47 protein-coding genes, 5 tRNA genes and 1 riboswitch are annotated in these 52,934 nt (G+C 72.6%); of the genes, 40 read left to right on the top strand and 12 right to left on the bottom strand.

Annotated elements, in window-relative coordinates:
• Positions 1-43: 43 nt before the first annotated feature.
• Positions 44-115, bottom strand: a tRNA-Val gene (locus tag ACH9D2_RS10610).
• A 299-nt stretch (positions 116-414) separates the two neighbouring features.
• Between ACH9D2_RS10610 and ACH9D2_RS10605 the strand changes: the two genes are divergently transcribed.
• The 17 genes from ACH9D2_RS10605 to ACH9D2_RS10525 all read left to right on the top strand — a co-directional run bounded on the left by ACH9D2_RS10605 (position 415) and on the right by ACH9D2_RS10525 (position 12,076).
• A tRNA-Gly gene (locus ACH9D2_RS10605) sits at positions 415-487 on the top strand.
• A gap of 60 nt (positions 488-547) precedes the next feature.
• Positions 548-618: transfer RNA gene (locus ACH9D2_RS10600), tRNA-Cys, on the top strand.
• A gap of 49 nt (positions 619-667) precedes the next feature.
• Positions 668-742 (top strand) — tRNA-Val (locus ACH9D2_RS10595).
• Positions 743-936: 194 nt separating this feature from the next.
• Complete coding sequence (locus ACH9D2_RS10590) at positions 937-1,791, top strand: cytochrome (protein WP_396362794.1); 855 nt, start codon at positions 937-939, stop codon at positions 1,789-1,791.
• Positions 1,792-1,865: 74 nt separating this feature from the next.
• On the top strand, positions 1,866-2,450 hold the full coding sequence (def, locus tag ACH9D2_RS10585) for a peptide deformylase (RefSeq protein ID WP_396362793.1): 585 nt from the start codon (positions 1,866-1,868) through the stop codon (positions 2,448-2,450).
• Between the two features lie 41 nt (positions 2,451-2,491).
• Positions 2,492-3,415, top strand: a complete 924-nt coding sequence (gene fmt / locus ACH9D2_RS10580) for a methionyl-tRNA formyltransferase (RefSeq protein ID WP_396362792.1) — start codon at positions 2,492-2,494, stop codon at positions 3,413-3,415.
• On the top strand, positions 3,412-5,010 hold the full coding sequence (locus ACH9D2_RS10575) for a transcription antitermination factor NusB (RefSeq protein ID WP_396362791.1): 1,599 nt from the start codon (positions 3,412-3,414) through the stop codon (positions 5,008-5,010). Before fmt ends, ACH9D2_RS10575 begins: the two co-directional genes overlap by 4 nt.
• A 34-nt stretch (positions 5,011-5,044) precedes the next feature.
• Positions 5,045-5,710: a ribulose-phosphate 3-epimerase gene (rpe, locus tag ACH9D2_RS10570; RefSeq protein ID WP_396362790.1), complete on the top strand. Its 666-nt coding sequence runs from the start codon at positions 5,045-5,047 to the stop codon at positions 5,708-5,710.
• 67 nt (positions 5,711-5,777) lie between these two features.
• Positions 5,778-5,941, top strand: a riboswitch (FMN riboswitch).
• Positions 5,942-6,056: 115 nt separating this feature from the next.
• On the top strand, positions 6,057-7,115 hold the full coding sequence (ribD, locus tag ACH9D2_RS10565; RefSeq protein ID WP_396362789.1) for a bifunctional diaminohydroxyphosphoribosylaminopyrimidine deaminase/5-amino-6-(5-phosphoribosylamino)uracil reductase RibD: 1,059 nt from the start codon (positions 6,057-6,059) through the stop codon (positions 7,113-7,115).
• Between the two features lie 92 nt (positions 7,116-7,207).
• Positions 7,208-7,885 carry a riboflavin synthase gene (locus tag ACH9D2_RS10560; protein WP_396362788.1) on the top strand — a complete coding sequence of 226 codons (678 nt, stop codon included), beginning with the start codon at positions 7,208-7,210 and terminating at the stop codon, positions 7,883-7,885.
• On the top strand, positions 7,885-8,559 hold the full coding sequence (gene ribB, locus ACH9D2_RS10555; protein ID WP_396362798.1) for a 3,4-dihydroxy-2-butanone-4-phosphate synthase: 675 nt from the start codon (positions 7,885-7,887) through the stop codon (positions 8,557-8,559). The genes ACH9D2_RS10560 and ribB overlap by 1 nt, the downstream gene beginning before the upstream one ends.
• The gene (locus ACH9D2_RS10550) at positions 8,556-9,281 is read left to right on the top strand and encodes a GTP cyclohydrolase II RibA (RefSeq protein ID WP_396362787.1); all 726 of its coding nucleotides are present in this window, start codon (positions 8,556-8,558) and stop codon (positions 9,279-9,281) included. Before ribB ends, ACH9D2_RS10550 begins: the two co-directional genes overlap by 4 nt.
• Positions 9,278-9,757 carry a 6,7-dimethyl-8-ribityllumazine synthase gene (gene ribH, locus ACH9D2_RS10545; RefSeq protein ID WP_396362786.1) on the top strand — a complete coding sequence of 160 codons (480 nt, stop codon included), beginning with the start codon at positions 9,278-9,280 and terminating at the stop codon, positions 9,755-9,757. The genes ACH9D2_RS10550 and ribH overlap by 4 nt, the downstream gene beginning before the upstream one ends.
• 70 nt (positions 9,758-9,827) lie before the next feature.
• Positions 9,828-10,091, top strand: coding sequence for a phosphoribosyl-ATP diphosphatase (locus ACH9D2_RS10540; protein WP_396362785.1), 264 nt, complete (start codon positions 9,828-9,830; stop codon positions 10,089-10,091).
• A gap of 59 nt (positions 10,092-10,150) precedes the next feature.
• Positions 10,151-10,996 (top strand): ATP phosphoribosyltransferase, encoded by an 846-nt coding sequence (gene hisG / locus ACH9D2_RS10535; RefSeq protein ID WP_396362784.1) that lies wholly within the window; start codon positions 10,151-10,153, stop codon positions 10,994-10,996.
• Between the two features lie 44 nt (positions 10,997-11,040).
• Positions 11,041-11,805, top strand: coding sequence for an imidazole glycerol phosphate synthase subunit HisF (gene hisF, locus ACH9D2_RS10530; protein ID WP_396362783.1), 765 nt, complete (start codon positions 11,041-11,043; stop codon positions 11,803-11,805).
• 91 nt (positions 11,806-11,896) lie between these two features.
• On the top strand, positions 11,897-12,076 hold the full coding sequence (locus ACH9D2_RS10525; protein WP_396362782.1) for a hypothetical protein: 180 nt from the start codon (positions 11,897-11,899) through the stop codon (positions 12,074-12,076).
• 76 nt (positions 12,077-12,152) lie between these two features.
• On the opposite strand, the gene ACH9D2_RS10520 is transcribed toward ACH9D2_RS10525, so the two are convergent.
• On the bottom strand, positions 12,153-12,668 hold the full coding sequence (locus ACH9D2_RS10520; RefSeq protein ID WP_396362781.1) for a hypothetical protein: 516 nt from the start codon (positions 12,666-12,668) through the stop codon (positions 12,153-12,155).
• A gap of 154 nt (positions 12,669-12,822) precedes the next feature.
• Between ACH9D2_RS10520 and ACH9D2_RS10515 the strand changes: the two genes are divergently transcribed.
• From ACH9D2_RS10515 to ACH9D2_RS10460, 12 genes are all read left to right on the top strand, one after another.
• Positions 12,823-13,482 carry a Pr6Pr family membrane protein gene (locus tag ACH9D2_RS10515; protein ID WP_396362780.1) on the top strand — a complete coding sequence of 220 codons (660 nt, stop codon included), beginning with the start codon at positions 12,823-12,825 and terminating at the stop codon, positions 13,480-13,482.
• A 74-nt stretch (positions 13,483-13,556) separates the two neighbouring features.
• Entirely contained in the window at positions 13,557-13,937 is a 381-nt protein-coding gene (gene hisI / locus ACH9D2_RS10510; protein WP_396362779.1) for a phosphoribosyl-AMP cyclohydrolase, read from the top strand.
• Positions 13,938-13,993: 56 nt separating this feature from the next.
• Positions 13,994-15,592, top strand: coding sequence for an anthranilate synthase component I (locus tag ACH9D2_RS10505; protein WP_396362778.1), 1,599 nt, complete (start codon positions 13,994-13,996; stop codon positions 15,590-15,592).
• On the top strand, positions 15,585-16,184 hold the full coding sequence (locus ACH9D2_RS10500; protein WP_396362777.1) for a Trp biosynthesis-associated membrane protein: 600 nt from the start codon (positions 15,585-15,587) through the stop codon (positions 16,182-16,184). The genes ACH9D2_RS10505 and ACH9D2_RS10500 overlap by 8 nt, the downstream gene beginning before the upstream one ends.
• 193 nt (positions 16,185-16,377) lie before the next feature.
• Entirely contained in the window at positions 16,378-16,641 is a 264-nt protein-coding gene (locus ACH9D2_RS10495) for an HGxxPAAW family protein (protein WP_396362776.1), read from the top strand.
• Between the two features lie 155 nt (positions 16,642-16,796).
• The gene (trpB, locus tag ACH9D2_RS10490) at positions 16,797-18,923 is read left to right on the top strand and encodes a tryptophan synthase subunit beta (RefSeq protein ID WP_396362775.1); all 2,127 of its coding nucleotides are present in this window, start codon (positions 16,797-16,799) and stop codon (positions 18,921-18,923) included.
• A gap of 47 nt (positions 18,924-18,970) precedes the next feature.
• Positions 18,971-19,774 carry a tryptophan synthase subunit alpha gene (gene trpA / locus ACH9D2_RS10485; RefSeq protein WP_396362797.1) on the top strand — a complete coding sequence of 268 codons (804 nt, stop codon included), beginning with the start codon at positions 18,971-18,973 and terminating at the stop codon, positions 19,772-19,774.
• A 77-nt stretch (positions 19,775-19,851) separates the two neighbouring features.
• On the top strand, positions 19,852-20,742 hold the full coding sequence (gene lgt / locus ACH9D2_RS10480) for a prolipoprotein diacylglyceryl transferase (protein WP_396362774.1): 891 nt from the start codon (positions 19,852-19,854) through the stop codon (positions 20,740-20,742).
• A 315-nt stretch (positions 20,743-21,057) separates the two neighbouring features.
• Positions 21,058-25,728, top strand: a complete 4,671-nt coding sequence (gene gltB / locus ACH9D2_RS10475) for a glutamate synthase large subunit (protein ID WP_396362773.1) — start codon at positions 21,058-21,060, stop codon at positions 25,726-25,728.
• Entirely contained in the window at positions 25,721-27,184 is a 1,464-nt protein-coding gene (locus tag ACH9D2_RS10470; protein ID WP_396362772.1) for a glutamate synthase subunit beta, read from the top strand. The genes gltB and ACH9D2_RS10470 overlap by 8 nt, the downstream gene beginning before the upstream one ends.
• Positions 27,185-27,438: 254 nt before the next feature.
• Positions 27,439-28,914, top strand: coding sequence for a pyruvate kinase (gene pyk, locus ACH9D2_RS10465; protein WP_396362771.1), 1,476 nt, complete (start codon positions 27,439-27,441; stop codon positions 28,912-28,914).
• A gap of 14 nt (positions 28,915-28,928) precedes the next feature.
• On the top strand, positions 28,929-29,387 hold the full coding sequence (locus tag ACH9D2_RS10460) for a PaaI family thioesterase (protein ID WP_396362796.1): 459 nt from the start codon (positions 28,929-28,931) through the stop codon (positions 29,385-29,387).
• A 48-nt stretch (positions 29,388-29,435) separates the two neighbouring features.
• On the opposite strand, the gene ACH9D2_RS10455 is transcribed toward ACH9D2_RS10460, so the two are convergent.
• A tRNA-Leu gene (locus ACH9D2_RS10455) sits at positions 29,436-29,519 on the bottom strand.
• 227 nt (positions 29,520-29,746) lie between these two features.
• Between ACH9D2_RS10455 and ACH9D2_RS10450 the strand changes: the two genes are divergently transcribed.
• The 4 genes from ACH9D2_RS10450 to rpsA all read left to right on the top strand — a co-directional run bounded on the left by ACH9D2_RS10450 (position 29,747) and on the right by rpsA (position 36,451).
• Complete coding sequence (locus tag ACH9D2_RS10450; protein ID WP_396362795.1) at positions 29,747-30,358, top strand: ANTAR domain-containing response regulator; 612 nt, start codon at positions 29,747-29,749, stop codon at positions 30,356-30,358.
• 72 nt (positions 30,359-30,430) lie between these two features.
• Positions 30,431-33,310 carry a DNA polymerase I gene (polA, locus tag ACH9D2_RS10445; protein ID WP_396362770.1) on the top strand — a complete coding sequence of 960 codons (2,880 nt, stop codon included), beginning with the start codon at positions 30,431-30,433 and terminating at the stop codon, positions 33,308-33,310.
• Between the two features lie 62 nt (positions 33,311-33,372).
• Positions 33,373-34,785 carry a GNAT family N-acetyltransferase gene (locus ACH9D2_RS10440; protein WP_396362769.1) on the top strand — a complete coding sequence of 471 codons (1,413 nt, stop codon included), beginning with the start codon at positions 33,373-33,375 and terminating at the stop codon, positions 34,783-34,785.
• Positions 34,786-34,957: 172 nt separating this feature from the next.
• Positions 34,958-36,451, top strand: a complete 1,494-nt coding sequence (gene rpsA, locus ACH9D2_RS10435; RefSeq protein WP_396362768.1) for a 30S ribosomal protein S1 — start codon at positions 34,958-34,960, stop codon at positions 36,449-36,451.
• 112 nt (positions 36,452-36,563) lie between these two features.
• On the opposite strand, the gene ACH9D2_RS10430 is transcribed toward rpsA, so the two are convergent.
• On the bottom strand, positions 36,564-37,283 hold the full coding sequence (locus ACH9D2_RS10430; protein ID WP_396362767.1) for a YigZ family protein: 720 nt from the start codon (positions 37,281-37,283) through the stop codon (positions 36,564-36,566).
• A gap of 88 nt (positions 37,284-37,371) precedes the next feature.
• Here ACH9D2_RS10430 and ACH9D2_RS10425 point away from each other — a divergent pair, with 88 nt between their 5' ends.
• From ACH9D2_RS10425 to ACH9D2_RS10410, 4 genes are all read left to right on the top strand, one after another.
• Positions 37,372-39,093, top strand: coding sequence for an alpha-amylase family protein (locus ACH9D2_RS10425; RefSeq protein WP_396362766.1), 1,722 nt, complete (start codon positions 37,372-37,374; stop codon positions 39,091-39,093).
• 44 nt (positions 39,094-39,137) lie between these two features.
• A complete protein-coding gene (gene coaE / locus ACH9D2_RS10420; RefSeq protein ID WP_396362765.1) occupies positions 39,138-39,773 on the top strand; it encodes a dephospho-CoA kinase in 636 nt (211 codons plus the stop codon).
• Between the two features lie 119 nt (positions 39,774-39,892).
• Entirely contained in the window at positions 39,893-41,650 is a 1,758-nt protein-coding gene (locus ACH9D2_RS10415; RefSeq protein WP_396362764.1) for a BCCT family transporter, read from the top strand.
• A 158-nt stretch (positions 41,651-41,808) separates the two neighbouring features.
• On the top strand, positions 41,809-42,078 hold the full coding sequence (locus ACH9D2_RS10410) for a hypothetical protein (RefSeq protein WP_396362763.1): 270 nt from the start codon (positions 41,809-41,811) through the stop codon (positions 42,076-42,078).
• 386 nt (positions 42,079-42,464) lie between these two features.
• Here the strand turns inward: ACH9D2_RS10410 and ACH9D2_RS10405 are convergent, their stop codons facing one another.
• A complete protein-coding gene (locus tag ACH9D2_RS10405; RefSeq protein ID WP_396362762.1) occupies positions 42,465-43,565 on the bottom strand; it encodes an alpha/beta fold hydrolase in 1,101 nt (366 codons plus the stop codon).
• A gap of 303 nt (positions 43,566-43,868) precedes the next feature.
• Positions 43,869-44,810: a hypothetical protein gene (locus ACH9D2_RS10400; protein WP_396362761.1), complete on the bottom strand. Its 942-nt coding sequence runs from the start codon at positions 44,808-44,810 to the stop codon at positions 43,869-43,871.
• Positions 44,811-44,880: 70 nt separating this feature from the next.
• Between ACH9D2_RS10400 and ACH9D2_RS10395 the strand changes: the two genes are divergently transcribed.
• Genes ACH9D2_RS10395 through ACH9D2_RS10385 form a run of 3 tightly spaced genes read left to right on the top strand, consistent with a single transcriptional unit; the run spans position 44,881 to position 47,623 of the window.
• A complete protein-coding gene (locus tag ACH9D2_RS10395) occupies positions 44,881-45,384 on the top strand; it encodes a hypothetical protein (RefSeq protein ID WP_396362760.1) in 504 nt (167 codons plus the stop codon).
• The gene (locus tag ACH9D2_RS10390; protein WP_396362759.1) at positions 45,381-46,655 is read left to right on the top strand and encodes a hypothetical protein; all 1,275 of its coding nucleotides are present in this window, start codon (positions 45,381-45,383) and stop codon (positions 46,653-46,655) included. The genes ACH9D2_RS10395 and ACH9D2_RS10390 overlap by 4 nt, the downstream gene beginning before the upstream one ends.
• Positions 46,652-47,623, top strand: coding sequence for a bactofilin family protein (locus ACH9D2_RS10385; RefSeq protein ID WP_396362758.1), 972 nt, complete (start codon positions 46,652-46,654; stop codon positions 47,621-47,623). Before ACH9D2_RS10390 ends, ACH9D2_RS10385 begins: the two co-directional genes overlap by 4 nt.
• A gap of 400 nt (positions 47,624-48,023) precedes the next feature.
• On the opposite strand, the gene ACH9D2_RS10380 is transcribed toward ACH9D2_RS10385, so the two are convergent.
• From ACH9D2_RS10380 to ACH9D2_RS10355, 6 genes are all read right to left on the bottom strand, one after another.
• Entirely contained in the window at positions 48,024-48,314 is a 291-nt protein-coding gene (locus tag ACH9D2_RS10380) for a hypothetical protein (protein WP_396362757.1), read from the bottom strand.
• A gap of 400 nt (positions 48,315-48,714) precedes the next feature.
• On the bottom strand, positions 48,715-49,788 hold the full coding sequence (locus ACH9D2_RS10375) for an alcohol dehydrogenase family protein (RefSeq protein ID WP_396362756.1): 1,074 nt from the start codon (positions 49,786-49,788) through the stop codon (positions 48,715-48,717).
• Between the two features lie 771 nt (positions 49,789-50,559).
• A complete protein-coding gene (locus ACH9D2_RS10370; protein ID WP_396362755.1) occupies positions 50,560-50,688 on the bottom strand; it encodes a hypothetical protein in 129 nt (42 codons plus the stop codon).
• A 148-nt stretch (positions 50,689-50,836) separates the two neighbouring features.
• Positions 50,837-51,772 (bottom strand): diacylglycerol kinase family protein, encoded by a 936-nt coding sequence (locus ACH9D2_RS10365; RefSeq protein ID WP_396362754.1) that lies wholly within the window; start codon positions 51,770-51,772, stop codon positions 50,837-50,839.
• A 41-nt stretch (positions 51,773-51,813) separates the two neighbouring features.
• Complete coding sequence (locus ACH9D2_RS10360; RefSeq protein WP_396362753.1) at positions 51,814-52,122, bottom strand: hypothetical protein; 309 nt, start codon at positions 52,120-52,122, stop codon at positions 51,814-51,816.
• 31 nt (positions 52,123-52,153) lie between these two features.
• A partial coding sequence (locus ACH9D2_RS10355; protein ID WP_396362752.1) for a TetR/AcrR family transcriptional regulator C-terminal domain-containing protein occupies positions 52,154-52,934 on the bottom strand: 781 nt, incomplete at its 5' end.

Below are 52,934 nucleotides of genomic sequence, written 5' to 3'. Positions count from 1 at the left end.
GGGCCCCGGCTGGATCCAGCCGGGGCCCTCTGTGTGCTGCTCGTGCGCGATACTGGGTTCGAACCAGTGACCTCTTCGGTGTGAACGAAGCGCGCTACCACTGCGCCAATCGCGCTCACTGCTCGAAAACCATAACCCACATCCCGGCCGCGGGCCAATTCGGCCCCGGGCGCGGCCCCCCGGCTGCCGCCCCGCGGCGCCGCCGCGAGGGATTTGGCTTTTCGGAAATCGGTCCCGTACAGTCTTCACCTGTCAGGAACACCGACGGGCTCCCGCGGAACGGACCGGCTGGAAAGCCGCCCCCGATCGTGCGCTCGTCGACCCCGGCACGCCCCCGACCGGCGCGAACACCGCCGGAACGGGTTGTGCTAGAGTTCCTGATCGGAAGATCGAGAGATCGACCGAGCAAGACATGCGGACGTAGCTCAGCTGGTAGAGCACCACCTTGCCATGGTGGATGTCGCGGGTTCGACTCCCGTCGTCCGCTCGCAGTGATCGGCATGAACGATGTCGTGACCGACGGCCCTGTCCGCAAGGACCAGGTCCCGGTGGGGTGGCCGAGTGGTTAGGCAGCGGCCTGCAAAGCCGTCTACGCGGGTTCGAATCCCGTCTCCACCTCGGTGCACACCCACCACGCTCGACGATCTCCCCGGAGACCGCCGGTAGAGCGCGATTGGCGCAGCGGTAGCGCGCTTCCCTGACACGGAAGAGGTCACTGGTTCGATCCCAGTATCGCGCACCACCAGGAAGGCCCCGGTTCCACGAGCCGGGGCCTTCGTCGTGCCCCGGCGCCGTCCCGGACCGGTCGCCGGGACGGCGCCGCACGGCGGGTGCCACCGGGCCCGTGTCCGAGGCGGTCGGTAGCCTGCGGGCCAGGACCCGGAGCACCGGGACCACCCCGGGTCCCGGGGACGCGAGGGAGAGGCGACGAGCAGCGTGACACAGCCCAGGCTGGCGGAACAGACCGAGTACGGACGGATGTACGCGAGGTCCGTCGCGGACCAGGCGACCGTCCCCTCCATCACCACGGTGCTCTCCCGGGCGGCCACGGACCTGGACGGCTGGTACGGCTACTCCGCTGCGCAGGCCGCCGTTCGGGACGACCGGCTGCGCGCGGCCCTGGGCTCGCCGGCCCAGCTGCGCGCCGTCGTGCGCGACGCGGCCAAGGCCGCCGAACGGCACCGGGACGAGGCCGCGGCGCGCGGGGACCGCGTGCACACCTACGCCGAGCAGATCGCCCTCCGGGCTCTCGGCCGGCCCCACCGGGCGGCGGACGCGCGGGCCGCCCTGGCGGAGCACGGCGAGGAGCGCTTCGCCTCGCGCTTCGACGAGTGGTGGGACCTCTACGCCCCCGAACCGCTCGCGGTGGAGGTCACGGTCTGGAACTCCACCGTGGGCTACGCGGGAACCCTCGACCTCGTCGCCCGGATCGCGGGCAAGGTGTGCCTGATCGACTACAAGACGAAGGGCACGGACCGGGACGGGCGGGTGAAGTCCCTCGATGCCAAGGTCGTGACCCAGCTCGTCGCCGGGCTGAAGGCGGAGGAGTCCCTCGTGGACGCGGACGCCGGCACCTGGGAGCCGTGGGCCTACGGCAAAGCGGACCTGCTGCTCGGGGTGGCGGTCGGCGAGACGGAGGTCGTGCCCGTGCAGGCCGTCCCGACGGTGCTCGAGCAGCACTGGTACAAGTTCTGCGCCCTGCACCGGCTGTGGACCCAGGAGACGGCCCTCGCCGCGGCGGGCCCCGCCCTGCGGCCCGTGCCGCCGCCGCCGCTGCGCGAGCAGCCGTAGGGCACGGCGCGGCCCGCGTGCTCGCGGGGGACGGGCGGCCCGTAGACTTGTCGGGTCGAGAGCGAGGTCCCTCCATGTCCGTCCTGCCCATCCGCACCATCGGTGATCCCGTCCTGCGCACCCGCGCGGAGGAGGTCACGGCGTTCGACGAGGCCCTGCGCCGCCTCGTCGCGGACATGCACGAGACGATGCTGGACGTCGGGGGCGTCGGCCTCGCCGCGCCCCAGGTCGGGGTGAGCGCGCGGCTGTTCACCTGGGCGGTCGAGGGCAGCGAGGGGCACGTGGTCAACCCGGTCCTGGAGGTGGGCGAGGAGCCCCAGGAGGGCGGCGAGGGCTGCCTGTCCGTGCCCGGTCTCGGCTTCGACACTCCGCGCCGGAACTGGGCCAGGGTCACCGGTGTCGACCAGCACGGCGAACCCGTGACCGTCGAGGGCACCGGACTGCTGGCCCGCTGCCTGCAGCACGAGACCGATCACCTGGACGGGCGGCTCTACGTCGACCGGCTGGTGGGCCCCGCCAAGAAGGAGGCGATGCGGGCCATCCGCGCCGCCGGCTACGACGGGGTGGTGCGCGGCGTGGCCGGGCAGCGCGCCGCGAACGTGGGCTCCTCCTTCGGCGCCGGAGCGTCCTTCGGCGCCGGCTCCTCCCGCCCGGCCTGAGCCCGGTCCCCGCCCCCCAGCCCCCACCCGTCAGGAGAGCCGTGAAGATCCTCTACGTCGGCACGCCGTCCGTCGCCGTGCCGTCCCTGGTCCACCTCGCCGAGCGGCCCGACGTCGAGATCGTGGCCGTCCTCACCCGCACCGACGCCCCCGTGGGGCGCAAGAAGGTGCTCACGCCCTCGCCCGTGGCCGAGGAGGCCGCGCGGCGGGGCATCCCCGTGCTCAAGGCCAACCGGGTGGACGCCGAGCTGACCGAGCGGATCCGGGGCCTGGGAGCGGACGTCGCCGCCGTCGTCGCCTACGGGGCCCTGGTCCCGCAGCCCGCACTGGACGCCGTGCCCCACGGCTGGATCAACCTGCACTTCTCCCTGCTGCCGCAGTGGCGCGGCGCCGCCCCCGTCCAGCGCGCCCTCATGGCCGGGGACACCGTGGTCGGCGCCAGCACCTTCCTGCTGGAGGCCGGTCTGGACACCGGCCCCGTCCTCGGCGCCCTGACCGACGAGGTCCGGCCCGACGACACCGCCGGGACGGTCCTGGAGCGACTGTCCCGCACCGCGGCGCCGCTGCTGGCGGACTCCCTGCGCGCCGTGGTCGACGGTGCCGCCCGCCCGGTCCCGCAGCAGGGCGACGTGACCCACGCCCCCAAGCTCACCGCCGAGGACGGACGGGTCCGCTGGACGGAGCCCGCCGTGGCCGTGGCCCACCGGGTGCGCGGGGCGACCCCCGAGCCCGGGGCGTGGACCCTGCTCGACGACCGGAGGCTCAAGCTCGAGCGCGTGGTGCCCCGGCCCGACGTCCGGGGGCTCGCCCCCGGACGCTGCGTCCTGCGCGGTGACGCGGTGCTCGTGGGCACCGGCTCGTACGCGGTCCAGCTCACCCGGGTGCAGCCGTCGGGGAAGAAGACCATGGAGGCCACCGCCTGGGCGCGGGGCCGCAGCACGGAGGACGAGGTGGTGTTCGAGTGAGCGAGCGCGATGACCGGCGGGGCGGCGACCGGGGAGCCGACCGCGACCGGCGACCGGGAGGCGCACGGCGCAACGCCCGGGGGCACGAGCGCAACCGGCCGGCGCAGTCCGACCGGGCCTACTCCTCCTCGGCGCCCGCCGGGCGGACGCGGCGGGCCGATCCGGCCCGGCTGGCGGCGTTCGAGACCCTGCGCGCGGTGTCGGAGGAGGGCGCCTACGGCAATCTCGTGCTCCCCAGGATCGTCCGGGCCCACCGCCTGGACCGGCGGGACGCGGGCTTCGCCACGGAGCTGGCCTACGGGGCACTGCGCTGGCAGGGCACCTGGGACGCCGTGCTGGCCCGGTGCGTCGACCGCCCCCTGGGCGAGCTCGACGGCGCGGTCCTGGACGCCCTGCGCCTGGGCACCCACCAGCTGCTGGCCATGCGCGTGCCCGACCACGCCGCCCTCGACCAGACGGTGGGCCTCGTCCGGGCCGTCGTCGGGGCGGGCCCCGGCGGGCTCGTCAACGCCGTGCTGCGCAAGGTCGCGGCGCGGGACCTGCCCGCCTGGGTCGCGGAGCTGACCGCGGACGCCGCCGACGGTACCGCCCGCCTCGGCCTGGCCCACGCCCACCCTGCGTGGGTGGTCCGCGCGCTGCGCCAGGCGCTCACCGCCCACGGGCGGGACGCCGCCGAGATCGAGGCCCTGCTCGAGGCGGACAACGCCGCCCCCGTGGTCAACCTCGTGGCCCTGCCCGGTCTCGGGGACCTCACGGAGGCCCGCGCCGCGGGCGCGGAGGAGGGGGATCTCGTCCCGGACTCGGCGCTGAGCAGCGGCGGCGACCTGCACCGCCTGGCCTCGGTCCGCGAGGGCGGGGTCCGCGTCCAGGACGCCGGGTCCCAGCTCGTGGCCCGTGCCCTGGTCGCCGCCGGACAGGACGCCGACGGCGGCGACGGCACCGCGGAGGGCGGGCGCTGGCTGGACCTGTGCGCCGGTCCGGGCGGGAAGGCGGCCCTGCTCGCGGCGCTCGCCGACCGGCGGGGGGCGCACCTGACGGCCAACGAGGTGGCCCCGCACCGGGCCGAGCTCGTGCGCCGGGCCCTGCGGCCGGTCCCGGAGCGGGCCTGGTCGGTGCGCACAGGGGACGGCCGCCGCGCCGACGAGCTGCTCGAGGGCCGCTCCGCGGAGGAGGCCGGCTTCGACCGGGTGCTCGTCGACGCCCCGTGCACCGGCCTCGGGGCGCTGCGCCGCCGCCCGGAGTCGCGGTGGCGGCGCAGCCCCCGGGACCTGGCCGAGCTCGGGCCGCTGCAGCGGGAGCTGCTGCACGCCGCCCTGGACGTCACCCGACCCGGCGGCCTGGTCGCCTACGTCACCTGCTCCCCGCACGCCGCCGAGACCGTCACCGTCGTCCAGGACGTGCTGGCCGGGCGCCAGGACGCCGAGCTGGTCGACGCCCTGAAACCGGTCCGGGCCGCGGCCCTGCCCGGCAGCCTCGAGGGGGACCGCGACCCGTCCCGCCCGTGGGAGGGGGACTCCGGACCGGCGACCGTCCAGCTGTGGCCGCACGTCCACGGCACGGACGCCATGTTCCTGGCCCTGCTGCGCAAGCGCTGACGCCCCGACCGACCGACCACCACCAGGAGTCCCCGTGTCCCGAACCTGCATCCACCCCTCGATCCTCTCCGCCGACTTCGTCAACCTCGAGGCCGAGCTGGGCCGGATCGCCACCGCCGACGCCGTGCACGTGGACGTCATGGACAACCACTTCGTCCCGAACCTGACGCTGGGTATGCCCCTGGTGGAGCGGATCCTCGCCGTCAGCCCCCTCCCGCTGGACGTGCACCTGATGATCGAGGACGCGGACCGCTGGGCGGCCGGCTACGCCGAGCTGGGCTGCGAGTCGGTGACCTTCCACGCCGAGGCCGCGCGCGCCCCGCTGAAGCTGGCCCGCGAGCTGCGCGCCCACGGCGCCCGGGCCGGGATGGCACTGCGCCCCGCGACCCCCGTGGAGCCGTACCTCGACCTGCTGCCGGAGCTGGACATGCTCCTGGTCATGACGGTGGAGCCGGGCTTCGGCGGACAGGCCTTCCTCGACGTCACGCTGCCGAAGATCCGGCGGGCCGCCGAGGCGATCCGGGCGGGCGGGGGACGGGTGGCCCTGCAGGTGGACGGCGGGATCACGGAGGAGACCATCGTGCGGGCCGCGGAGGCCGGGGCGGACACGTTCGTGGCGGGCTCCGCCGTCTACGGCGCGGGGGACCCCGGGGCCGCGATCACGGCCCTGCGCGGGGCGGCCCGCGCCGCCCAGGCCTGAGCCGGCCGGCCGCGGCGCCGTGGCGGGGACGCCGACGGCACGCCCTGTGACATAATCGAGGCACGAACAACGTGTTCCGGGGTCGGTGCAAGTCCGAACCGGCGGTCACAGTCCGCGAACCGGACGACCGCGTCCGTGCAGGCGCCCAGCGCCCGCACCGGCGGGTCACCCGGCCGAACCGGTGGAACTCCGGTACCGACAGTCACAGTCTGGATGGAAGGCAACACGTTCAACGGCCCTCGTGGCATGCCGTCGACGGCACGCCACGGCGCCGTCCGGACCCGCGGGTCCCGACGGCGGCACCGTTGTCCTGCGCCCCGGAACCGACCCGGGAAAGGACGACGCGATGGACCCGCAGCACCGGATCGGCGACGACGCCGAGCGGTCGGTCATGCGGACCGCCCTGCACGCGGCGGCTCGCGGCCCGCGCGGGGCCAATCCTCTCGTGGGCGCCGTCCTCGCCGACGCCGAGGGCCGGATCCTGCACGTCGGCCACCACCGCGGGGCGGGAACCGTCCACGCCGAGGTCGACGTCCTGGAGCGCGCCGTGTCCGCCGGCACCGAGCTGCGCGGCACCACCATGTTCGTGACCCTCGAGCCGTGCAACCACTGGGGCCGCACCGGCCCGTGCGCCGAGGCGATCGTGGAGGCGGGCGTGCCCCGGGTGGTCTACGGCGCCCCCGACCGCACGCTCGCCGCCGCCGGCGGAGCCGCCACCCTGCGGGCCGCGGGGATCGAGGTCCGGGCGGGGCTGCTGGCCGAGGAGGCGGAGCGGCTCAACGACCGCTGGGGCGAGACGATGCGCGCCCAGCGTCCGTTCGTGACCCTCAAGGTCGCCCAGAGCCTCGACGCCCGGATCGCCGCCGCGGACGGGACCAGCCGGTGGATCACGTCGTCGCCGGCCCGCGAGCACGGCCACGACCTGCGCGCCCGTGCCGACGCCGTCCTCGTGGGCAGCGGCACGGTCCTGGCCGACGACCCCCGGCTCACCGCCCGCACCGGCGACGGCGGACCCGTCCCGCGGCAGCCCCTGCGCGTGGCCATGGGTCTGCGCCCCGTGCCGGCGGACGCCGCGATCCGCGGGACCGACGGGCGCTTCCGGCACGTCGCGACCCACGACCCCCACTCCGCCCTGGCCGAGCTCTACGACGCCGGTGTGCGCCACGTGCTGATCGAGGGCGGGGCCACGGTGGCCGCGGGCTTCCTGCGCGCCGGTCTCGTCGACGAGCTCAGCCTGTACCAGGCGCCCCTCGTGCTCGGCGCGGGGCGGCCCGCCTTCGCGGAGCTGGGCATCGGCACCCTCGCGGACGGCTCCCGGTGGCGGCTCGACCCCGCCGGCGGAGGACCCGTGCAGCAGCTCGGCCCGGACCTGTGGATCCACCTGCGGCCCGTGCCCCCGGACTGAGCGGCGCCCGCGCCGGGCCACGACCAGAGACGTTCCGGGCCGAAGGGCCCGGGACCGAGAGACCGAAGACCGAGAGACAGAGGAAGCACCGCATGTTCACAGGAATCGTCGCCGGCCAGGGCACCGTGCGCTCGGTCGACCCCCGCCCGGACGGCACGAGCGCCCGCCTCCTCGTGGACGCCGGGCCGCTCGTCGCCGACCTGCCGCACGGCGGCTCCCTCGCCGTCAACGGGGTCTGCCTCACGGCCACCCGCACCGAGGAGATCGGCTCCGGGCAGTTCCTGGCCGACGTCATCGGCGAGACGCTCGTGCGCACCAACCTCGGGGCGCTGGCCGCGGGAGACACCGTGAACCTGGAGCGCTGCGTGCCCGCCGGGGGACGGCTCGACGGGCACGTGGTCCAGGGCCACGTGGACGGCACCGGCACGGTCTCGGCCCGGGAGGACCTGGGGGAGTGGGAGCGGGTCCGGGTCGCCGTGCCCGCCGAGCTGGCCCCGTTCGTCGCCGAGAAGGGCTCGATCGCCGTCGACGGCGTGTCCCTCACCGTGACGGCCGTCAGCGCGCCCGCGGCCACGGACCACTGGTTCGAGGTCGGGCTCATCCCGGCGACCCTCGCGGAGACCACCCTCGGGCGCCGCCCCGTCGGCGCCACCGTCAACCTCGAGGTCGACGTCCTCGCGAAGTACGCCCAGCGCCTGCTGGCCTTCGCCCGGACCGACAGCACCCCGGCGCCGGGGACGGCCCGGCCCACGGCAGGAGAAGGAGCATGATGCGGACCAGCAGCACCCACGAGGGAACGGGCCGTGGCGGGGACGGGACGACCGGGGAGATCCGGCTCGATGCCGTGGGCGCGGCCGTCGAGGCCATGGCCCAGGGGCGGGCCGTCGTCGTCGTGGACGACGCCGACCGGGAGAACGAGGGCGACATCGTGTTCGCGGCCGAGCACGCCACGCCCGCACTGATGGGCTTCACGATCCGGCACACCTCCGGGGTCGTGTGCGTGCCCATGACCGGCGCGCGGGCCGACGCGATGCGGCTGCCCCCGATGGTCGACGTCAACGAGGACTCGAAGGGCACCGCCTACACCGTCACGTGCGACGCCCGCCACGGGGTGAGCACCGGCATCAGCGCCGCCGACCGCGCGTTCACCGCCCGGGTGCTCGCCGACCCCGCGGCCGGCCCCGGGGACATCACCCGGCCCGGGCACATGCTGCCCCTGCGCGCCGCCGACGGCGGGGTCGCCGCCCGCCGCGGGCACACCGAGGCCGCCGTCGAACTGTGCTCCCTGGCGGGACTCGAGCCGGTCGGCGTGATCGCCGAGCTCGTCCACGACGAGGGCTCGATGATGCGCCTGCCCGCCCTGCGGGCCTTCGCCGACCGGCACGGCATCCCGCTCGTGAGCATCGAGGACCTGGCGGCGCACCTGCAGGAGGACCGCCGATGAGGCCGGACGCCCCCCTGGTCAGCTCCGAGCCCGTGGTCGTGCCCACGCCCGAGGGCCGTTTCGAGGTGATCGGCTGGCAGCTGCCGGGCGGGCCCGGGGACGCGGTCGCCGAGCACCTCAGCCTCACCGCGCCGTCCCCGGACCGCGTGCCCGTGGGCCGTCCGCCGCTCGTGCGGCTGCACTCCGAGTGCCTCACGGGGGACGTCTTCGGCTCCTACCGGTGCGACTGCGGGCCCCAGCTGCACCTGGCCCTGCGGCGGATCGCGGAGGACGGCGGCACCCTGCTCTACCTGCGCAACCACGAGGGCCGGGGGATCGGCCTGGTCAACAAGCTGCGCGCCTACAAGCTCCAGGACGGTGGGGCGGACACGGTCGAGGCGAACGAGCTGCTCGGCCTGCCCGCCGACGCCCGGGACTACACCGCGGCGGCGGCCATCCTGCACCGGCTCGGGCTGACCCGGATCCGCCTGCTGAGCAACAACCCCGCCAAGGCCGAACGCCTGGCCGACCTGGGGATCGACGTCGTCGCGATGGTGCCCAACGAGGTGCCGGCCCGCCCGGAGAACCACGACTACCTCGTGACCAAGCGGGACCGCATGCGGCACCGCCTGCGCCACGTCGACGACAGCACCGCCCACCAAGCCGGAGCGGCCGGCCCCGCCGGCCGGGCCGCCGGCACCGCCGACAGCACCACCGACAGCACAGGAGACCTCACCCCATGAGCGGACACGGAGCCCCCGACATCGACCTCAGCACCGCCGACGCGAGCGGTCTGCGCGTCGCCGTGGTCGCCTCGAGCTGGCACACGGTGATCATGGACGGGTTGCTCGACGGCGCCCGCCGCGCGCTGGCCGACGCGGGCGTGCGGGACGCGTCGGTCGTGCGCGTGCCCGGAAGCTTCGAGCTGCCCGTCGCCGCGGCGCGCCTCGCCCCGGGCCTGGACGCGGTGGTGGCCCTCGGCGTGGTCGTGCGCGGCGGCACCCCGCACTTCGACTACGTGTGCTCGGCGGCCACGCAGGGCCTCACGGACGTGTCGGTGCGCACCGGGGTGCCCGTGGGCTTCGGCGTGCTCACGTGCGACACCGAGCAGCAGGGCCTCGACCGCGCCGGGCTCGAGGGCTCCCAGGAGGACAAGGGCTACGAGGCCACGACCGCCGCGGTGCAGACCGCGCTGCTGCTGCGCTCCCTCGGCGTCTGAGCCGCGCTCCGCGCGCCGTGCGGGCCCCGGCCGGTCGGGAGGCCGTCGCGGACCCATTACCCTGGTAGTCGTGAAAACCTTCGAGACCCTCTTCGCCGAGATCAGCGACAAAGCCGAGACCCGACCGGAGGGCTCCGGCACGGTCCGGGAGCTCGACACCGGCGTGCACGGCATCGGCAAGAAGGTCGTCGAGGAGGCCGCCGAGGTCTGGATGGCCTGCGAGTACGAGACGTCGGAGCAGGCCGCGGAGGAGATCTCGCAGCTGCTCTACCACGTGCAGGTGATGATGGTTGCGAAGGGCCTGCGGCTCGAGGACGTCTACCGCCACCTCTGAGCGCCCCGCCGCACCGGCGTCCCCGCCCCACCGAAGCCCCTGAGCCGAGAAGGAACCCCATGCTGCGTGTCGCAGTGCCCAACAAGGGCGCCCTGTCCGAGTCCTCCGTCACCATGCTCAAGGAGGCCGGCTACCGGCAGCGCCGGGACTCCCGCGAGCTGGTGCTCGTGGACCCCGAGAACAACGTCGAGTTCTTCTACCTGCGGCCCCGGGACATCGCGGTGTACGTGGGCGGGGGCATCCTCGACGTCGGGATCACCGGCCGGGACCTGCTCCTGGACTCCGGCGCCCACGCCGACGAGGACCTGGGGCTGGACTTCGCCCGGTCCACGTTCCGCTTCGCCGGACCGGCGGGAGAGTTCTCCTCCATCGCCGAGCTGGCGGGCCGGCGGATCGCCACGAGCTACGACGGCCTGCTGCGCGACTACCTCGCCGAGCGGGGAGTGGAGGCCTCCGTGGTCCGCCTCGACGGCGCCGTGGAGTCCTCGATCCGGCTGGGCGTGGCCGACGCGATCGCCGACGTCGTGGAGACCGGCAACACCCTGCGCGCCGCGGGCCTGCAGGTCTTCGGCGAGCCCATCATGACCTCCGAGGCGCTGCTCATCCGCAGCCGTGCCGCGACCGAGCCCGAGGGCCTGGCCGTGCTGCGGCGCCGTCTGCAGGGCGTGCTCGTGGCCCGGCAGTACGTGCTGATGGACTACGACGTCGCCGAGGAGTACGTCGAGGCCGCCACCCAGATCACCCCCGGCATGGAAGGGCCCACCATCTCCCGGCTCGGCCGCGGCAACGCCTGGGCCGTGCGTGCCATGGTCCCCAAGTCCGAGACCAACAAGGTCATGGACGCCCTCTACGACGTCGGGGCCCGCGCCATCCTGGTCTCCCCGATCCAGGCCGCCCGGATCTGATCCCGCCCGCCCGTCCCATACCCGCAGCCGAGGAGGTGCCGCCCGTGGGCGTTGCCGTACGTGTCATCCCGTGCCTGGACGTCGACGCCGGTCGAGTCGTCAAGGGCGTGAACTTCGAGAACCTGCGCGACGCCGGTGACCCGGTGGAGCTCGCCAAGCGCTACAACGAGGCCGGCGCGGACGAGCTGACCTTCCTCGACGTCACGGCGTCCTCGGCGGCCCGGGCGACGACCTTCGACGTGGTCTCCCGGACCGCCGAGCAGGTCTTCATCCCGCTCACCGTGGGCGGCGGCGTCCGCGCGGTCGCCGACGTCGACCGGCTGCTGCGCTGCGGCGCGGACAAGGCGTCCATCAACACCGCCGCGGTAGCCCGTCCCGCCGTCATCGACGAGATCACCGGGCACTTCGGCAGCCAGGTGCTCGTCCTCTCCCTCGATGCCCGGCGCACGGGCAACACCCCCTCGGGCTTCGAGGTCACGACGCACGGGGGACGCACGCTGACCGGACTCGACGCCCTGGACTGGGCGCAGGAGGCCGAGGACCGTGGCGTGGGCGAGATCCTGCTCAACTCCATGGACGCGGACGGCACGCAGGAGGGATTCGACCTGGAGATGATCCGCGCCGTGCGCGCCCGGGTGCACGTGCCCCTGATCGCCTCCGGCGGCGCGGGCGCCCCCGAGCACTTCCCGCCGGCCGTGGAGGCGGGCGCCGACGCCGTGCTCGCCGCCTCGATCTTCCACTTCGGGCCCGTCCACGCCATCGGCGAGGTCAAGGACGCGCTGCGCGCCGCGGGCCACGAGGTCCGCTGAACTGCCCCGTAGCCCGGGGAGGCCACCGGGCGTAGAGTCGACAGTGAGCTGACGACAGTCGCTCGACAGGCCGACCACGAAGGAGTCCACCGTGGGACTGAACAGCATCATCAGGAACGTCACCGGGCGAGGCGGCGGGGGGACCACCGGGCGAGCCGGCGGAGGTCGCCGTGCCACCCGCGGGATGAACACCGCGGGACAGGCGGGCGCGGGCAGGTCCGGCGGCCGCGGTCTCGGCGGCAAGCTGCGGGGCCTCCTCAACCGCCGCTAGGACACCGCAGGCGAGCGGCCCCGTCCCGGGGCCGCTCCCGCACGTGTGCGGAGGCCCCGCGTCCGAGCCCTCCGGCTCAGCCGCCGTTGCGGCACGTCTCGTCCAGCCACTCCCGCACGGGGGCGAGCGCCTCGTCGAGCGCCTGCCCGTCGAAGCGTGCCGACGGGTCCTCCGCCAGGGTCTCGCCGTAGGAGTCGACCAGCAGCTGCACCCGCGCGAGGTCCGCGGCCAGCGCCGGGGGAGCGGCCTCGAGCACCGCCTCGACCTCGTCCTCGACGTCCTGGACCTCCGCCACGCTCGGACCGGCCGAGAGGCCGGCCGGCAGGAGGGCGAGCGCCAGGAGGTCGTCGGCGACCGCCGCGCACGCCTCGCGCCGGTCCGGATAGGCGCCCCACCGGCCGTGCCCGGCGGGACCGGGCGTCCCTGCGGGGGAGGTCGCCGGCGTGGCCGTGGGCGCCGTGCCCGGAGGGGAGCCGGTCGGGGGACCCGGTGTGCCGGGACTCCCGCACCCGCCGAGCAGCACGACGACGAGCGCGGCCGCCGCCGTGCCCGGGGTCGCGCGCCACCGCGCCGTCATCGTCCTGGGATGCATCGTCCTGGTGTCCCGCCCGCCGTCGCCGAACTGGTCCTGCTCCCACCATAGGCCCCGCGGCCCGCCCCCGGCAGGGCCACGGGCGCGCCGACGGACGCCCCTCGGCCGCCGGGCCTCCTATCCTGGAGCCCGGTGGGCCGGGAGGAGGTCGAACGTGCGACTCGTCGTCGTCGCCGCCCGGGCCTGTGCCCTGGCGGTCGCGGTCTGGGCCCTGGTCTCCCGGTCCGACTGCGCCTTCGTGACGCGCACCTGCCTGGGGTCGAACCTGTTCAGCTACTTCACGATCCACAGCGCCGTCCTGCTGGTGGTGGCCGTGCTGCTGGCCCTGCTGTACACCGCCGCCCGGGCCGAGGAACCGGGCTGGCTGACCGGGCTGCGGGCGATGGCCACCACCTACACCGTGGTCTCCGGGACGGTGTTCGGGGTGCTGCTCGCCAACGCGGAGCTGTTCGGCTACCTCTTCCTCGTCCCGCGGTCCTCGCAGGTGCTGCACTTCGTGCTGCCCGCCTACGCCGTGGCCGACTTCCTGCTGGCGCCGGGGCGCCGGCGGCTGCGCTGGGCCTCGACCTGGGCGTCCACCGTGTTCCCTGCGCTGTGGGCCGTGTACACCCTGGTCCGGGGGCAGATGGTGGGGTGGTACCCGTACTTCTTCCTCGACCCCGCCCTCGTGGGCGGCTACCGGGCGGTGGGCACCTACGCCCTCGGGCTGTCCGTGCTCATCCTCGCGGTGTCCTTCCTGACCGTCGTCGCCACGCGGCTGCCCACGCTCCCGTCGGGCCCGCCGGACCGGCCGGAGCCGCCGGCGTCCGACTGACGGCTCCGGCGGGCCCGGGCGTGCGACCCGGCCGGCGGCGCGGGGCGTGCGGACGGTCGATAGGATGGGTGGCGATGAGCGAGCAGACCCCCGACACCGGAACCGACGCCCTGGACCCCGCCGTGGCCCGGCGGCTCAAGCGCGACCCCGAGGGCCTCGTGGCCGCCGTGGTGCAGCAGCACGACACCAAGGAGGTGCTGATGCTGGGCTGGATGGACGACGAGGCCCTGCGCCGGACCCTCACGGAGGGTCGCGTGACGTTCTGGTCCCGCTCCCGCCAGGAGTACTGGCGCAAGGGCGACACCTCCGGGCACGTCCAGACCGTGCACAGCGTGAGCCTCGACTGCGACGGCGACGCCCTGCTCGTCCGGGTCGACCAGACCGGCGCGGCCTGCCACACCGGCACCCGCAGCTGCTTCGACGGCCGCGACCTCGGCGCCGTCGACGCCCTCTGACCCACCCCCCCCCGCTCCGTACTCCCGTCCGCCACCAGGAAGTCAGGTCGACACCCATGCAGGACCTGGGCACCATCAGTCCCACGCTCGAGGAGTTCCGCGCGCTCGCCGCGGAGCGCCGCGTCATCCCCGTCCGCGTCAAGGTCCTCGCGGACGCCATGACCCCGATCGGGCTCTACCGGGCGCTCGCGCTCGAGGACGGTGCGGCACGGCCGGGCACGTTCCTCCTCGAGTCCGCGGCCGAGGGCGGGGTGTGGTCCCGCTACTCGTTCATCGGCGCGAACTCCCGGGCCACGCTCACCGCCCGGGACGGCGAGGCGCACTGGATCGGGCAGGCCCCGGCCGGCGCCCCCACCGGCGGCAACCCCGTCGAGGCGTTGCGGGACACCATGGCGCTGCTGCACACGGAGCGCTTCGCCGACGTCCCCCCGCTGACGTCGGGGCTCGTGGGCTTCGTGGGCTGGGAGGCCGTGCGCCGCTGGGAGAAGCTCCCGCACCCGCCCGAGGACGACCTGCGCATCCCCGAGCTGGCCATGAACCTGGTCTCGGACATCGCGATCCACGACAACACGGACGGCACCGTGATGCTCGTGGCCAACGCGATCAACTTCGACGACACCGACGAGCGCGTCGACGAGGCCTGGGCCGACGCCGTGGACCGGGTGCACGCGATGCTGGAGAGGCTCGCCCGGCCCCTCGGCCACGTCACGGCCTCGACCCTCACGGGCACCGACGAGATCCGCGGGGACCTGGAGTCGAAGGTCGACCAGAGCTGGGACCGCACCCTGTTCATGAACTCCATCGTGGAGGGCAAGAAGGCCATCGTGGACGGGGACATCTTCCAGGTGGTCGTCTCCCGACGCTTCGAGACCGGGTGCACGGCCGACTCCCTCGACGTCTACCGGATGCTGCGCGCCATCAACCCCAGCCCGTACATGTACCTGTACAGCTTCGAGGACGCCGGGGGACGTCCCTTCTCGATCGTGGGCTCCTCCCCGGAGGCGCTCGTGACCGTCACGGGCGACCAGGCCGTGACCCACCCCATCGCCGGGTCCCGCCCGCGGGGGCGCACGGTCGAGGAGGACCTCGCGCTGGAGCGGGACCTGCTCCAGGACGAGAAGGAGCGCTCCGAGCACCTGATGCTCGTGGACCTCGCCCGCAACGACATCTCCAAGATCGCCGTCCCGGGCTCCGTGGAGGTCACGGAGTTCATGGAGGTCGAGCGCTTCAGCCACATCATGCACCTGTGCTCCAACGTCGTCGGCCGGATGCGCCCGGACGCCACCGCCTACGACGTGCTCGCCGCGACGTTCCCCGCCGGGACCCTCTCCGGGGCGCCCAAGCCGAGGGCCCTGCGCCTGCTCGACGAGTACGAGCCCCTGCGCCGCGCCGTCTACGGAGGCGTGGTCGGCTACCTCGACTTCGCGGGGGACATGGACATGGCCATCGCCATCCGCACGGCGCTGCTCGTCGACGGCAAGGCCTACGTGCAGGCCGGCGGCGGGATCGTCGCGGACTCGGACCCCGAGACCGAGGCCCTCGAGTCCCTCAACAAGGCCACCGCGCCGCTGCGGGCGGTCATGCTCGCCGAGCGGCTGCACGCCCTGGACCTCGACCGCGTGGCCGTGCCGGAGACGGGTGCCGGACGTGCCTGAGGCTCGCGGGTCCCTGCCGGCGGCGCTGTCCCGGCGGTCCACGGTGGTGCTCGCCACGCTGGTCGCCGCCCTGGCCGTGTTCGCCTGCTCGGCGGCCACGTGGATCTCCGCCACGGTGCAGACCACGCTCCAGCCCGTGACCGTGGACGTCGCGGGGTCCGAAGCCGCCCCGGCCGTCACCGCCCTCGGCCTCGTCGCGGCCGCCGGCGCCCTCACCACGGCGATCTCCGGGCGGGTCCTGCGCGCGGTGGTGGCCGCGGTGGTCCTGCTCGCCGGCCTCGGCGCCCTGGCCGCGTCCGTGGCGGTGCTGGCCGACCCGGCCGCCGCCGCGCAGACCACCGTGGGCGAGACCACCGGCATGATCAACGCCGGCGGCGACTTCGCCGTGACCGTCTGGCCGTGGCTCGCCGCGGCCGCCTCGGCGCTCGTGGCGCTGTGCGGCGCCTGGGTCCTCGTGGCGGGACGGTCGTGGACCGCGGCCCGGCGCTACGAGCGCTCCGGGGCGGACGGATCCCCGGCCGGGGCGGCCCGCCCCGGCGACGAGATCGACTCGTGGGACGCCCTCACCGAGGGCCGCGACCCCACCGCCTGAGCACCGCGCCCGCGCCGGGGCGTCCCCGCCACCGCGGGGGACCGGACGTCCCCGAGCCCCGTGGGGCGTGCGCGGGCGCGGCCCGAGGGGTGGCACAATGGTGCGGGACAGACTGTCAGCAACCGCCGCGCCCCGCCGGGGCCGTGCGAGCGGAGCCGGCCGGCTCCGGCAGGAACATCGGGAGTGCAACAACATGGCAAACGGAAACGAGATCGTCCTCGACCACACCGGCTTCGTGGGGCACGGCAACACGCTGGCCGCGTGGGCGACCGTGGGCATCATGTCGGTGGGCGTCATCGTCGGCGTGGTGGGCTTCACCGTGGGCAGCACTGCCGTGCTGATCGTGGGCATCGTGCTCGTCGTCGTCGGGCTCGTCGTCGGGGCCGTGCTCAGCAGGATGGGCCACGGCAGCAGCTCCGAGCAGCGCAAGCACGAGGCCCGCAACCACCAGGGCTGAGACCGGGCCGGCGCGAGCCGGCCACGGGAGCGCGGCCCGCGCACGACCCGACCGGTCGTCGTGAGGGACCGGTCGCCGTCCCCGCCCGGTCCGGGCGCGGCCCGCACCCCACGAACGCACCAGCGCGGCCAGCGCCGCCGAGAGGACAGGAAACCATGTCGCAACAGAGCACCGGGACGGTCCTGGACGCCATCATCGAGGGCGTCCGGGCGGACCTGGCGGAGCGCCGCGAGCGCGTCGGCCTCGACGAGCTCCGCCGCTCGGCCGCCCAGCGGCCACCGGCCCTGGACGCCGAGTCCGCGCTGCGGGGACCCAGCGCGGACGCCGTGCAGGTCATCGCCGAGGTCAAGCGCTCGAGCCCCTCCAAGGGTGCGCTCGCCCCGATCGACGACCCCGCGCGCCTGGCCGCGGCCTACGAGCACGGCGGCGCCTCGGTCATCTCCGTGCTCACGGAGCAGCGACGCTTCAACGGCTCCCTGGCGGACCTCGACGCCGTGCGCGCGGCCGTGCGCGTGCCCGTGCTGCGCAAGGACTTCACGGTCGACGAGTACCAGATCTGGGAGGCACGCGCCCACGGCGCGGACCTCGTGCTGCTGATCGTCGCCGCCCTCTCCGACGAGGAGCTGCGCCGCTTCCTCGAGCTGACCCACGAACTGGGCATGCACGCCCTGGTGGAGACGCACACGCCCGAGGAGATCGAGCGCGCGGTCGCCGTGGGCGCCCGCATCGTGGGCGTCAACGTCCGCAACCTCAAGACCCTCGACACCGACGTCGGTACCTTCGGGCGGCTCGCCGGCCTCCTGCCCCAGGACGCGGTGCTCGTGGCAGAGTCCGGGGTCGAGGGCGAGGAGCAGATCGCCCTCTACGCCTCGCACGGGGCCAAGGCCGTCCTGGTGGGCGAGGCCCTCGTGCGCAGCGCCGAGCCCGCCGCGACCATCGCGGGCTTCCGCGCGGCCGGTGCGGCCGCCCGGGCCGGGCGGCGGGTCCCCGAGGCGGAGGCGGAGGCCGTCGCCGCGGAGGCGTCCTCCCTGCGCGAGGCCCCCGGGCCGTACTTCGGGGACTTCGGGGGCCGGTGGATGCCAGAGTCCCTCATCGCCGCCCTCGACGAGCTGACGGACGTGTTCGAGAAGGCGAAGGCCGATCCGGAGTTCACCGCGGAGTTCCAGCGGCTCTCCCGTGACTACTCCAACCGGCCCTCCCTGCTGACGGAGGCCCAGCGCTTCGCCGCCGAGGCCGGGTGCCGGATCTTCCTCAAGCGGGAGGACCTCAACCACACCGGCTCGCACAAGATCAACAACGTCCTGGGCCAGGCACTGCTGGCCCGGCGGATGGGCAAGACCCGGCTGATCGCCGAGACCGGCGCCGGCCAGCACGGCGTGGCCTCGGCCACCGCGGCAGCCCTGTTCGGGATGGAGTGCGTGGTCTACATGGGGGAGGAGGACACCCGGCGGCAGGCCCTCAACGTGGCGCGCATGGAGCTGCTGGGCGCCACCGTGGTGCCCGTGACGAACGGCTCCCGCACGCTCAAGGACGCGATCAACGAGGCCCTGCGGGACTGGGTCGCCTCCGTCGAGCACACCCACTACCTGCTGGGCACCGCCGCGGGACCGTATCCGTTCCCCGCGATGGTCCGCTACTTCCACGAGCAGATCGGCGAGGAGACCCGCGAGCAGATCCTGGCCCAGGCCGGGCGCCTCCCGGACGCCGTCGCGGCCTGCGTGGGCGGCGGGTCGAACGCGATCGGCATCTTCCACGGCTTCCTGGACGACCCCTCGGTGGAGCTGTACGGCCTCGAGGCCGGAGGGGACGGCGTGGAGTCCGGACGCCACGCCGCCACGATCTCCCTCGGCCGCCCCGGCGTGCTGCACGGCGCCCGGACCTACCTCATGCAGGACGAGGACGGGCAGACGCTCGAGTCCCACTCGATCTCCGCGGGCCTGGACTACCCGGCCGTGGGCCCCGAGCACTCCTACCTGCACGACATCGGACGGGCCCGCTACGAGGCGATCACCGACGTGGAGGCGATGGAGGCCTTCCGGCTGCTGTGCCGCACCGAGGGCATCATCCCCGCCATCGAGACCTCCCACGCCCTGGCCGGGGCGCTGAAGATCGGCCGCCGCTGGGTCGAGGAGCTCGGGCCGGAGGCGGCCGCCGAGAAGATCGTCGTGGTCTCCCTCTCGGGTCGCGGCGACAAGGACGTGGCGACCGCCGCGGAATGGTTCGGGATGCTCCCGGACGACAGCGCCGAGGCTGAGCTCGGCGAGAAGGGCGAGCGACTGTGAGCACCACCCGACACGAGACCTCCGGGGCGGACCTCGCCTCCCGCCTCCTGCCGCCGGGGCTGAGCCCCGACCCCGGCTCGCCGCTGGCGGCCCGCATCGCCGAGTGCCGCGACCAGGGCCGGCCGGCCCTGGTCGGCTACCTCCCCGCGGGCTTCCCCACCGTTGAGGAGTCTGTCGAGGCGGCCGTTGCCCTGGGCACCAACGGCGCGGACGTCATCGAGATCGGCATCCCCTACTCGGACCCGGTCATGGACGGGCCGGTCATCCAGCACGCGACGACGACGGCCCTCGCCAACGGCTTCCGGGTGGCGGACGCGTTCCGCGTGGTCCGGGCCGTGGCCGAGCGCACCGACGCGGTGCCCGTGGTGATGACCTACTGGAACCCCGTCCTGCAGATGGGCGTCGACACGTTCGCCCGGCGGCTCGCCGAGGCCGGGGGAGCGGGGATCATCACCCCGGACCTGATCCCCGACGAGGCCGCGGAGTGGTTCGCCGCGTCCGCGGCCCACGGCCTGGACCGGATCTTCCTGGTGGCGCCCTCCTCCTCCCGGGAGCGGCTCGACCTGGTGGTCAAGGCCTCGAGCGGCTTCGTCTACGCGGTCTCCGTGATGGGCGTCACCGGTGCCCGGGACGCCGTCTCCGACGTCGCCGAGCAGCTCGTCGCGGACACGCGAGCGGCCGGGGCCCAGCACGTCTGCGTGGGCCTGGGCGTCTCCCGCCGGGAGCACGTCGAGGAGATCGGCGCGTACGCGGACGGCGTCATCGTGGGCACCGCCCTCGTGCAGGCACTGGCCGACGGCGGCCCCGAGGCCGTGGGCGCACTGGCCCGGGAACTGGCCGGGCGCGCCTGATAGCGTGACGGGCGGCCCGCTCCCGCGCGGGGGCGGGCCGCCCGTCCCGACCACCCCACGAGCCGAGGCCCCACCGCATGCTGCTGAGCGCCGTTCCCCCCGTGCCCGCCCTGATGAGCGCCCCGCTCCGGCAGGGCATCCCCTCCCCGGACTGGTCCGGTTTCTCGGTCGGCCCGCTGACCGTGCACGCCTACGCCCTGTGCATCCTCGCGGGCATCGCGGCGGCGCTGTGGTTGACCACGCGCCGCTGGGCGGCCCGGGGGCTGGACCCGGAGATCGTGTGGGACATCGTGATGTGGGCCGTGCCCGCCGGGATCGTGGGCGCCCGGGTCTACCACGTGCTGGTCACCGACCCGGCCGGCTACTTCGGCCCGGGCGCGGATCCTCTCGACGCCCTGCGGATCTGGGAGGGCGGCCTCGGGATCATCGGGGCCGTGGCGTTCGGGGCCCTGGCCGCGTGGTGGGTGTGCCGGCGGCACGGGATCTCCCTGGCGGTCTTCGCCGACGCCGCGGCGCCCGGCCTGCTCCTGGCACAGGCGATCGGGCGCTGGGGCAACTGGTTCAACCAGGAGCTCTTCGGCCGGCCCACCACCCTGCCGTGGGGACTCGAGATCGACCCCGGCAGCGCCAACTTCCCCGCCGGGCTGCCGGCGGACACCCTCTTCCACCCCACGTTCCTCTACGAGTCCCTGTGGAACCTGCTCGGCGTGGTGCTGCTGCTGGCCCTGGACCGGAGGTTCCGCCTGGACGGGGGCCGCCTGTTCGCCCTCTACCTCGTGCACTACGGCATCGGGCGGATGCTCATCGAGCTCTTCCTGCGGATCGACCCGGCCCTCATGGTGCTCGGACTGCGCGTGCACGTGTGGACCTCCCTGGGGGTCGTCCTGCTGGGGCTGGTCCTGTTCGCGGTGGTCGTGCTCCGGCGCCGCAGGGCCCGTGGCGACGCAGTGGAGGCCTCGCGCGCCTGACCGTGCGCCCGGCCCCGGCCCCGGCCCCGGCACCGGGTCCCTTCTCCGAGAGTTTTCAGAGCTGTAACATCCGAGTGCTAGATTCTTCTGGCGCCTGACCGGCGGACGGGTGAACCACGTCGACCGCTCCGGCGCACGCCACGATCGTCCATCGTCGGACATTCCTGGAACGGGGCCCTTCCGCCGCCCGGCACCTCCACGACCACTGCTCGGGGATGCCGGCGGCAGCTCACGATCCGGCGGCACCTCCCGACCGGAGCCCTGCCGCGGGGGCCGCTCCTGTTGACCGCATCCCATGGTGAGGAGACGTCAGTCATGACCTCTACCCCGGCCGGCACTCCCGGTGACAATTCTGCCCAGGACGGCACGGACCCCCGTCCGGCCGCGCCCGCCGAGACCGCACAGGAGCAGGCGGCGTCCCCGTTCGAGCAGTTCTCGAACGCGCCGGAGGAACAGGGCCTCTACCATCCGGACGAGGAGAAGGACGCCTGCGGCCTCGCCGTGGTCGCGACCCTCAACGGCACCCCGACCCACGAGATCGTCGACGCCGCGCTGACGGCCCTGCGCAACCTCGAGCACCGCGGCGCCGTGGGCGGCGACGAGGGCACCGGGGACGGCGCCGGGCTGCTGACCCAGCTCCCGGACGCGTTCTTCCGCGCCGTGCTGGACTTCGAGCTGCCGCCCCTGGGCGGCTACGCCGTGGGCACCGCCTTCCTCCCGCACGGCGGGGAGAACGCGGAACGGATCCAGGGCGCCCTCGAGGAGCTCGCGCGCTCCGAGGACCTGCAGGTCCTCGGCTGGCGGCCCGTGCCCGTGGCCGAGTCCGTGGTCGGCAAGTCCGCGCGCGAGGTCATGCCCTGCTTCGTGCAGCTCTTCGTGGCCGAGACCACCCCGGAGCCCGCGGACGAGGCCGCCCGGCGGCGGCTGGACCAGAAGGCGTTCCGGCTGCGCAAGCGCGCCCAGAACCGGTCCGGCGTCTACTTCCCCTCGCTGTCCTCGCGCACGATCGTCTACAAGGGCATGCTGACCACCCAGCAGCTGGAGCCCTTCTACCCGGACCTCTCCGACGACCGGTTCACCACCGAGCTCGCGATCGTGCACTCCCGGTTCTCCACCAACACCTTCCCCTCGTGGCCGCTGGCCCAGCCCATGCGCACGCTCGCGCACAACGGCGAGATCAACACCGTCAAGGGCAACCGCAACTGGATGCGCGCCCGCCAGTCGCAGCTGAAGTCCCCCCTGCTGGGCCGCAACCCCGAGGAGCTGTTCCCGATCTGCTCGGAGGGCGCGTCCGACTCGCAGTCCCTGGACGAGGTCGCCGAGCTGCTCGTGCTCTCCGGCCGGCCCGTCACCCAGGCCATGATGATGATGATCCCGGAGGCCTGGGAGAACCACGAGACCATGGACCCCGCCCGCAGGGCGTTCTACCGCTACCACGCCTCCTTCATGGAGCCGTGGGACGGCCCGGCCGCCGTGGCCTTCACCGACGGCGTGCAGGTCGGTTCGCTGCTGGACCGCAACGGCCTGCGCCCCGGCCGGTTCTGGGTCACGGACGACGGCCTGGTCGTCTTCGCCTCGGAGGTCGGCGTCGTCGACATCGGGGACCGCAAGATCGTGCGCAAGGGCCGGGTGTCCCCGGGCACGATGTTCCTCGTGGACACCGCCCAGCGGAGGATCGTCGAGGACGCCGAGATCAAGTCGCAGATCGCCTCCTCCGCCCCGTGGGAGGAGTGGGCCGACGGCAACATCGTCGACATCACCGACCTCCCCGAGCGCGAGCACATGATCCACCCCCGCTCCTCCATCACCCTGCGCCAGAAGACCTTCGGGTACACGCAGGAGGAGCTGAAGATGATCGTCGGGCCCATGGCGGCCAAGGGAGCCGAGCCGATCTACGCGATGGGCACCGACACCCCGATCGCCGTGCTCTCCGAGAAGTCCCGCACCCTGTTCGACTACTTCGTGCAGTCCTTCGCCCAGGTCACCAACCCGCCGCTGGACGCCATCCGGGAGGAGCTCGTCACGAGCCTGCGCGGGTCCGTGGGGCCCACCGGGAACCTGCTGACCACGGAGCGGGTGCGCACCCGCCAGATCGCCGTGGACTTCCCGGTGATCGACAACGATCAGCTGGACCAGTTCCTGCACATCGAGGGCGAGGACGGGATGCCCGCCGCCCTCAAGGTGCGGGGCCTGTACCGGCCCGACGGCGGCGCGGAGTCCCTGCGCGCCCGGATCGCGGAGATCTGCGAGAAGGTCTCCGCGGCCGTGGCCCGCGGCGTGGAGTACGTCATCGTCTCGGACCGCGACTCCAACGGCGCGTGGGCGCCGATCCCCTCGCTGCTGCTGACCTCGGCCGTGCACCACCACCTCCTGCGCTCGGCGACCCGCACCAAGGTGGCGCTGGTCGTGGAGGCGGGCGACGTGCGCGAGGTCCACCACGTGGCGCTGCTCATCGGCTACGGCGCGTCCGCCGTGAACCCGTACCTGGCGATGGAGTCCGCGGAGGAGCTGGTGCGCTCGGGCGACCTAACCGGGATCACCACCGAGCACGCGGTGCACAACCTGATCAAGGCCCTGGGCAAGGGCGTGCAGAAGATCATGTCCAAGATGGGCATCTCCACCGTGTCCTCCTACTGCGGGGCCCAGGTCTTCGAGGCGCTCGGCCTGTCGCGGGAGCTCGTGGACGACTACTTCACGGGCACCCACACCCAGATCGGCGGCATCGGCCTCGACGTGATCGCGGAGGAGACCGCGTCCCGCCACCGCCGGGCGTACCCCTCCGACGGCGTGACCGAGCCCTACCGGGACCTCGAGACCGGCGGCGAGTACGACTGGCGCCGGGACGGCCCGCCGCACCTGTTCAACCCGCAGACCGTCTTCCGGCTGCAGCACGCGACCCGCACCGGCCGCTACGACATCTTCAAGTCCTACACCAAGCTCGTGGACGACCAGACGAAGAAGCTGCTGACCCTGCGCGGGCTGCTCGGTTTCGCCACGGACCGCAAGCCCGTGCCGCTCGAGGAGGTCGAGCCCGTCAGCTCGATCGTCAAGCGCTTCCAGACCGGGGCGATGAGCTACGGCTCCATCTCCCAGGAGGCGCACGAGACCCTGGCGATCGCCATGAACCGGCTCGGCGCGAAGTCCAACACCGGTGAGGGCGGCGAGGACGTCGAGCGGCTGCTCGACCCGCGGCGTCGCTCGGCGATCAAGCAGGTGGCCTCCGGGCGGTTCGGCGTCACGAGCCTGTACCTGACCAACGCCGACGACATCCAGATCAAGATGGCCCAGGGCGCCAAGCCCGGCGAGGGCGGCCAGCTCATGGCCCAGAAGCTGTACCCGTGGATCGCCCAGACGCGGCACTCCACCCCGGGCGTGTCCCTGATCTCGCCGCCGCCGCACCACGACATCTACTCGATCGAGGACCTGGCGCAGCTGATCTACGACCTCAAGCGCTCCAACCCGCGGGCCCGCGTGCACGTGAAGCTGGTCTCCGAGATCGGCATCGGCACCGTGGCCTCCGGTGTCACCAAGGCCAAGGCCGACGTGGTGCTCGTCTCCGGGCACGACGGCGGCACCGGCGCGGCCCCGCTGAACTCCCTCAAGCACGCCGGCGCCCCGTGGGAGCTCGGCCTCGCCGAGACCCAGCAGACGCTGATGCTCAACGGGCTGCGGGACCGGGTGGTCGTCCAGGCGGACGGTCAGATGAAGACCGGCCGGGACGTGATCGTCGCCGCGCTGCTCGGCGCGGAGGAGTTCGGCTTCGCCACGGCCCCGCTGATCGTCGAGGGCTGCATCATGATGCGCAAGTGCCACCTGGACACCTGCCCCGTGGGCGTCGCCACCCAGAACCCGGAGCTGCGCCGGCGGTTCACGGGCAAGGCCGAGCACGTGGTGAACTTCTTCGAGTTCATCGCCGAGGAGGTCCGGGAGTACCTGGCCCAGCTCGGGTTCCGCTCGATCGAGGAGGCCGTCGGGCACGCCGAGGTCCTCGAGACCAAGGACGCCATCGACCACTGGAAGGCGCACGGGCTCGACCTCTCGCCGATCCTGCACTCCACGGTGCTCGAGCACCGGGGCGCCGCGGTGCGCAACATGCGCGGCCAGGACCACGAGCTGGAGAAGCACTTCGACAACGAGCTGATCCGGCTCTCCCGGGCCGCCCTGGAGAAGCGGGAGCCCGTGCGGATCCAGCAGCACATCATCAACACGGACCGGGCGGTCGGCACGATGCTCGGCCACGTGGTGACGAGGACGTTCGGCACGGACCTCCTCGCCCACGACACGATCGACGTGACGCTCACGGGCCAGGCCGGCCAGTCCCTCGGCGCGTTCCTGCCGCAGGGCATCACCCTGCGGCTCGAGGGCGACGCCAACGACTACAGCGGCAAGGGCCTGTCCGGCGGGCGGATCATCGTGCGCCCCGAGCGGGACGCGGTGTTCGAGGCCTCCGAGAACGTCATCGCGGGCAACGTCATCGGCTACGGCGCCACGAGCGGGGAGATCTTCCTGCGCGGCACCGTGGGCGAGCGGTTCCTGGTGCGCAACTCGGGCGCCACCGCGGTGGTCGAGGGCATCGGCGACCACGGCTGCGAGTACATGACCGGAGGCACCGCCCTGGTGCTCGGCCGCACCGGGCGCAACTTCGGTGCCGGCATGTCCGGCGGCGTCGCCTACGTCATCGACCTCGCCGAGACCTCCGTCAACAAGCAGGCGCGGGACAGCGGCGAGCTGCAGCTGCTGCCGCTGGACGAGGCGGACGCAGAGACCGTGCTGGCGCTCATCACGAAGCACGCCGAGGAGACCGGATCCGAGCTCGCGGACCGTCTCCTGGCCGACCCGGTGGCAACGCTCGGGCGCTTCATCAAGGTCCTGCCGCGGGAGTACGCCGCCGTGCAGGGCATCCGCGAAGAGGCCCGGAGCCAGGGGCAGGACCCCGACGGCGACGACGCCTGGCACAAGATCCTGGAGGTGACGACCCGTGGCTGATCCGCGCGGTTTTCTGAAGGTGACCGAGCGCGTCGACCGCCCCAAGCGGCCGGTGCCGGTCCGGATCATGGACTGGAAGGAGGTCCAGGAGGCCCAGGACCGCGGGGTCCTGCAGCAGCAGGCCGGGCGGTGCATGGACTGCGGGATCCCCTTCTGCCACGAGGGCTGCCCCCTCGGCAACCTGATCCCCGAGTGGAACGACCTCGTGTGGCGCGGCCTCGACGCGGAAGCGGTCGAGCGGATGCACGCCACCAACAACTTCCCGGAGTTCACCGGGCGGGTCTGCCCGGCGCCGTGCGAGTCCTCGTGCGTGCTCGGCATCAACCAGCCGGCCGTGACCATCAAGCAGATCGAGTACTCGATCGGCGAGATGGGCTTCGACGAGGGCATCATCAAACCGTTCGTCCCGCAGCGCCTGGTCGGCAAGACCGTGGCGGTCGTGGGCTCCGGGCCCGGCGGCCTCGCCGTGGCCCAGCAGCTGACCCAGGCCGGGTTCACGGTGGCGGTCTACGAGCGCGACGACCGGATCGGCGGCCTGCTGCGCTACGGCATCCCCGACTTCAAGATGGAGAAGGAGGTGCTCGACCGCCGCCTGGACGTGATGCGCGCCGAGGGAACCCGCTTCCGCCCGGGGGTGGAGATCGGCAAGGACATCACCTGGGACCAGCTCAAGCGCCGCTACGACGCCGTGGTCGTCGCCACCGGCGCCACGCGGCCGCGGGACCTGCCGATCCCGGGCCGGGACCTCGACGGCGTCCACTTCGCGATGGACTACCTGGTGCAGGGCAACCGGGTGGTGGCCGGCGACGAGGTCGAGGACCAGATCTCCGCCGCGGGCAAGAACGTCATCGTCCTGGGCGGCGGCGACACCGGCTCCGACTGCATCGGCACCGCCAACCGCCAGGGCGCGGCGTCGATCACGTCCCTGGCGATCGGGCGGAAGCCGGCCGCGGACCGCTCCGACGCCGACCCGTGGCCCATGATGCCGAGGGTCTTCGAGGTCTCGACCTCCCACGAGGAGGGCGGCGACCGCACCTACATGGCCTCCACCGTGGAGTTCGTGGGGGAGGACGGCAGGCTCACCGGCCTGAAGGTCGCCGAGACCGAGTACCTGCCCGACGGGCGGCGCGCGCCGAGGGACGGCACGGAGCGGGTGATCCCGGCGGACCTGGTCTTCCTGGCGCTCGGCTTCACCGGCAACGAGTCCGAGGACATCACGGAGCAGATCGGCGCCGAGCTGGACGGCCGGACCAACCTGGCCCGCGACGACCGCTACATGACCAGCGTGGACGGCGTGTTCGCGTGCGGCGACGCCGGCCGCGGCCAGTCCCTGGTCGTGTGGGCGATCGCCGAGGGCCGCGCCTGCGCGGCCGCCGTCGAACGGTTCCTCATGGGCTCGACCCGTCTGCCGGAGCCGGTGGCCCCCACCGACCGGGCCATCGACCTCAGCCTGTAGCACGGCACCACGGCGCGGGCCGCGCCCCTCCCCGAGGGGTGCGGCATGCGCCGTCGCACGTCCGCGGCCGGACGGCGGCCCGGGCGCCTCGACACCGGCGACGGCGTTGATAGGCTGGACACGACCTCCCCGCCCCCGGGCGGACATCCAGGCAGTGCGGCCGGGAGCTGCGTCGTGTCCTTCGCGACGCAGCCCCCGGCCGCAGTGCTGTGCACGTCCTCCCCGGTGGCACCCCTCGACCCAAGGCGGCACACATGCGACGAGCAAAGATCGTGGCCACGATCGGCCCGGCCATCTCCTCCTACGAGAACCTCTCCCAGGCGATCCGGACCGGCATGAACGTGGCCCGGCTCAACATGAGCCACGGCGACCACTCCGTGCACGACTCGTCCTACGAGAACCTGCGGCGCGCCTCGGCGGACGCTGGGCAGACGGTCGCGATCCTCGCGGACCTCCAGGGACCGAAGATCCGGCTGGGCCGCTTCGCGGACGGCCCCCACGAGCTGCTCCCCGGCGACGAGTTCTCCATCACCGTCGACGACGTCGAGGGCACCGCGAGCCTGTGCTCCACCACGCACAAGGCCCTGCCGGGCGACGTCAACGTGGGCGACCCGCTGCTCATCGACGACGGCCGGGTGGCCCTGCGCGCCACCGCCGTCTCGGACACCACCGTGACCACCGAGGTGGTCGTGGGCGGGCCGGTGTCCAACAACAAGGGCATCAACCTGCCCGGCGTGGCCGTGAACGTCCCCGCCCTGTCCGACAAGGACGAGGACGACCTGCGCTGGGCGCTGCGCCGCGGCGTGGACCTGATCGCCCTGTCCTTCGTGCGCGACGCCAAGGACATCGTGCGGGTGCACGAGATCATGGACGAGGAGGGCCGGCGGCTGCCGGTGATCGCCAAGATCGAGAAGCCGCAGGCGGTGGACGCCCTGCACGAGATCATCGACGCGTTCGACGGCATCATGGTGGCCCGTGGTGACCTCGGCGTGGAGCTGCCGCTCGAGCAGGTCCCGATCGTGCAGAAGCGCGCCATCGAGCTGGCCCGGCGCTGGGCCAAGCCCGTGATCGTCGCCACCCAGGTGCTCGAGTCGATGATCGACAGCCCGCGCCCCACCCGGGCCGAGGCCTCCGACTGCGCCAACGCCGTCCTCGACGGCGCGGACGCGGTGATGCTCTCCGGGGAGACCTCCGTGGGCAAGTACCCGATCGAGACCATCGAGACGATGGCCCGCATCATCGAGGCCACCGAGTCCCAGGCGCTCGAGCGCGTCCCGGCCCTCGGCACGGAGCCCCGCACCCGCGGGGGTGCGGTGACCCGCGCGGCGGTGACCATCGCGCGGCAGCTCGACGTCAGCTACCTCTGCACGTTCACCCAGTCGGGGGACTCCGCCCGCCGGCTGTCCCGGCTGCGCCCGTCCCACCCGATCCTGGCCTTCACCCCCGAGCCCCTCGTCACGGCGCTCATGTCCCTGCTCTGGGGCGTGCAGCCCATCCAGGTGGCGAAGGTCGACCACACGGACGAGATGACCCGGCAGGTCGACCTCCACCTCCAGGAGCAGGGACTGGCGGGCAAGGACGACCTCGTGGTGATCTGTGCCGGCTCGCCCCCCGGGGTCGCCGGCACCACCAACCTCGTCAAGGTGCACCGCGTGGGCGACGTCGCGGACGCCGGCGAGCTGCTGGGCGGCCGGCAGCGTGAGCACGTGGGACCGTGGCGCGAGTCCTGACGGGGCCCGCGGGCATGACCCCCGAGGAGCACTCCCGGGACCTGCGCGAGCACGGCGTCCCCGAGGAGCTGCACGCCGCCTTCCCCGGCCACGGGATGGGCGGGCTCGCCCGGGCGATGGGCATCCGGTTCACGGAACTCACGCCCGGGCGGTCGGTCGCCACGATGCCGGTCGAGCCGAACACCCAGCCGGGCGGGATCCTGCACGGGGGAGCGCACTGCGTCCTGGCCGAGACCCTCGCGTCGACGGCGGCGAGCGTGCACGCCGGGCCGGGGAGGTACGCGGTGGGCGTCGACGTCAACGCCACGCACCAGCGCGGCGTGGCCTCGGGGACGGTCACCGGCACGTGCACCGCCCTGCACCTGGGGGCCACGCTCACCGTCCACGAGGTCGTGATGACCGACGACCGGGGGCGGCGGCTGTCCACGGCCCGCGTCACGAACCTGGTGCGGGAGCGGGGACCCGCGGACTGACGGCACGAGGGTGGGACGAGAAGACCCCGGACCGTCGGTCCGGGGTGCTGGTGCCCAAGGTGGGACTCGAACCCACACTCCAGTGGAACCGCATTTTGAGTGCGGCGCGTCTGCCAATTCCGCCACTTGGGCCCGCGGTCGCAGTCCGCGCCGCCTCGGGAGGCCGGCTCCTGCGCTCGACCACTCTACAACAGTTATAGGGTGGGGCTGATCGGGCGGGACGCGCGGGGCCGGGGAGACGGGCGCCGCCGGCACCGCGACCCCGGTGGCCCGCGCGGCGCGGGCCACGACGCACCAGCAGCCAAGGAGTCAGCGTGACGGAGCAGCCGAACACCTCCCCGTCGGAGGATCCCGGAACCCTGGACGACCTCCCCGACGAGGCCGCGGGGAGCGACCCGCGCCCGGCCCGCCGGGTGGTGGTCGCCGAGGACGAGACCCTGATCCGGCTGGACATCGTGGAGATGCTCCGGGACGCGGGCTACGAGGTCGTCGCGGAGGCCGAGAACGGCCAGCGTGCGGTCGAGCTCGCCCGCGAGCACCGACCGGACCTCGTGCTGATGGACGTGAAGATGCCGGTCCTGGACGGGATCACCGCCGCGGAGCAGATCGCGTCCGACCGGATCGCCCCGGTGGTCCTGCTCACGGCCTTCAGCCAGCGGGAGCTCGTCGAGCGGGCCCGCGAGGCGGGGGCCATGGCCTACGTGGTCAAGCCGTTCACGGTGGACGACCTCGTGCCCGCCATCGAGATCGCGATCTCCCGGGCCGAGGAGATCGCGGCGCTCGAGCACGAGGTCTCGGACATGAAGGAGCAGTTCGCCACCCGCAAGCTCGTGGAGCGCGCGAAGTCGCTGCTGACCACCAAGATGGGCCTCACCGAGCCCGAGGCGTTCCGCTGGATCCAGAAGACCTCGATGGACCGCCGGCTGTCCATGCGGGAGGTCGCGGAGGCCATCATCAACCAGGTCGCCTGACCGGGCCGGCTGACCCGCCGGGGCTCGGATGACCGCCCGCCCCGGGTCCTTCCCGGGCCCTAGGATGGGTGCGTGACTGAAACGACGCAGCAGACGCAGACCGACGCGACCCCCGAGACCGCCGTCCGCACGGTGACCGTCGGGGCCGAGACCGACCACCCCGTCGACGTCGAGATCCCCCGCCCGGTCTCCCGCCCCGACCGGAAGCTGCTGCTGGTCGACGGCCACTCCCTGGCCTTCCGCGCGTTCTTCGCGCTCTCCCGCGCCGCCGAGTACGGCGGGGGACCGGCGTTCGTGACCTCCGACGGCCGGCACACCGAGGCCGTCTACGGCTTCGTGAACACGCTGGTGAAACTGGTGCGGGAGCAGAAGCCCACGCACCTGGTGGTCTCCTTCGACCTGGAGGGTCCCACCCTGCGCTCCCAGGAGTACGAGGAGTACAAGGGCGGGCGGGACGAGACGCCCGAGGAGTTCCACGGGCAGATCCCGCAGATCCGCCGGATCCTCGACGCCCTGGGCGTGCCCGTCGTCACCGCCGAGGGCCACGAGGCCGACGACGTCCTGGCCACCCTGGCCCGCCGCGGCGCCGAGCAGGACTACGAGGTGCTCGTCTTCTCCGGCGACCGGGACGCCTTCCAGATGATCGACGAGCACGTCACGGTGGTCTATCCCGGGCGCACCCCCTCCGACCTCAAGCACATGGACGCCGCCGCCGTGGTGGACAAGTACAAGGTGCCGCCGCGGCACTACCCGGACCTCGCGGCCCTGACCGGCGAACAGGCCGACAACCTCCCGGGCGTCCCGGGCGTGGGGGCCGGCTTCGCGGCCAAGTGGATCCTCGCCTACGGCGGCGTCGACACGATCCTGGCGCACGCGGACCGGGTCAAGGGCAAGAAGGGCGAGGCGCTGCGCGAGCACCGCGCCGCGGTCGAGCGCAACCGGCGGCTCAACCGCCTGGTCACCGACCTCGGGCTGGAGATCGACCTCGCCGACGCCGGCCTGCCCGTGCCCGACTCCGAGGCCGTGGGAGAGGTCTTCGACGACCTCGAGTTCGGCGACGGCCTGCGCAACCGGCTCTTCGACGCGTTCGGCCGCCCCGCGGAGGAGGCCGCGCCGCCCGCCGACCTGGGTCTCGGGGAGGTCGAGCGTCCCGGCACCGCCGAGGAGCTGGAGCGGTGGCTCGCCGACGGGGAGGAGCCTGTGGTGCTGCACGCGCTGCACCGGGAGGACGACCCCGTCCTCCCGGGCGCCCGTGAGCTGTCCGGCATCGTCCTCGCCCGGGGCGGCCACCAGCCGTCCGCGCTGTTCCTGGACCTCGCGGCCGCGGACTCCGGGCTCGAGTCCGCGCTGGCCCGCTGGCTGGCCGACACGGACCGGGCCAAGGTCGTGGACGGGCTCAAGGACGTCTGGAAGTCGCTCGCCGTGCGCGGCCTGCCGCTCGCCGGGGTCGTGGACGACCCCCAGCTCTCGGCCTACCTGCTGCAGCCCGCACGGCGCAGCTACGAGCTCCCCGCCCTGCTCGAGGACCGGCTGGGACTGGCCGTCGCGGACGGGCCGGCGGCCGAGGGGCAGCAGCAGCTCGCCCTCGACGCGGAGCCCTGGCCCGCGCCGGCGGTGCTGCGGCGGGAGGCGGAACTGGCGGTCGCGACCGTCCAGCTCTCCCGGCACCTGCTGGAGAAGCTGGCCGAGACGCACCAGACCACCCTGCTCACGGACCTGGAGCTGCCCCTCGCCGTGGTGCTGGGCCGCATGGAGCTCGCGGGGATCGCCGTGGACCCCGAGGGGGTCCAGGTCCTGCTCGACGACTTCGCCCGGGTGATCGAGCAGGCGCAGCAGGAGGCGCACACCCAGATCGAGGAGCCCGTGAACCTGGGCTCCACCAAGCAGCTGCAGCAGGTGATGTTCGAGGAGCTGGGGCTGCCGAGGACCAAGAAGATCAAGTCCGGCTACACCACGGACGCCGACGCCGTGGCGGAGCTGCTCACCCGCACCGACCCGGACTCCAAGGGGCACCGCTTCCTCGCCGGTCTGCTGGCCTACCGGGACGCCAACAAGCTCCGCCAGACCGTCGAGGGCCTGCAGAAGGCCATCGCCGAGGACGGCCGCGTGCACACCACCTACATGCAGAACGTCGCCGCCACCGGCCGGCTGTCCTCGACCAACCCCAACCTGCAGAACATCCCGGTGCGCACCGAGGAGGGCCGCCGCATCCGCGGGCTGTTCGTCGTCGGGCGCCCGGAGGAGGGACGGGAGTACGACCAGCTGCTGACCGCCGACTACTCCCAGATCGAGATGCGCATCATGGCGCACCTGTCCGGGGACGAGGCGCTGATCGAGGCGTTCCGCAGCGGCGAGGACCTGCACCGCTTCGTCGGCTCGAAGATCTTCGGCGTGGCCCCGGAGGAGGTCACCGCGCCCATGCGATCCAAGGTCAAGGCCATGAGCTACGGGCTGGTCTACGGGCTGAGCTCCTTCGGGCTCTCCAAGCAGCTGAGGATCCCCGTGGACGAGGCCCGCACCCTGATGAGCGACTACTTCACCCGGTTCGGGGCGGTGCGCGACTACCTGCGCGGCGTCGTGGAGCAGGCCCGCGAGGACGGCTACACGGCCACGATCGACGGCCGGCGCCGGTACCTCCCGGATCTCTCCAGCGACAACCGGCAGCTGCGCTCCATGGCCGAGCGCGCCGCTCTCAACGCGCCCATCCAGGGCTCGGCCGCGGACATCATCAAGAAGGCGATGCTCGGCGTGGACCGGCGCTTCGCCGAGGAGGGGCTCGGCTCGCGGATGCTCCTGCAGGTCCACGACGAGCTCGTGGTCGAGGTCGTCCGCGGGGAGCGCGAGACCGTGGAGCGGGTGCTGCGCGAGGAGATGGGCGGCGCCGCCGAGCTGTCCGTGCCGCTGGAGGTCAACGTCGGCGCGGGCCGCTCCTGGCACGAGGCGGCCCACTGACCGTCCGGACCGGCGCACCGGCCGGCCCGCCCCCCGACCCCACCGCGAACGAGGAACACGCCATGGACCACCAGCACGACGCTCCGACGACACCGTCCACCCCCGGCACCGTGACCGAGTCCTACTCGGCCGACGGGCACGACTACACCTTCGCGGAGTTCGGCGTGGGCCCCGGGGGCGTCGCGGCCAACCCGGCCGCCGTGGAGTGGGTCCGGGCCATCCGCCAGGGCTTCCACCAGGCGGAGCCGACCGACGAGACCCTCGAGCGCACGCTGACTTGGATGCACGCCGAGCGGGTGCGGCTGCGGGGGGCCTACCCCCATGCCGTGCCCGAGGCGGCGCTGCCCACGCAGCGGCCCGTGGCGACCTTCACCTCCTGGGAGGGCTCCCTCAACGCGGGCCACGGCCGGCTGCTGCGCGCCCGGCTCATCTCCGAGGTCACCGTCCGGCCCACGCACAGCCGCCGCGGGCTGCTGCGCCGGCTCATGACGGGGGAGCTCGACCGCGCCCAGCGGGACGGCTACCCCGTGGCGCTGCTGACCGCGACCGAGGCCACCATCTACGGCCGGTTCGGCTTCGGCGCGGCCACGTTCAACCGCGAGGTCACCGTGGACGCCACCACCCGCCTGCAGCTCAAGGCGCCCACCGTGGGCAGCGTGGAGATGGCCGACGGCGAGGCGGTGCGCCAGCTCGCCCCCGTGCTCTTCCAGCGCTTCCACGAGAGCTCGCACGGGTCGGTGAGCCGGGTCGCCTACCACTGGCCCGAGTACACGGGGGAGTACGCCATCACCCCGCAGAAGGCGGACCCGGAGGTGCGCTGCGCCGTGCACTACGACGACGCCATGCGCCCGGACGGCTACGTGACCTACCGGTTCGAGCCCAACACCTCCTATCCGCTGACCCTGACGGTGATCGACCTCGTGGGCGCGTCCCCGGACGTCTCGATCGCCCTCTGGGACTTCGTGACCTCCCTGGACCTCGTGGACCAGGTCCGCTTCGGCCGCGCCCCCGTGGAGGACCCCCTGGTGTGGGCCATGGTGGACCGCGCCAAGTACCGCGTCACCGCGGAGTCCGACAAGGTGTGGGTGCGGGTCCTGGACCCCGCGGCCGCGCTGGTGGCGCGCCCGTACACCCCGCGCGGGCGGATCGTCATCTCCCTCGTGGACTCGATGGGCTACGCCGACGGCGTCTGGGCCCTGGACACCACCGGCGGGACGCCCGTGGTCGAGCGGCTCCGCGACCGGCCCCGCACCGCCGACGACGACGCAGGGCGGTCGGTCCCCGCGGTGGAGCTGCCCGACGGGGCGGACGTGGCGATGCGGGTGGACGTGCTGGGATCCCTGTACCTCGGGGCGGTGAAGGCCAGCACCCTCGCGCAGGCCGGGCTGATCGTGTCCCGGGACGAGGACGCGCTGCGGGACCTGCAGGACTTCATGGAGACCCCGACCGCCCCGTACGGCGTCACACAGTTCTGACCCGCCACCGCGCGGCGGGTCGCGTGTTGCTTCCCTTTTCGCTCGTCCGTAGACTGACCCGGTGCGTGCTCTGCACGTGCCCTGTCCAGCAATCCTTCGGAACGGCCGCGGTCCGGCCGGACAATCTCCGTTCCGACTGATCACAAACTATCCACATCGGAGTCCCTACTACATGACCACCACCACCCCGCAGGTTGCCGTCAACGACATCGGGTCCGCGGAGGACTTCCTCGCCGCTGTCGACGCGACCATCAAGTACTTCAACGACGGCGACCTCGTCGAGGGCACCGTCGTCAAGGTCGACCGCGACGAGGTCCTTCTCGACATCGGCTACAAGACCGAGGGCGTCATCCCGTCCCGTGAGCTGTCCATCAAGCACGATGTCGACCCGGACGAGGTCGTGACCGTGGGTGATGAGGTCGAGGCCCTGGTCCTCACCAAGGAGGACAAGGAAGGCCGCCTGATCCTCTCCAAGAAGCGGGCTCAGTACGAGCGCGCCTGGGGCGACATCGAGAAGATCAAGGAGGACGACGGCGTCGTCACCGGCACCGTCATCGAGGTCGTCAAGGGTGGTCTCATCCTCGACATCGGCCTGCGCGGCTTCCTTCCCGCCTCCCTCGTGGAGATGCGCCGCGTGCGCGACCTCGCGCCGTACATCGGCCAGCAGATCGAGGCGAAGATCATCGAGCTGGACAAGAACCGCAACAACGTGGTCCTGTCCCGCCGCGCCTGGCTCGAGCAGACCCAGTCCGAGGTCCGCTCCAACTTCCTGCACAAGCTCGAGAAGGGCCAGGTCCGCACGGGCACGGTCTCCTCGATCGTCAACTTCGGCGCCTTCGTGGACCTGGGCGGCGTCGACGGCCTGGTGCACGTCTCCGAGCTGTCCTGGAAGCACATCGACCACCCCTCCGAGGTCGTCGAGGTCGGCCAGGAGGTCACCGTCGAGGTCCTGGACGTCGACATGGACCGCGAGCGCGTCTCCCTGTCGCTGAAGGCGACCCAGGAGGACCCCTGGCAGCTGTTCGCCCGCACCCACGCCCTCGGGCAGGTCGTGCCGGGCAAGGTCACCAAGCTCGTCCCCTTCGGTGCGTTCGTGCGCGTCGAGGACGGCATCGAGGGCCTGGTGCACATCTCGGAGCTCGCCCAGCGCCACGTGGACATGGCCGAGCAGGTCGTCTCCGTGGGCGACGAGCTCTTCGTCAAGGTCATCGACATCGACCTGGACCGCCGCCGCATCTCGCTGTCGCTCAAGCAGGCCAACGAGGGCGTGGACCCGGACTCCACCGAGTTCGACCCGGCCCAGTACGGCATGGCCGCCGAGTACGACGACCAGGGCAACTACAAGTACCCCGAGGGCTTCGATCCCGAGACCAACGAGTGGATCGAGGGCTACGAGACCCAGCGCGCCGCCTGGGAGCAGCAGTACGCCGACGCCCAGTCGCGCTGGGAGGCGCACAAGGAGCAGGTCCGGAAGTCGATCGCCGAGGACGCCGAGGCCGCCGCAGGCGGGACGACGAGCTCCTCGTCCTCCTCCTCGTCGTCCTCCGCTCCCTCGTCCGCGCCGGCCCCGACCAGCTACTCCTCCGAGGCCCCGGCCGCCGACTCCGGCACCCTGGCCTCCGACGAGGCCCTGGCCGCGCTGCGCGAGAAGCTGACCGGAGCCTGATCCGACAGGCACCGCCGGGCCGTTCCGCACGGCACTGACCACGACGGCCCCCGCCCCCCTCGAGGGGTGGGGGCCGTCGTGGTGTCCGGGTCCCGGACCGGCCGAGCACCGCTCAGGTCCGGCCCCCGGCGGGGGTGTCCACCCAGTCGACGCCGACGGGGCGCAGGACCCCGGCGCCGGAGGTCAGCGAGGCCACGCGGGAGTGCAGCGCGGCGACGGCCGCGTCGTCGTCGGGCAGGGCGAGGCCCAGGTCCGCGCCGGCCGCCCCGTAGGCGGTGTCCAGGACCGTGGTCCCGGTCGCGCGCAGCTCGTTCTCGATCCGGCCCGCGTCCGCGTGGGACGCCGGGAGCCGGTAGAGCCGCTGCCGCCGGCGGACCACCAGGGACGCGCCGTCGAGGGCCTGGGACACGGCCTCGGAGTACGCGCGGACCAGGCCGCCGGCGCCGAGCAGGGTGCCCCCGAACCACCGCACCACCACGGCGCTCACGTCCGAGAGGTCGGTGACGTCGCGGCCCTGCGCGTCCGTGGCGGTGCGCCGCAGCACGAGGGCCTCGAGCATCGGCAGTCCCGCGGTGCCGGCGGGCTCGCCGTCGTCGGAGGAGCGCTGCACGTCCCGGTCGGGGCCCAGGACGAACGCCGAGCAGTGGTGGCGGGCGTCGTGGAAGCCGCGCCGCAGCTCCTCGACCAGGGCCCGGGCCTCGGCCTCGGTGGACGCCCGGCGCAGCACCGCCAGGAAACGGGAGCGCTTGATCTCCAGCTCGGCCACCGCCTCCGTGCCCGCGGCGAGCGTCGTGTAGCGGGTGGCGCGGCTGAGCAGGGGGTCCGGGTCCATGCTCCCCACTCTAGGCCGGGCCCCCGCGCCCTCGACGGGACCGGGACGGGGTGCTAGACAGGGGGCATCCGCCACCGAGGGAGCAGACATGCGCATCGCCGACACCTCCGATCTCTGGTGGAAGCAGGCCGTCGTGTACTGCGTGGACGTCGAGCGGTTCCTGGACACGGACGGCGACGGCACCGGGGACATCGCCGGGCTCGCCGAGCGGGTGGACTACCTGGCGGAGCTGGGCGTCACCTGCCTGTGGCTCATGCCGTTCTACCCCACGCCGAACCGGGACGACGGGTACGACGTCACGGACTTCTACGGCGTCGACCGGCGGCTGGGCAGCTTCGGCGACCTCGTGGAGCTGGTCCGCACGGCCCAGGACCGCGGTCTGCGGGTCATCGCCGACCTCGTGGTCAACCACACCTCCGACCAGCACCCGTGGTTCGAGGCCTCCCGCTCGAGCACGGACAGCCCGTACCGCGACTACTACGTGTGGCGCGCCGACGAGCCGCCGGACACGTCCGAGAAGGCCGTGTTCCCCGACAAGGAGGGCGGCATCTGGACCCGGGACGGGACCACCGGGCACTGGTACCTGCACCGCTTCTACCGCCACCAGCCGGACCTCAACCTGTCCCACCCCAAGGTGCGGGACGAGATCGCCAAGGTCGTCGGGTTCTGGCTGCACCTGGGACTCGACGGCTTCCGCGTGGACGGGATCCCCCAGCTGCTCACCCTCGGGCAGGGCGACGACCTCGAGAACCGGGGCGGGTTCACGGACCCGCACGGTTTCCTGCGCTCGCTGCGGAAGTTCGCGAACCGCCGCAACGGCCGGGCCGCCCTGCTGGGCGAGGTCAACCTGCCCTACCAGCAGCAGCTCGAGCTGTTCGGCACCGAGGACGCGGGGGAGCTGACCATGATCTTCGACTTCGTGGGCATGCAGAACCTCTACCTCGCACTGGCCCGCCAGGACGCCGGGCCGCTGTCGAACGCCCTGAAGAACCGGCCGCGCATCCCGCAGGACGCCCAGTGGGCCAACTTCGTGCGCAACCACGACGAGCTCACCCTCGACCAGCTCTCCGAGTCGGAACGGGAGGAGGTGTTCGCGGCCTTCGGCCCCGAGGAGCGGATGCAGGTCTACGGCCGGGGCATCACGCGGCGGCTGCCGCCCATGCTGCAGGGCGACCAGCAGCGCATCCGGATGGTCTACTCGCTGCTCTTCTCGCTGCCGGGCACCCCGGTGCTGTACTACGGCGAGGAGATCGGCATGGGCGAGAACCTCGCCGCCGAGGGGCGCATGGCCGTGCGCACGCCCATGCAGTGGACCGCCGGCCGCAACGGGGGCTTCTCCTCCGCCGACGCCGAGGACCTCTCCGCTCCGGTCGTGGAGGGGGAGTACGGGCCCGCGCACGTGAACGTGGCCGACGCCAAGCGGGACCCGGACTCCCTGCTGCACTTCGTCACCGGCCTGTCCCGGCGCTACCGGGAGTGCACCGAGCTGGCCTGGGGCCCCGCCGAGGTCCTGGACCAGCCGCGCCGGGAGGTGCTGGCCCACCGGTGCTCGTGGGAGGGCTCGGGCATCGTCGCGCTGCACAACCTCTCCGCGGAGCCCACCACGGTGCCGCTGCGGCTGCCGGACGAGGAGGAGGGCACCGAACTGCTGGACCTGCTGGCGGACGGGACGTGCGCCCTCGACGCCGACTCCTCCGTGGAGCTCGACCTGGAGGGCTACGGGTTCCGCTGGCTGCGGGTGCAGCGGGCGCACGGGCCCGGCACGCTGCCGGACGTCATGACCACCGTGGCCGGCGCCGGAGAGGCATGAGCGCCCGGCGGCACGCGGCCGGGGCAGGCCGCTAGCATGTCCCCATGCTGACCATCGGACTCACCGGCGGAATCGCCTCGGGCAAATCCACGGTCTCCCGGCGGCTCATGGAGCTCGGGGCGACCGTGATCGACGCCGACGCGATCGCCCGCGCGCTGCAGGAGCCGGGCCGGCCCGGTCTCGAACGGATCGTCGAGGAGTTCGGTCCCTCCGTGCTGACACCCGACGGCCGCCTGGATCGGGCCGCGCTCGGCGCCCGGGTGTTCGGGGACCCGGAGGCGCGGTCCCGGCTCAACGCGATCATCCACCCCCTCGTCCGCGCGGAGGCAGAACGCCTGGCCGCCGCGGCGGGGGAGGACGCCGTCCTGGTCGAGGACATCCCGCTGCTCGTGGAGACCGGCCAGCACGGGCGCTTCGACCTCGTCCTCACCGTCCAGGCCCCCGTGGAGGAACGCGTCCGGCGGATGGTCGAGGACCGCGGGATGACGGAGGCGGACGCCCGCGCCCGCATCTCCGCCCAGGCCACCGACGAGGACCGGGCGGCCGTCTCGAGCACCGTGCTGGTCAACGACGACTCCGTGCAACGGCTGCTGGACCGCGTCGACGCGTGGTGGGAGTGGCACGTGGAGCCGCGACTGCCGCCCGCCCCGCCCACGGAAAGACCCTCCGCTCTCCGGTGACAAGAGGGTAGGGTCGAGGCAACCGAAAGGCAGAATCGACGCACGAGACCGAAGCACACAACCGAGATACGGCGGCCGTCCGCTCGTTCGAGGCCGGGGGCAGCCGGGGAAGCACGGCAATGCTGAACAGACTGCACGACTCCCTGCGACTACGGACCAGCCCCACCATCTTCTTCGGCGCCGCCCTGGTGATCATCGCGTTCGTGGTCATGACGCTGGTGTTCACGGACTTCATGGACGCGGTCTTCACGGGCGGCTCCACCTGGGTCATCAACCAGCTCGGCTGGTTCTACATCCTGGGCGTGACCGTCTTCTTGCTGTTCCTGATCTACCTCATGGTCAGCAGGTTCGGACAGGTCCGGCTCGGGGCCGACGACGAACGGCCGCAGCACTCCAACCTGTCCTGGTTCTCGATGCTCTTCGCCGCCGGCATCGGCACGATCCTCATGTTCTGGGCCGTGGCCGAGCCGGTCAACCACTTCGCGAACCCGCCGCGCCAGGGCGTGGAGCCGGCCTCCATCGAGGCGGCCAGCGAGGCCATGGGCTTCACGCTCTACCACTTCGGGCTGCACACGTGGACGATCTTCACCCTCCCGGCGCTGGCCTTCGGCTACTTCATGTACAAGCGCAACCTGCCGCCCCGGGTGAGTTCCATGTTCCAGCCCCTGCTGGGGGAGCGCATCCACGGGCCGGCGGGCCGTGCCATCGACATCCTGGCCATCGTGGGCACCCTGTTCGGCGTGGCCGTCTCCATCGGGCTCGGCACCATGCAGATCAACAGCGGCCTGGCCCGGCTCTTCGGGATCTCGGAGTCCGCTCTGTCCCAGATCCTCATCATCACCGCCGTGAGCCTCGTGGCCTCGGTCTCCGTGGCCCTCGGCCTCGACCGGGGCATCAAGCGTCTGTCCAACACCAACATCCTCATCGCGATCGGTCTGCTCACCTTCATCCTCATCTCCGGGCCCACCGTGCTGATGCTCAAGGGCATGGTCGAGTCCGCCGGCACCTATCTGTCGATGCTCCCGGCGCTCGCCTTCTGGAACGACTCCCTCGCGGACACCGGGTGGCAGAGCGGCTGGACCGTTTTCTACTGGGCCTGGACCATCACCTGGTCCCCGTTCGTGGGCATCTTCATCGCCCGCATCTCCCGCGGCCGCACGATCCGCCAGTTCGTCGCCGGAGTGCTCGCGCTCCCCACGCTGTTCTCCGTCATCTGGTTCGGCATCTTCGGCATGGGCGTGTTCAACATCGAGCTCAACGGCGGGGGCGGGCTCGTCGAGGCCGTCGTGGACGAGGGGGACATTCCCGGCGCGATGTTCGTCTTCCTCGAGAACTTCCCGTTCTCGACCGTCACCTCCGCCGTGGGCGTGCTCATCGTGGTGCTGTTCTTCATCACCTCGATCGACTCCGCCGCCCTGGTCATGGACACCATGGGCAGCGGCCACGAGGAGGAGTCCCCGGTCCACCAGCGCGTGTTCTGGGTCGTGGCCATCGGCCTCATCGCGGCGATCCTGCTCACCGCCACCGGCGCCACCGGCCTGGCGGCACTGCAGAACGTGGCCATCCTCATCGGCCTGCCGTTCTTCGTCCTGGGGTACGTGATGATCTACTCCCTGCTCAGAGCCCTGCGTGAGGACGCCGGGGAGGTGGGCGTCCTGCCCACCCGCCAGTGGCGCCGGGTGCTGCCGCCCGAGGAGTTCCGCCGCCGCACCTCCACCGGCGACGAGGTGGACGAGGAGATCGTCGTGGCCCCGGACTACGTGCACGGCTCGGAACCGGCCAACGCCCCGGCCATGGACCACCCCGAGCAACCCGTCTATGTGCGGGAGTACCGCACGAGCACGGGCTCGCTCAAGAAGATCCGCGACATCGAGTAGCGGGCGCGGACAGTGCGGACCGAGCGGGCCCACCGGCGTCACCGGCCGGGGGCCCGCGCCGTTCATCCGCCCCGTTCATCCGCTCCGAGCACCCGCTCCGGGGACCCGGCCGGGCGCTAGACTGGTGACCACCATCACAGGGGTCAACGGGGGACGTCATGGCGAAGAACAGGAAGAACACCAACCAGGGCGGCGAGCAGCAGCACCGCATCCTCGACCGGCTCAACGCCATCGCGATGCGCGTCTACGGGCCCGGGGACCGCCTGGCCCAGGCGCAGGAGGGCGAGCAGATGAGCGATGCCGCGCAGACGTGGTACCAGGAGGTCCAGGAGCACTTCTCCGTGGAGAAGGACGAGCACGGCAACGAGTACCTCTACCACCGGGACGACTCCGGGGAGGGCACGAACACCGGCAGCTCGCGCAACTGACGCGAACACAGCAGGTCGGGGCGCAGCGACGTGGATCGAAGTCCGTTGAGCGAGTGCTTGGGGCCTTTTCCGACTCATAGGCCGAGACGGATCTTGTACTCGTCCTCTGGGAAGCAGTATGTCTTCCACGGGTCCGTGCCGGCTGTGACGTCATGACCGAGCGGTCAGCTGTCGGTGGCGGATCGCCCCACCCTGAACCGACCTCGTGGATCCTCCTGGGCGGACACGTTCCGTGGAGGTGACGGTCTTCGACGAAGGACGGGACGGCATGACCTCGGCAACGTCATGCCCTCATCTCGACCAACCGGTGGCGTCGACCGTCATCGAGACGACCTGCCCCTCCGACACGCAGGCGACGGGACGGACGGGCGGGCCCGAAGAGGCGCTCAGGTTCCGTCGGCGAGGCTCACCGTGCCACCCAGCACGTCGTCGCACAGAATCCTCTGTGTCCGCTCGGGTTCCTCGAACAGCGGGCTGTGGGCGGACCGGTGGAACGAGTAGAAGCCCTTGATCGGCGCCTGCACCTTCTCGAAATACTCCCTCGTGAGGGGGTAGGAGCACGTGTAGTCGTGGATCCCGTGGAGAAGATGGAGAGGAACGGCCAGCTCGGTCACGGTCTCCCCCAGGCCGATGGCCAGGTTCTCGTGCCACAGGGCGCTGACGCCGGACGAGAATTTGCCGCGCCACAGCCTGACCTTCTCCGCGGGGGTGTACTGCGGGCTGCGCAGTGACGGCCAGAAGATGCCGGAGAGCACCGAATGCATGTCCCGGGTCGTGCCGACACCCAGCCGGTGCATCGCGGTGTCGCGGATCGCGAGATAGGCGCGGGGCGTTCCTCCCGTCACGGTCACCGGCGCCTTCTCGAGTCGCCGGACCATCCGCTCGTCGCCGAGTTCCTCGAACCGGCGCAGCATGTACTGGTGGGCCAGGACCTCTGACTGCAGTTGGTCGGCCATCTGGGCCATGCCGATGTAGGCGCGGTACCGCTCCGGTGCCCGGGCCACGGCCTGCAGCCCGAAGAACGTGCCCCCGGAATGCGCCATCAGGTAGATCTTGTCCGTGCCGAACCGGTCGCGCAGCCAGTCGGTCACGGTGAACGTGTCGGCGATGAGCTGCTCCGAGGTGATTGTCTCAGGAGGGATGTCTGGACTGTAGGAAAGCCCTGTCCCGCGCTGCTCCCACCAGGCCACCGTGAAGTGCTTCTCGAGAACGATGGGATACCGCTCGGTGAGGAAGTACTCCGGCATGCCTCCGTGCAGGTAGAGCAGGACCGGTTGCGCGGCATCCCGGCTCCGCAGGAACATGCCCTGTCGTACCCCGTTGACGTCCAGGTAGATCTTTTCTGCCAGGCCGGCGGCTGCCGGACGACCGTCCGCACCGACCACAGGGATGAGTTCGCCGTCGCTCCAGAGGTGGGTGCGGCGCAGCAGCGTGCCGACGGCGAGGGCGGTGGCGGCGGCTGAAGTCAGCCTGCGCAAGGCGGTCATGCGTCCCATTCCTGACTTGCTCGCAGTGCGGTGACAAGAACCCGGACATGGCGGCGCGGAACGCGTCGCCTGCCGGAGACAGACCCGTGACGGGTCCGGTGGAGGCTCGGTAGTGCCGCGTCGGCGGTCGCCGGGGCGGTGTGCTGACGACAGTAGGCGTCCTCCAGCTCGGCCGGTGGAACGCGAGGCAGGTGCCGGCGATCAGCACACGATGTGCGGAGTGGGCTGCCGGCTGCTGGTGCCCCAGCCGCTGCCCGGCACGGGGTGGCCCGGCCCCCTCGTGGGTCGACGGCGCGCCGGCCATCATCGGATGTCCAGGGAACCGTGGTCCGGGCCACGGCCCTGCCGGCCGACGACGACGTGGGAGAGCACGTGCTCGCGCAACGGCGCCGTCGCCAGCGAACCCGTCACGTGTCCCCGGCGCAGGACCGTCACCGGACGGTCGCCGTAGCAGGGACGCTGCCGGTCGTAGTCGACGTACTGGTCGTAGCGGGCCAGCATCGCCGCGACGTTCGCGCCGGGAACGGCCGTGAAGGCGTCCTCGAAGTCCAGCAGCCGGCGGATCCGCTCCTGGTCCGCCTGCGCCCGACGGCTGGTCAGACGCCGGTACGCGGACGTGAGGAAGACCTCGGCCAGGGCCGCCCCGGCGAAGACGGGGACATAGGCGTCCGCGGTGTTGTGGTGGGTGCGGTGCAGGTTGACCACCCAGCCGCCGAGGCTCACCCCGGAGAGGACCACCCGCGGGGACCCCTCTGCGCGGGCGGACCGGCCCACCAGGTCCGCCAGGGCCACGGAGGTGGCCAGCATGGCCGTGAACCGGTCCAGTGAGCCCATCGCCCCCAGGAACTCCCGGAGCGACCCGGCGTGGAAGGGCGCTCGCAGGAGGAAGACGTTCGCATCGGGTGGCTCCGGGACCAGGACGGCTCGGCCGAGGGTGTTCTTCGCGGTCCGCCCGAACGCGAAAGGCCGCTCGTTGTTGCCGTGGTGCAGGATCACCGTGGGCCGGTCGGGTCCGCACCACCGAACGACCATGCACGCCGGATCGAGGACGCCGGCCCGCGTGCGCGCCCGCAGTTCCTGCTCACCCTCGCGGGTGACCGACGGGGCCTCGACCGAGAGCTCGGCCAGGTGCTCGGCGACGGTGGCGCCGTCCGTTGTCTCGCCGAAGTACTTCCGGTGATCCGGCAGGAGGGCTCCGCCGAGAGTCGCCGCCCGGTCCAGGGCTGCGTGCGCTTCACCGGCCATCGCGGACTCCGTCCTCCGGGGCGTCCCGTCATGGAACTCCGTCACGGTGCTGCCGGTGATTAGTCTGGCCATGGGCACTGTCGAACGCAAGGCGGGGGCGGGGTGGGGCACGATGTCGCGACCGGCTCCGGCGGGGACACGGACGTCCCGCAACGGGCTCTTCCGCCCGTGGTGGTTCCTGGCCGTCACCTTCGGCTGGACATGGGCCTTCTGGTGGGTCCTCGTCGTGGTGGTGGCGCTCCTGCCGTCCGTCGTCGGGCGGGCCGTCACGGGAGGTGACGGCCCGTGGTTCGCGCCCGGAGCCGCGCTCGTGCTGGTCACGGCCGTGATCGCCAGAGTCGTCGAGGAGCCGGGGTGGCGGGACTACGCCCTGGACGCGCTGAGCGCCCGGCACGGTGTGGTGAACGCGGCCGGGGAGCTGGTCTCCGCCCCGGGGGCACGGACGGTCGAGACGGTGGTGACGCCGGCCATGACCGCCGTGGCGGTTCTCCTGCTCGCCCACCGGGTGGGCGGCCTCGCTGCGGACCGCTCCGCCGGCTCGGCGGGGACCGCGCTGAGGACGGAGCGCCGATGAGATCCCGTCTCCGAGGGAGCGTGTGGGTCCCCTGGTTCGGCGTCGGCCTGTTCGTGGCCGCGGCCTCGGCCGGGTACTTCTACAACCTCACCTTCGTGCAGTTGGGTCTGGTCGATCTGGGTGCGCGGGTGATCGGCCTGCCGGAGGCGCGGATCGCCCGGGCGATGGCACTGCTGGCCGGGCTGACGCTGCTCGTGGCTCTGGGGGCGGGACTGGTGATGCACCGCCGCCGGTGGAGCGAGGACTTCCGCGTCAAGCTGCGGCTGCTGGCCGTGGTGGTGGTTCTGCAGACCGGGCTCACGGCCGTGGCGCCGCAGCTGCGCAGCGAGGCGGGGCTGCTCTCGTGGGTCGTGGTCGCCTCCGTCGGCCTGGGCCTCGGGGTGCCCAGCCTGTTCGGTCTCACCTGCGACCTGGTGCCCGTCCGCCACCGGGGTGCCGTCGCGGCGGTGGTGACCTCGACGGCGTTCCTGCCCGCCGCGGTGTTCTCCTCGGACTGGCGGATCGAGCAGTTCGCCGCCCAGCTGCTGTGGCTGATGCTCCCCAGCGCCGTGGCCCTGGTGGTCCTCGCCTTCGTCCCGTGGCCGGCGACAGCCGCCCTCGCCGAACAGCACCACCTGCCCCGGTACGGGACCGGCCGCTTCGTCCGTCACCGCGCGCGGTCCCGCCGGTGGCCGGGGCGTGCGTTCACGCTCGCCCTGGTGCTCATGTTCGGCGTCTACTTCATCGACAGCCTGGGGTTCCTGCGCATCGTCGACACCCCCGTCTACATCGGCTCCGCCTGGCACTCGAGCGACCCGGCGACGCTGTGGGCCATCGGGGTCGCCCACGTGCTCGCGGCCGTGCTCGCCGGGATCCTCTACCCGGCACTGGGGCAGCGGGTCCTGCTGGGCTGGATCTTCGCGCTCTTCGCCCTGGTCCAGCTCAACTACGTGCTCCACGCCCTGACCACCCCCGAACTGCCGGCCACGCTGGGGATGCCGTTGCTCTACGCGGTGGCGGTGAGCATCTACACGGTGCTGAACTTCGCCCTGTGGGCGGACTTCTCCACCCCGGCCACGATCGCGCGCAACACCGCCCTGGGAGTCGGGGTCTCCGGCTGGCTGGCGACGTTCCTGAGCACCTCGCTCTCGATCTGGTGGGCGGCCGTCGAGCTGCCGTTCGCCGAGCACCTCCGGGCCGTCGCCGCGATCAGCCTGCTCCTGTTCACCGTCACCGTCCTGCTGTTCCTCCTCCCGGAGCGGCAGCGGGCCGAGGAGGAAGAGCCCGCATGACCCCGGTCCCGACACATCACCTGCGCCCACTGCTCCTGTGTCTGTTGCTGGGTCTCCTCGTCACCGGATGCAGCACCCCGGCGCAGACGGGTCGGTACTCCGCGACCCTGATCACCCAGCAGGACCACGTCGTCGAGGACGGCCAGGTCCTCGTCGGGGACACGGTCGTGGCCGGCGGGACCGTGGTCCTGGAGGAGGGCGCCGAGCACCGCGGTACCGTGACCGTGCTCGCCGGCGAGGCCCGGATCAGCGGGCGGGTGGCCGGGGACCTGACGGTCCTCGGCGGAACGGCGACCCTCACCGGCACCGCGGAGCTCACCGGGGACGTGGTGTCGGCCGGCGGGTCGATCGCCCGCGATCCCGGAGCGGTCGTTCGGGGCACCACCACCGAAGAGCCCAGCCCGGCGACGGTGCTCGAGCGGGGGAGGGAGCCCCGGGCAGCCGGGGAACGGGCGCTGTGGTCGCTGCTCGGGGTGGCCGTCATGGCCGGCCTCGCCTGGCTGGCCGCGCGACTGGTGCCCCGCCCGCTGCACCGCACGTCGGCCGCGGCCACGGGCTTCCCCGTGGTGAGCGGCGCGCTGGGCACCCTGGTGCTGATCACGGCTCTCCCCCTCGTGGCGTCGATGATCTTCACCCTGTTCCTCATCCCGGTCGCCGGGATCGTGCTGCTCGGGCTCGGCGCGGCCACGGTGTACGGGCTGCTGGCCGTCGGGCGCGCACTGGGGGTGCGCGCCGCCCGGCGCCTCGGACGGACCTGGTCGACACCGGTGGCCGCGGCGCTGGGCACGGCGGTGCTTGTCGCGGCCCTGCAGCTGATCGGACTCGTGCCGTTCGCCGGGGCCGCCGTCACGGGGATCGTGGTCGTGGTCGCCGTCGGGGCGGGGTTCCTCACCGGGTTCGGCCTGCGCCCGTACACGCCTCCGGACGACGGGATCGACGACGGCGGCGCGCTGCACGCGGAGGGTTGACGCGGTGGTGGATCCGGTGCGGCCACCGCATCCGCCGGGCCGGGACGGGGGCATTGGTCGTCGTCAGGCGGCGCCCCTGCTGCGTTCCGCGATCCAGGAGGCGACGGTCGTGACGAGCGCCTGGTCCACGGGTCTGTGGACCAGGCGGCGGTAGCCGGCCAGGCTCGCCGGTCCCGGCTCCCGGCGCAGGCATCACCTGGAGTGCGGAGATGGAGAGGAGCGGCACACGCACATCGGCGTGCAGATCGCAGAGTTTCTCGAGGGGGGTGAGCCGGAGCACGCGATCGGCACCGTCCAGGGTCAGTTCAGCCATCGTCGTCCTTTCCGTGCGGCGCTGCGCGCGGTCCGGCGCCGCGGCGGGGCGGGCCGTGCGGGATCCGATCCGCCCCGGGCGCGGCGCTCAGAGCTCCTTCCTGCGCAGGCCCACGGCTGCGGCGGCCAGGCAGACGAGCGTCAGCACCGCGGTCGTCAGGATCGGTCCGGAACCGATGAGCATGCCGCCGGCCAGGACCGGCCCGGCCAGCGGTCCGAGGCTCCAGTGCAGCACGTCGAAAGCTCCGGGCACGAACGCGACGAGCAGGTCGGTCCCGATGATCCCCACCAGGGGCACCGCCACGATCAGAGTCCTGGACCACGTCAGCGCGCTGAGCGCGAGCACCAGGGCGAGGTGGAAGACGGCCAGCAGTCCCACCAGCACCATCCCGCCGACGCCGATTGGACGATGCCATCGGCCACGTCACCGCGACGTGCAACAGCGTTCTGCACCGCCTGGACGGCCGGTCCGGCCAACATCGGCGAGTCGATCGAGTAGCCGACGATCCGCCACGCGCTGCGCTCACACATCACCTTCCCGGCCCCTGTGGCCTCGTCGATCAGCAGATGGCAGCAGAACTCGGGGTCTTCCTGGTGGGCGTCGAACAGGGCACTGGCCCGGTGCGCCTCGGCCAGCTCGGCAGCCGGGACAGGGTCCGCCGACCACCGGTAGCAGGGCTGGCGAAAGAGCTCGAGCACCGAAGCACGTCGCCGCGACGGGGATCCCGTCGGCGGCGAGCTCTTTCCCGAGCGGGCAGAGCCTTCCCCCTCAGTTGGGTTCAGGACACCGGGTCGGGCGGAACCAGGACGAAATTGCCGACGTGCGTCTTCTCGAGGAATGCCTGTTGGGCGGCCGCGATCTGGTCGAGCGGGAAGACTTTCGCCAGGAGAGACCGAACCTCTCCGCGCTCGATGTACGAGACGACGTCAGGGAATACCTCTTCGTCCCAGGCGGTGCACCCGATCAAGGTGAGGTCCTTCAGATAGAAGGTGCGCATGTCGAGTTCGACGAGAGGGCCGCCAATGGCACCGGAGGAGACATACGTCCCGCCCCTCTCGAGGAGGCCGAGCATTGCCGGGAAGCCGGGGCCGGCTACGTTGTCGATCACGACATCTACGCTCTCCGCGCCCAGCACGCGCTGTGGATCGTCCCGCCCGATGACCTCGTCGGCGCCCAGGGTGAGGACCTGGTCCTGTTTGGCTTTGCTGGCTGTGCCGATGACATGGGCTCCGCGTAGCTTGGCCAGTTGCACCACGGCAGAGCCGACGCCCCCGGAGGCGCCGGTCACCAGGACCCGCACCCCCGTGGTGATGCCGGCGCGGCGGACCATGTTCTCCGCCGTCCCGTAGGCGCACGGGACCGTCGCGAGCTCCGCGTCGCTCCAGTCGCAGTCGATCGGGAAGACCTCGTGCGCCGGGACCGCGACGAACTGCGCAAATGCCCCATTGATATCGGATCCCAGCCAGATGGTGTCCCACGAGGAAAACCCCTGCGTGCGCATGCAAGGACGGACCAGCACCCGTGCCCCGAGAGCGGACTCCTCGCCGCCGGGACCGACGGCCACGATCCGACCGCAGCAGTCCGCGCCCTGGATCAGGGGGAACGGGGTGACCGCATTCCAACCTCCGTCCGGCGGCGTCGATGCGCCTGCAGCGAGGTTCTCGGACGCGTCGTTGGTCCCTGCCGTCATCGACGAGGAGTACCAGCCGAGCCGGGTGTTGATCTCGGTGTTGTTCATGCCGGCCGCCAGGACCTGGACCAGCACCTCGCCCTCGGCCGGCGCGGGGACGGGCACTTGGGAGATCACGAGCCGGTCGTAGCCACCGACACCGGTGGTGACCACCGCCGTCATGGTCTCGCCGGCAACGTGTGTCTTGGATGGGGGAGGAGCCGTGGCCATCCCCTATCTTGTTTCACCTTCAGCGCCGATGCCAACAAGCCGACGGTCGCGGCATTCAAGCCGGCAGACCGATTTCGCGCACAGACTGTCGGCATCTCGACAGCAGCTCACCGCCGGGGGTCACCTCCGTGTCGATCATGGATCCTCAGGGGCCGGGCCGTCGCGATCGTTGTGCTGCACAAAGGTGGCCGTACTGGAGGGCAGCGACACATCGATGGCCACCACACTGGACGGGTTGGACTGGCCGGTGCAGTACGTACTGGGCTTCGCCCCGGCACGCCAGGACAGAAGCATGGGCCGACGGGAGCTGAACCCCGATGGGACTGGCGCGGATACCCAGACTCCCCATGGACCGGGGTTCTTCACGGTCATGGCAACCCCAGCCAGCCAGCGGTCATCCGGACCATCGGCATGGTGTTCGTTCGACAGGCATCCGCAGCAACGGCCGGAAGAATCACGCTCTTTGCAGCGGCCGCTGTCCGGGGGAGGCCCAGCATGCCGCCGAGGGCGTGCCACTGCCGGTCGAGAGAGGTCGAGTGGCCGCAAAGGCTGCGGAGCACGGGCGGCATCAGAGGGCTGTCGTCGAAAATGTCCAGGAGCCATCGAAACATCTGCGGTCACCCGCTTCCGATCGTTCTCCGGGAGGGGCCAATGACGCCCCGGTCAACGTCCAGGGGCAGTTTGCGCGAGGGCTTCTGCTGGAGGTCGACCCCACAGGACGGATCACGGCTGGTTCTGGAAGTCCGCCACGATGCTCGGCAGCCCCGCGGCCGCCGCGAGTCGCTGGCCGGACGCCCGCAGAGGGACCAGCCAGGACGCCGGGTTCGGCGTCGCGCCGGTCTGGTCCAGCAACGTCCCGTGACCACCCCTGTAGCAGAAGAAAAGCGTCCCGGACGCAGGCTGCTGCACGTCGTTGTCGTTCTTCGGACTGCCACCCGGAGCAACGCCACCGTTCGGTGTCGCAGGCAGGGCACGGTTGCGGATGACGGCAGCGGGTCGTTCAGCCGATGACGGTCAGGGCCGAGGGGGCGGACTCGACGCGCACCCTGGTGCGGGCGGGGACGGAGCGGACCTCCCCGTCGAGCTGGTAGGGCATCGGCTTGAGGGCGGTGAACTCGTAGCGGGCCACGCTGGGCTGGTTCCCCAGCCCGGTGGTGGCAGCGCGGGCGGCCTTGAGCAGCACGCGCCACTTGGCGGTGTGCGGGAAGAGGATCACCTCGAAGCGCCCGTCGGCCGGGCGGTCCTGAGCTTCACTGAGGATGGCGTGCTTGGCCATCCGGGGGATGTTGGCGAAGAGGAGACTGTCGATGTTCTGCCGGGTGCCGTCGGTGTGCTGGATGCGGAAGGGCCGGAACCGGGCGAAGGTCCGCACCACCGACACCATTTCCTTGAAGGCCCCTTTGTTGCCCTTCTCCAGGTCGAGGGCCACCACCGGGGTCAGTCCGAAGCCGATGTAGGAGTGGGCGTGGACGGCCTGGGCCCCGGGTCCGGCCCCGGTGGACAGGTGGAGCAGGTCCATCTGCCGCACCCGGCCTTCGGCGATGGCCTGGGCCAGGGGTTGTCGGGCGGCGGTGCGCTGGTGGTCGTTGGCGTTGCCGGCGGGCAGCACCGCGCACACGGTGTCGGTGGTCCCGGCGGCCATGACGCCGTTGACGATCTCGTGGTAGCCCCCGTCGCCGCTGACCGAGACGATCAGGGTGTTGGGGGTGCCGGCGGCCTCTCGGGCCAGGTCCACGGCGTGCCCGGCGTGCTCGGTCGGGAGCATGCGGATCTCCGGGGTGTCAGGCAGGTGCTGAATCAGCTGCTCGCGCAGCTTCGCGGCCAGTTCGGGGGCGTCCCCGGTGCTGTGCGGATTGAAGATCAGGCAGATGGTGTCGAACCGGCGGACGGGGGGAGCCGTGGTGTCGGTGGGTTCTGGGGCGTGGGCGGTGTTCATGGTGTGCCTGTCGGTCAGGGCTCGTGCTGGGTCCTGCGGTCTCATGCGCCGTCGCGGGCATCCAGTTCGGCGGTCAACTCACAGCACCGGTCCATGGTCGAGACATGGGGCCCGGCGGGGTCGGTGAGGTAGTCGTGGTCGAGCTGGCGGGTGATCCTCGAGTGCAGCACCTGCAGGTCGCCCATGCCCAGTCCGGCCAGGTCCTCCGGGAAGTCCTCGGTCGGGCCCAGGCGGCTGCCCGGTGTCCGCCGGGGTCCCTGGGTCATGCCCGGGGCGGGCAGGACGGCATGGGGCACGGGCGGAGTCCGGGAATCATTGTGGCCGGTGGGCTCTGAGGCGATGGTGGTCATGGGAACTCCTGGAGGCAACGGTTCGAACAGGTCAGGGAGCAAGCGGGTCAGGTCTCAGGGGTGAGGCATCGAGCTGGTCGGCATGTGTCGGGCCGCCCGCGACTGCCCCGGCGGTGTCCTGGGACGTCGCGGTCGGGGCGCTGCCGGGTGCGGCCGGAGCGGGGTGCAGCTGGGCGAGGAGACCGCCCAGCAGGATGGTGATGCCCTGGTCGAGTTCACCGGCCCCGTCGTAGTCGGCCAGGATCGGGGCCATGGCGCGCAGGAGGGGGAACTGGCGCGCGGGCAGCCGGTGCAGGCCCAGGCGCAGCAGGGACTCGTTCTCCTCCGCGTCCACGACGATCTCCTGGAGCTCGTTGAGGATGTGCCCGTAGAGGAACCCGTAGTAGGCCCGGTAGACGTGCAGGGCATCGGCCGGGGCGAAGCCGGCGTCGATGAGCAGGGCCAGGATGTTCTCCAGGGGCCGCAGGGTGCCCAGCGGCCGCAACCCGAGCGGGGTGGACAGCGGCCGGGTCACCAGCAGCGGCACCACGTGCGGGTGGGCCAGTGCCAGGTCGCGGAAGTCGTGGGCGGTGGCGCGCAGCTGCTCCTGCCAGTCCGCCCCGTCGGTGGGAATGACCAGCTGGTCCAGCACCAGCTCGGTGATCCCGTCCAGCAGATCCGCCCGGTTCTTCGCATAGCGGTACAGGCCCATGGGATCCCGGCCCAGCTCGTTGCCCAACCGGCGCATCGTGAGGGCCTCCAGGCCCTCGGCGTCCACCAGGGCCAGGGCCGCGGTGAGCACCACCTCCCGGCTCAGCCGCGGCCGGCGCGCC

It is taken from the genome of Kocuria rhizosphaericola, assembly GCF_044462205.1.
GTDB lineage: Bacteria > Actinomycetota > Actinomycetes > Actinomycetales > Micrococcaceae > Kocuria > Kocuria rhizosphaericola.
The sequence above is the reverse complement of the archived record's forward strand: the minus strand, read 5'-3'. Positions and strand labels throughout refer to the sequence as shown.

What these genes read in the sequence shown, in the direction of transcription:
- ACH9D2_RS10385 (WP_396362758.1), top strand. Translation starts at nt 46,652, where the DNA reads ATGACCCCGGTCCCGACACATCACCTGCGCCCACTGCTCCTGTGTCTG.
- lgt (WP_396362774.1), top strand. Translation starts at nt 19,852, where the DNA reads ATGCTGCTGAGCGCCGTTCCCCCCGTGCCCGCCCTGATGAGCGCCCCG.
- def (WP_396362793.1), top strand. Translation starts at nt 1,866, where the DNA reads ATGTCCGTCCTGCCCATCCGCACCATCGGTGATCCCGTCCTGCGCACC.
- ACH9D2_RS10505 (WP_396362778.1), top strand. Translation starts at nt 13,994, where the DNA reads ATGCAGGACCTGGGCACCATCAGTCCCACGCTCGAGGAGTTCCGCGCG.
- coaE (WP_396362765.1), top strand. Translation starts at nt 39,138, where the DNA reads ATGCTGACCATCGGACTCACCGGCGGAATCGCCTCGGGCAAATCCACG.
- ACH9D2_RS10410 (WP_396362763.1), top strand. Translation starts at nt 41,809, where the DNA reads ATGGCGAAGAACAGGAAGAACACCAACCAGGGCGGCGAGCAGCAGCAC.
- ACH9D2_RS10520 (WP_396362781.1), bottom strand. Translation starts at nt 12,668, where the DNA reads ATGCATCCCAGGACGATGACGGCGCGGTGGCGCGCGACCCCGGGCACG.
- ribD (WP_396362789.1), top strand. Translation starts at nt 6,057, where the DNA reads ATGGACCCGCAGCACCGGATCGGCGACGACGCCGAGCGGTCGGTCATG.
- trpB (WP_396362775.1), top strand. Translation starts at nt 16,797, where the DNA reads ATGTCGCAACAGAGCACCGGGACGGTCCTGGACGCCATCATCGAGGGC.
- ACH9D2_RS10365 (WP_396362754.1), bottom strand. Translation starts at nt 51,772, where the DNA reads ATGAACACCGCCCACGCCCCAGAACCCACCGACACCACGGCTCCCCCC.
- ACH9D2_RS10425 (WP_396362766.1), top strand. Translation starts at nt 37,372, where the DNA reads ATGCGCATCGCCGACACCTCCGATCTCTGGTGGAAGCAGGCCGTCGTG.
- hisI (WP_396362779.1), top strand. Translation starts at nt 13,557, where the DNA reads ATGAGCGAGCAGACCCCCGACACCGGAACCGACGCCCTGGACCCCGCC.
- ACH9D2_RS10440 (WP_396362769.1), top strand. Translation starts at nt 33,373, where the DNA reads ATGGACCACCAGCACGACGCTCCGACGACACCGTCCACCCCCGGCACC.
- ACH9D2_RS10430 (WP_396362767.1), bottom strand. Translation starts at nt 37,283, where the DNA reads ATGGACCCGGACCCCCTGCTCAGCCGCGCCACCCGCTACACGACGCTC.
- ACH9D2_RS10360 (WP_396362753.1), bottom strand. Translation starts at nt 52,122, where the DNA reads ATGACCACCATCGCCTCAGAGCCCACCGGCCACAATGATTCCCGGACT.
- ribB (WP_396362798.1), top strand. Translation starts at nt 7,885, where the DNA reads ATGCGGACCAGCAGCACCCACGAGGGAACGGGCCGTGGCGGGGACGGG.
- gltB (WP_396362773.1), top strand. Translation starts at nt 21,058, where the DNA reads ATGACCTCTACCCCGGCCGGCACTCCCGGTGACAATTCTGCCCAGGAC.
- pyk (WP_396362771.1), top strand. Translation starts at nt 27,439, where the DNA reads ATGCGACGAGCAAAGATCGTGGCCACGATCGGCCCGGCCATCTCCTCC.
- ACH9D2_RS10550 (WP_396362787.1), top strand. Translation starts at nt 8,556, where the DNA reads ATGAGGCCGGACGCCCCCCTGGTCAGCTCCGAGCCCGTGGTCGTGCCC.
- rpsA (WP_396362768.1), top strand. Translation starts at nt 34,958, where the DNA reads ATGACCACCACCACCCCGCAGGTTGCCGTCAACGACATCGGGTCCGCG.
- ACH9D2_RS10405 (WP_396362762.1), bottom strand. Translation starts at nt 43,565, where the DNA reads ATGACCGCCTTGCGCAGGCTGACTTCAGCCGCCGCCACCGCCCTCGCC.
- ACH9D2_RS10400 (WP_396362761.1), bottom strand. Translation starts at nt 44,810, where the DNA reads ATGGCCGGTGAAGCGCACGCAGCCCTGGACCGGGCGGCGACTCTCGGC.
- ACH9D2_RS10495 (WP_396362776.1), top strand. Translation starts at nt 16,378, where the DNA reads ATGGCAAACGGAAACGAGATCGTCCTCGACCACACCGGCTTCGTGGGG.
- ACH9D2_RS10390 (WP_396362759.1), top strand. Translation starts at nt 45,381, where the DNA reads ATGAGATCCCGTCTCCGAGGGAGCGTGTGGGTCCCCTGGTTCGGCGTC.
- ACH9D2_RS10375 (WP_396362756.1), bottom strand. Translation starts at nt 49,788, where the DNA reads ATGACGGCGGTGGTCACCACCGGTGTCGGTGGCTACGACCGGCTCGTG.
- ACH9D2_RS10395 (WP_396362760.1), top strand. Translation starts at nt 44,881, where the DNA reads ATGGGCACTGTCGAACGCAAGGCGGGGGCGGGGTGGGGCACGATGTCG.
- ACH9D2_RS10460 (WP_396362796.1), top strand. Translation starts at nt 28,929, where the DNA reads ATGACCCCCGAGGAGCACTCCCGGGACCTGCGCGAGCACGGCGTCCCC.
- ACH9D2_RS10415 (WP_396362764.1), top strand. Translation starts at nt 39,893, where the DNA reads ATGCTGAACAGACTGCACGACTCCCTGCGACTACGGACCAGCCCCACC.
- hisG (WP_396362784.1), top strand. Translation starts at nt 10,151, where the DNA reads ATGCTGCGTGTCGCAGTGCCCAACAAGGGCGCCCTGTCCGAGTCCTCC.
- ACH9D2_RS10560 (WP_396362788.1), top strand. Translation starts at nt 7,208, where the DNA reads ATGTTCACAGGAATCGTCGCCGGCCAGGGCACCGTGCGCTCGGTCGAC.
- ribH (WP_396362786.1), top strand. Translation starts at nt 9,278, where the DNA reads ATGAGCGGACACGGAGCCCCCGACATCGACCTCAGCACCGCCGACGCG.